This window comes from Pseudomonas sp. AL03 (assembly GCF_029960815.1).
In the GTDB taxonomy this organism is placed as follows: domain Bacteria; phylum Pseudomonadota; class Gammaproteobacteria; order Pseudomonadales; family Pseudomonadaceae; genus Aquipseudomonas.
Map to the genome: position 1 here is coordinate 1 of NZ_JASBRE010000036.1, position 47,497 is coordinate 47,497.

The 47,497-nt window shown below is 60.2% G+C and carries 45 protein-coding genes; 17 read left to right on the forward strand and 28 right to left on the reverse strand.

Annotated features, from left to right (window positions below; translation table 11 throughout):
- Nucleotides 1-196: 196 nt before the first annotated feature.
- Both QK293_RS24300 and QK293_RS24305 read right to left on the reverse strand, forming a co-directional pair.
- The gene (locus QK293_RS24300) at nt 197-1,819 is read right to left on the reverse strand and encodes an MFS transporter (protein WP_282382004.1); all 1,623 of its coding nucleotides are present in this window, start codon (nt 1,817-1,819) and stop codon (nt 197-199) included.
- An 80-nt stretch (nt 1,820-1,899) separates the two neighbouring features.
- Nucleotides 1,900-3,549: a GMC family oxidoreductase N-terminal domain-containing protein gene (locus tag QK293_RS24305; protein WP_282382006.1), complete on the reverse strand. Its 1,650-nt coding sequence runs from the start codon at nt 3,547-3,549 to the stop codon at nt 1,900-1,902.
- Nucleotides 3,550-3,669: 120 nt separating this feature from the next.
- Here QK293_RS24305 and QK293_RS24310 point away from each other — a divergent pair, with 120 nt between their 5' ends.
- A complete protein-coding gene (locus QK293_RS24310) occupies nt 3,670-4,566 on the forward strand; it encodes a LysR family transcriptional regulator (protein WP_282382008.1) in 897 nt (298 codons plus the stop codon).
- 11 nt (nt 4,567-4,577) lie between these two features.
- Here QK293_RS24310 and QK293_RS24315 read toward each other — a convergent pair whose 3' ends face one another.
- From QK293_RS24315 to QK293_RS24345, 7 genes are read right to left on the reverse strand one after another with little or no spacing between them, the layout of a single operon-like run.
- Entirely contained in the window at nt 4,578-5,945 is a 1,368-nt protein-coding gene (locus QK293_RS24315; protein ID WP_282382010.1) for an ATP-binding protein, read from the reverse strand.
- Complete coding sequence (locus QK293_RS24320; RefSeq protein ID WP_282382013.1) at nt 5,942-6,604, reverse strand: response regulator; 663 nt, start codon at nt 6,602-6,604, stop codon at nt 5,942-5,944. Before QK293_RS24320 ends, QK293_RS24315 begins: the two co-directional genes overlap by 4 nt.
- 11 nt (nt 6,605-6,615) lie before the next feature.
- Nucleotides 6,616-7,260, reverse strand: a complete 645-nt coding sequence (locus QK293_RS24325; protein ID WP_282382017.1) for a tetratricopeptide repeat protein — start codon at nt 7,258-7,260, stop codon at nt 6,616-6,618.
- Nucleotides 7,257-8,066: an SDR family oxidoreductase gene (locus tag QK293_RS24330; RefSeq protein ID WP_282382019.1), complete on the reverse strand. Its 810-nt coding sequence runs from the start codon at nt 8,064-8,066 to the stop codon at nt 7,257-7,259. The genes QK293_RS24325 and QK293_RS24330 overlap by 4 nt, the downstream gene beginning before the upstream one ends.
- Nucleotides 8,053-8,727 (reverse strand): iron-containing redox enzyme family protein, encoded by a 675-nt coding sequence (locus tag QK293_RS24335; protein WP_282382021.1) that lies wholly within the window; start codon nt 8,725-8,727, stop codon nt 8,053-8,055. Before QK293_RS24335 ends, QK293_RS24330 begins: the two co-directional genes overlap by 14 nt.
- On the reverse strand, nt 8,724-10,205 hold the full coding sequence (locus QK293_RS24340) for an AMP-binding protein (RefSeq protein WP_282382023.1): 1,482 nt from the start codon (nt 10,203-10,205) through the stop codon (nt 8,724-8,726). Before QK293_RS24340 ends, QK293_RS24335 begins: the two co-directional genes overlap by 4 nt.
- The gene (locus tag QK293_RS24345; protein ID WP_282382025.1) at nt 10,195-10,872 is read right to left on the reverse strand and encodes a thermostable hemolysin; all 678 of its coding nucleotides are present in this window, start codon (nt 10,870-10,872) and stop codon (nt 10,195-10,197) included. The genes QK293_RS24340 and QK293_RS24345 overlap by 11 nt, the downstream gene beginning before the upstream one ends.
- A 205-nt stretch (nt 10,873-11,077) precedes the next feature.
- Here QK293_RS24345 and QK293_RS24350 point away from each other — a divergent pair, with 205 nt between their 5' ends.
- Nucleotides 11,078-11,650, forward strand: coding sequence for a cytochrome b (locus QK293_RS24350; protein WP_282382027.1), 573 nt, complete (start codon nt 11,078-11,080; stop codon nt 11,648-11,650).
- Here QK293_RS24350 and QK293_RS24355 read toward each other — a convergent pair.
- Both QK293_RS24355 and QK293_RS24360 read right to left on the reverse strand, forming a co-directional pair.
- A complete protein-coding gene (locus QK293_RS24355; RefSeq protein ID WP_282382029.1) occupies nt 11,631-12,743 on the reverse strand; it encodes a DNA alkylation repair protein in 1,113 nt (370 codons plus the stop codon). The two genes, QK293_RS24350 and QK293_RS24355, sit on opposite strands and share 20 nt — an antisense overlap.
- Before the next feature lie 48 nt (nt 12,744-12,791).
- On the reverse strand, nt 12,792-14,600 hold the full coding sequence (locus QK293_RS24360; RefSeq protein ID WP_282382032.1) for a monovalent cation:proton antiporter-2 (CPA2) family protein: 1,809 nt from the start codon (nt 14,598-14,600) through the stop codon (nt 12,792-12,794).
- Between the two features lie 157 nt (nt 14,601-14,757).
- Between QK293_RS24360 and QK293_RS24365 the strand changes: the two genes are divergently transcribed.
- On the forward strand, nt 14,758-15,066 hold the full coding sequence (locus QK293_RS24365) for an RcnB family protein (RefSeq protein ID WP_282382037.1): 309 nt from the start codon (nt 14,758-14,760) through the stop codon (nt 15,064-15,066).
- A gap of 12 nt (nt 15,067-15,078) precedes the next feature.
- Here the strand turns inward: QK293_RS24365 and QK293_RS24370 are convergent, their stop codons facing one another.
- Nucleotides 15,079-16,152 carry a sensor domain-containing diguanylate cyclase gene (locus tag QK293_RS24370; protein WP_282382040.1) on the reverse strand — a complete coding sequence of 358 codons (1,074 nt, stop codon included), beginning with the start codon at nt 16,150-16,152 and terminating at the stop codon, nt 15,079-15,081.
- A 185-nt stretch (nt 16,153-16,337) separates the two neighbouring features.
- Here QK293_RS24370 and QK293_RS24375 point away from each other — a divergent pair, with 185 nt between their 5' ends.
- Nucleotides 16,338-16,676, forward strand: coding sequence for an FKBP-type peptidyl-prolyl cis-trans isomerase (locus tag QK293_RS24375; protein WP_282382043.1), 339 nt, complete (start codon nt 16,338-16,340; stop codon nt 16,674-16,676).
- 77 nt (nt 16,677-16,753) lie between these two features.
- Here QK293_RS24375 and QK293_RS24380 read toward each other — a convergent pair whose 3' ends face one another.
- The 3 genes from QK293_RS24380 to QK293_RS24390 all read right to left on the reverse strand — a co-directional run bounded on the left by QK293_RS24380 (nt 16,754) and on the right by QK293_RS24390 (nt 19,620).
- Nucleotides 16,754-17,089, reverse strand: coding sequence for a hypothetical protein (locus tag QK293_RS24380; protein ID WP_282382045.1), 336 nt, complete (start codon nt 17,087-17,089; stop codon nt 16,754-16,756).
- Nucleotides 17,086-18,327 (reverse strand): S-type pyocin domain-containing protein, encoded by a 1,242-nt coding sequence (locus tag QK293_RS24385; protein ID WP_282382048.1) that lies wholly within the window; start codon nt 18,325-18,327, stop codon nt 17,086-17,088. The genes QK293_RS24380 and QK293_RS24385 overlap by 4 nt, the downstream gene beginning before the upstream one ends.
- A gap of 171 nt (nt 18,328-18,498) precedes the next feature.
- The gene (locus tag QK293_RS24390; RefSeq protein WP_282382050.1) at nt 18,499-19,620 is read right to left on the reverse strand and encodes a cytochrome P450; all 1,122 of its coding nucleotides are present in this window, start codon (nt 19,618-19,620) and stop codon (nt 18,499-18,501) included.
- Nucleotides 19,621-19,702: 82 nt separating this feature from the next.
- Here QK293_RS24390 and QK293_RS24395 point away from each other — a divergent pair, with 82 nt between their 5' ends.
- The gene (locus QK293_RS24395) at nt 19,703-20,467 is read left to right on the forward strand and encodes a winged helix-turn-helix domain-containing protein (RefSeq protein ID WP_282382051.1); all 765 of its coding nucleotides are present in this window, start codon (nt 19,703-19,705) and stop codon (nt 20,465-20,467) included.
- Here the strand turns inward: QK293_RS24395 and QK293_RS24400 are convergent.
- Nucleotides 20,464-21,072 carry a LysE family translocator gene (locus QK293_RS24400; RefSeq protein ID WP_282382054.1) on the reverse strand — a complete coding sequence of 203 codons (609 nt, stop codon included), beginning with the start codon at nt 21,070-21,072 and terminating at the stop codon, nt 20,464-20,466. The genes QK293_RS24395 and QK293_RS24400 overlap by 4 nt on opposite strands.
- A 105-nt stretch (nt 21,073-21,177) precedes the next feature.
- Here QK293_RS24400 and QK293_RS24405 point away from each other — a divergent pair, with 105 nt between their 5' ends.
- The 3 genes from QK293_RS24405 (at nt 21,178) to QK293_RS24415 (ending at nt 24,216) form a co-directional block, all read left to right on the forward strand.
- Nucleotides 21,178-22,077 carry a LysR substrate-binding domain-containing protein gene (locus QK293_RS24405; RefSeq protein ID WP_282382057.1) on the forward strand — a complete coding sequence of 300 codons (900 nt, stop codon included), beginning with the start codon at nt 21,178-21,180 and terminating at the stop codon, nt 22,075-22,077.
- 79 nt (nt 22,078-22,156) lie between these two features.
- On the forward strand, nt 22,157-23,377 hold the full coding sequence (locus tag QK293_RS24410; RefSeq protein WP_282382060.1) for a putative DNA modification/repair radical SAM protein: 1,221 nt from the start codon (nt 22,157-22,159) through the stop codon (nt 23,375-23,377).
- Nucleotides 23,374-24,216 (forward strand): TIGR03915 family putative DNA repair protein, encoded by an 843-nt coding sequence (locus tag QK293_RS24415; RefSeq protein WP_282382062.1) that lies wholly within the window; start codon nt 23,374-23,376, stop codon nt 24,214-24,216. The genes QK293_RS24410 and QK293_RS24415 overlap by 4 nt, the downstream gene beginning before the upstream one ends.
- A 53-nt stretch (nt 24,217-24,269) precedes the next feature.
- Here QK293_RS24415 and QK293_RS24420 read toward each other — a convergent pair whose 3' ends face one another.
- The 5 genes from QK293_RS24420 to QK293_RS24440 all read right to left on the reverse strand — a co-directional run bounded on the left by QK293_RS24420 (nt 24,270) and on the right by QK293_RS24440 (nt 30,537).
- Complete coding sequence (locus QK293_RS24420; RefSeq protein ID WP_282382065.1) at nt 24,270-25,289, reverse strand: branched-chain amino acid aminotransferase; 1,020 nt, start codon at nt 25,287-25,289, stop codon at nt 24,270-24,272.
- Between the two features lie 279 nt (nt 25,290-25,568).
- Nucleotides 25,569-26,951, reverse strand: coding sequence for a dihydrolipoyl dehydrogenase (gene lpdA / locus QK293_RS24425; protein ID WP_282382067.1), 1,383 nt, complete (start codon nt 26,949-26,951; stop codon nt 25,569-25,571).
- An 18-nt stretch (nt 26,952-26,969) separates the two neighbouring features.
- The gene (locus QK293_RS24430; protein ID WP_282382070.1) at nt 26,970-28,241 is read right to left on the reverse strand and encodes a dihydrolipoamide acetyltransferase family protein; all 1,272 of its coding nucleotides are present in this window, start codon (nt 28,239-28,241) and stop codon (nt 26,970-26,972) included.
- Entirely contained in the window at nt 28,242-29,300 is a 1,059-nt protein-coding gene (locus QK293_RS24435) for an alpha-ketoacid dehydrogenase subunit beta (protein WP_282382073.1), read from the reverse strand.
- Nucleotide 29,301: 1 nt separating this feature from the next.
- Nucleotides 29,302-30,537, reverse strand: coding sequence for a 3-methyl-2-oxobutanoate dehydrogenase (2-methylpropanoyl-transferring) subunit alpha (locus tag QK293_RS24440; protein WP_282382076.1), 1,236 nt, complete (start codon nt 30,535-30,537; stop codon nt 29,302-29,304).
- 185 nt (nt 30,538-30,722) lie between these two features.
- Between QK293_RS24440 and bkdR the strand changes: the two genes are divergently transcribed.
- Complete coding sequence (gene bkdR, locus QK293_RS24445; protein WP_017339472.1) at nt 30,723-31,211, forward strand: Bkd operon transcriptional regulator BkdR; 489 nt, start codon at nt 30,723-30,725, stop codon at nt 31,209-31,211.
- A gap of 148 nt (nt 31,212-31,359) precedes the next feature.
- Here the strand turns inward: bkdR and QK293_RS24450 are convergent, their stop codons facing one another.
- Nucleotides 31,360-32,223 carry an MBL fold metallo-hydrolase gene (locus tag QK293_RS24450; protein WP_282382109.1) on the reverse strand — a complete coding sequence of 288 codons (864 nt, stop codon included), beginning with the start codon at nt 32,221-32,223 and terminating at the stop codon, nt 31,360-31,362.
- Nucleotides 32,224-32,385: 162 nt separating this feature from the next.
- On the opposite strand from QK293_RS24450, the gene QK293_RS24455 reads away from it, so the two are divergent.
- The 4 genes from QK293_RS24455 (at nt 32,386) to nahK (ending at nt 38,654) form a co-directional block, all read left to right on the forward strand.
- On the forward strand, nt 32,386-33,192 hold the full coding sequence (locus QK293_RS24455) for a sulfite exporter TauE/SafE family protein (RefSeq protein WP_282382112.1): 807 nt from the start codon (nt 32,386-32,388) through the stop codon (nt 33,190-33,192).
- A gap of 208 nt (nt 33,193-33,400) precedes the next feature.
- Nucleotides 33,401-34,585, forward strand: coding sequence for a porin (locus QK293_RS24460; RefSeq protein WP_282382114.1), 1,185 nt, complete (start codon nt 33,401-33,403; stop codon nt 34,583-34,585).
- A gap of 339 nt (nt 34,586-34,924) precedes the next feature.
- A complete protein-coding gene (nosP, locus tag QK293_RS24465) occupies nt 34,925-36,088 on the forward strand; it encodes a nitric oxide-sensing protein NosP (RefSeq protein WP_282382117.1) in 1,164 nt (387 codons plus the stop codon).
- Nucleotides 36,057-38,654, forward strand: a complete 2,598-nt coding sequence (gene nahK, locus QK293_RS24470) for a hybrid sensor histidine kinase/response regulator NahK/ErcS' (RefSeq protein WP_282382154.1) — start codon at nt 36,057-36,059, stop codon at nt 38,652-38,654. The genes nosP and nahK overlap by 32 nt, the downstream gene beginning before the upstream one ends.
- Before the next feature lie 223 nt (nt 38,655-38,877).
- Here the strand turns inward: nahK and QK293_RS24475 are convergent, their stop codons facing one another.
- The 6 genes from QK293_RS24475 to QK293_RS24500 all read right to left on the reverse strand — a co-directional run bounded on the left by QK293_RS24475 (nt 38,878) and on the right by QK293_RS24500 (nt 43,969).
- Nucleotides 38,878-39,540 (reverse strand): response regulator transcription factor, encoded by a 663-nt coding sequence (locus QK293_RS24475; RefSeq protein WP_140894404.1) that lies wholly within the window; start codon nt 39,538-39,540, stop codon nt 38,878-38,880.
- 56 nt (nt 39,541-39,596) lie between these two features.
- Entirely contained in the window at nt 39,597-40,154 is a 558-nt protein-coding gene (locus tag QK293_RS24480; protein WP_282382126.1) for a PQQ-dependent catabolism-associated CXXCW motif protein, read from the reverse strand.
- A gap of 115 nt (nt 40,155-40,269) precedes the next feature.
- Complete coding sequence (locus tag QK293_RS24485; RefSeq protein WP_282382129.1) at nt 40,270-41,061, reverse strand: ABC transporter permease; 792 nt, start codon at nt 41,059-41,061, stop codon at nt 40,270-40,272.
- Nucleotides 41,058-41,789, reverse strand: a complete 732-nt coding sequence (locus tag QK293_RS24490; RefSeq protein ID WP_282382132.1) for an ABC transporter ATP-binding protein — start codon at nt 41,787-41,789, stop codon at nt 41,058-41,060. Before QK293_RS24490 ends, QK293_RS24485 begins: the two co-directional genes overlap by 4 nt.
- The gene (locus QK293_RS24495; RefSeq protein ID WP_282382135.1) at nt 41,786-42,745 is read right to left on the reverse strand and encodes a YVTN family beta-propeller repeat protein; all 960 of its coding nucleotides are present in this window, start codon (nt 42,743-42,745) and stop codon (nt 41,786-41,788) included. Before QK293_RS24495 ends, QK293_RS24490 begins: the two co-directional genes overlap by 4 nt.
- Before the next feature lie 39 nt (nt 42,746-42,784).
- On the reverse strand, nt 42,785-43,969 hold the full coding sequence (locus QK293_RS24500) for an ABC transporter substrate-binding protein (protein WP_282382138.1): 1,185 nt from the start codon (nt 43,967-43,969) through the stop codon (nt 42,785-42,787).
- Nucleotides 43,970-44,245: 276 nt separating this feature from the next.
- Between QK293_RS24500 and pedF the strand changes: the two genes are divergently transcribed.
- The 4 genes from pedF to QK293_RS24520 are packed head-to-tail and all read left to right on the forward strand — an operon-like array spanning nt 44,246 to nt 47,302.
- A complete protein-coding gene (pedF, locus tag QK293_RS24505) occupies nt 44,246-44,707 on the forward strand; it encodes a cytochrome c-550 PedF (RefSeq protein ID WP_282382141.1) in 462 nt (153 codons plus the stop codon).
- Nucleotides 44,708-44,710: 3 nt separating this feature from the next.
- Nucleotides 44,711-45,589: a transporter substrate-binding domain-containing protein gene (locus tag QK293_RS24510; protein WP_282382144.1), complete on the forward strand. Its 879-nt coding sequence runs from the start codon at nt 44,711-44,713 to the stop codon at nt 45,587-45,589.
- Nucleotides 45,586-46,347 carry a quinoprotein dehydrogenase-associated SoxYZ-like carrier gene (locus tag QK293_RS24515; protein ID WP_282382147.1) on the forward strand — a complete coding sequence of 254 codons (762 nt, stop codon included), beginning with the start codon at nt 45,586-45,588 and terminating at the stop codon, nt 46,345-46,347. Before QK293_RS24510 ends, QK293_RS24515 begins: the two co-directional genes overlap by 4 nt.
- Nucleotides 46,348-46,363: 16 nt before the next feature.
- Nucleotides 46,364-47,302 carry a quinoprotein relay system zinc metallohydrolase 1 gene (locus tag QK293_RS24520; RefSeq protein WP_282382150.1) on the forward strand — a complete coding sequence of 313 codons (939 nt, stop codon included), beginning with the start codon at nt 46,364-46,366 and terminating at the stop codon, nt 47,300-47,302.
- Nucleotides 47,303-47,497 lie beyond the last annotated feature (195 nt).

The following is a 47,497-nucleotide window of genomic DNA, read 5'->3' on the forward strand; positions in this document are numbered from 1 at the left end:
GCCGGAGTGAGGGCATGCCGAGCCTAGGCGAGGCACCGAATGGCGGGGCAAAAGCGCTTTGGTTACTTTCGCGCTTTTCGAAAGTGACCCGCCGTAAGGGTGGAACCCTAAGCCGCCGTGACCGCAGAAACGGATATGTACCCCAATCTTAAGTGAACAGCATTCCCCGCATTGCGGAGCTTTTTTTTCCGTGCTGTCAGTTGGTATCCAGGTCCACGTTCTTGGTCTCACGCAAACAGATCATCCCGACCACCAGGCTCACCCCGGTAATCACCACCGGATACCAAAGCCCGTAGAAGATGTCCCCGGTGTACACCACCAAGGCAAACGACACCGTTGGCAGGAAACCGCCGAACCAGCCATTACCAATGTGGTACGGCAGGGACATCGAGGTGTAGCGGATGCGCGTCGGGAACAGTTCGACCATCAGCGCTGCCAGCGGGCCGTAGCACATGGCGGAAATGATGATCAGCACTACCATCAGCGCCACGATCATGGATTTGTTGACCTGTTGCGTATCGGCTTGTGACGGATACCCCGCCAATGTCACCGCGCCACGCAGGGCTGCTTCATCGTAACCATCGAGTTTCACTTCGCCGACGCTCACCTGCACGGCACTGCCAGCGGGTGCGGCTTCGCTCTTGTAAGGAAGGCCCTGTTTCACCAGGAAGGTTTTGACCTTGTCGCAAGGGCTATCAAATTTTGCCTTGCCCACCGGGTCGAACTGGAAGGTGCAAGTGGCCGGGTCAGCCAGTACGGTGATCGGTGCCTGACGGCTGGCCTGGTCGATGGCCGGGTTGGCGTAGTGGGCGATGGACTTGAAGATCGGAAAATACAGCGCGGTGGCTAGTAACAGGCCGATCATCAGCACCGGTTTGCGCCCGACCTTGTCCGACAGCCAGCCGAAGAAAATAAAGAACGGTGCGCCGATGATCACGCTGACGATCAGCAGGCTGTTGGCCAGCGCCGGGTCCATTTTCAGGAACTGGGTGAGGAAGAACAGTACGTAGAACTGCGCCGCGTAGAAAGTCACGGCTTGCCCGGCGTTGATGCTGAACAGGGCGATCAGTACGACTTTAAGGTTTTCCCATTTGCCGAAGGAATCGCGCAGTGGCGATTTGCAGAGCTTGCCTTCCTCTTTCATTTTCACGAACGCAGGCGACTCGTGCAGGCTCATGCGAATCCAGGTCGAGATGCCCAGCAGAATGATCGAAAACAGAAACGGAATCCGCCAGCCCCAGACTTCGAACTGGTCACCGGTGAAGTAGCGGCAACCGAGCACCACCAGCAGCGACAGCAGCAACCCGAGGGTCGCGGTGGACTGAATCCAGCTGGTGTGGAAGCCGCGTTTACCCATCGGGGCATGTTCGGCCACGTAAGTGGCAGCGCCGCCGTATTCACCGCCCAGGGCCAGGCCCTGAAGCATGCGCAGCACCACAAGAATGATCGGAGCGGCGATGCCGATGCTCGCGTAGGTCGGTAGCAGCCCGACACAGAAGGTCGCTACACCCATGAGAATGATGGTGGCGAGGAAGGTGTATTTACGCCCGATCATGTCCCCCAGCCGTCCGAACACCAGCGCGCCGAACGGCCGCACGATGAAGCCGGCGGCGAACGCCATCAGCGCAAAGATGAACGCCGTGGTGTCGTTGACCCCGGCGAAAAACTGTTTGCTGATCACCGCCGCGAGTGCGCCGTAGAGGAAAAAGTCGTACCACTCGAAGACTGTCCCAAGCGACGACGCGAAGATAACTTTCTGGGTCTCGCGGCTGGTGTCCGCGCTGCGCACGGCTTCCAGAGGCTGAACATGTTCTGACATATCGGTATCCCTCACAGTGATTGTTTTTTTTGTTCCACTGTCGGCGCCGGGCTTATGGACTGGCGCCGCTATTCCTTTGCTCAAGAGACTGCGGTCAGTGCTTTTTCGTCGGGTGCAAAACTCCTTGTGGGTGTGTCCAGGATCAGTTTCGCGGCTTTTTCGGCAATCATCAGCGTAGGCGAACACGTGTTGCCCGAGGTGATGCGTGGCATGATCGAGGCGTCGGCGATGCGCAGGCCGGGGATGCCATGGACTTTAAGTTGCGCATCGACCACGGCGTCCGCGTCGTTGCCCATGCGGCAGGTGCCGACGGGATGGAAAATCGTTGTGCCGATGCGGGCGGCGGCTTCGTGCAATTCTTCGTCGCTCTGCAAGCTGTCTCCGGGCAAGTACTCGACCGGTTTGAACGCTTGCAGGGCCGGTGCGGCGACGATGCGGCGGGTCAGGCGAATGGCATCCGCTGCAACCCGCAAGTCCTCCGGATGGCTCAAGTAATTGGGCTGAATCAGCGGTGCTTCCTGCGGATCGGTGGAGCGAATCTCTATGCGACCACGGCTTTGCGGGCGCAGATCGCACACCGAGGCCGTGAAGGCCGGGAAGGTATGCAATGGCTCGCCGAAACGCTCCAGCGACAGTGGCTGAACGTGGTACTCGAGATTCGCTGACGTCTGTTCCGGTCCTGATCGAGCGAAGGCGCCGAGTTGACTGGGCGCCATGGACAACGGGCCGCTGCGGTCATACAGGTAACGCAGGCCCATGCCCATCTTGCCCCACAGGCTGCCGGCAATTTGATTCAGCGTGCGGGTGTTTTCCAGTTTGTAGATCAGGCGCAGTTGCAGGTGATCCTGCAGATTGCCACCCACGCCGGGCAGTGCATGGGCAACGCCGATCCCCAGTCGTTGCAGCAGCGGGCGAGGGCCGATCCCGGAACGTTGCAGGATGCTGGGAGAGCCGACGGAGCCGGCGCACAGCACGATCTCTTTACGCGCCTTGAAGGATTTCGCCTGACCTTGCCAACACGCGCTGACCGCAGACGCACGGCCGTTTTCCAGCAGCACGCGATCCACTTCGACGTCGGTCAGCACGGTGAGATTGGGGCGGTTGCGGATCGGTTTGAGAAACGCCTTGGCCGCGTTCCAGCGAATACCGGCTTTCTGATTGACCTGAAAATAGCCACAGCCTTCATTGTCGCCCTGGTTGAAGTCATCGATGCTGGCGATGCCAATTTGCTCGGCAGCGCTGCGGAAGGCATCCAGAATCGGCCACGACAGGCGCTGGCGCTCGATCCGCCATTCCCCGGCAGCACCGTGAAATTGCGAGTCGCCGGCAAAGTGGTTTTCGCTTTTTTTGAACAACGGCAGCACGTCGTTCCAGCTCCAGCCGGAATTGCCTTGGGCTGCCCAGCCGTCGTAGTCGCCCGCTTGGCCGCGCATGTAGATCATGCCGTTGATCGATGAACAGCCGCCGAGCACTTTGCCACGCGGATAACTCAGGGCCCGACCTTGAAGGCCGGGTTGTGCTTCGGTCTTGAAGCACCAGTCGGTGCGCGGGTTGCCGATGCAGAACAGGTAACCCACGGGGATGTGAATCCACGCGTAGTTGTCGCGGCCGCCGGCTTCGAGCAGCAACACGCGATGTTGCGGGTTGGCCGACAATCGATTGGCCAGCAAACAACCGGCCGGCCCGGCCCCGACCACGATGTAGTCGTATTCATCCAGAGAAGTCTGCATGCGTGACCTTATGGTGTTGTTCTTGTTGTCGGTCATCCTAGTTGTTAGCTTTCGTCAAAAGAATGTTAGTTTTTGCGCAGCCGCTGTGCGTTTTTAAACACCTCGCTTCAAGGACGACTCATGTTCGACTGGAATGACTTGCGGTTTTTTCTCGAGTTGCAGCGTAGCGGGCGCCTGCTGACCGCTGCCCGCCGTTTGAACACCACTCACGCCACCGTGGCCCGGCACATCGAGGCCATCGAAAAGAGCCTCGGCACCGCGCTGTTTGTCCAGCATGCCCAGGGCTATGAGTTGACCCCGGCCGGCGAAGCGCTGCTCAAACACGCCGAAGCCATGGAAAACGTCGCGCTGCTTGCTCAAGAGGAAATCACCCAATCCACCGCGCCACTGGGCAAGATTCGCGTCGGCGTGACCGAAGGGTTGGGCATCATGTTCCTCGCCAGTCGCATGAACGGCCTGTTCGAGCGCTATCCGGGGCTGGAAGTGGAACTGGTGGCGGTGCCGCGGTTTGTCAGCATCCTTAACCGCGAAGCCGAGATCAGCATCCACCTGGAGCGTCCGTCCGCTGACATGCTGGTCACCCGTAAACTCACTGACTATCGCCTGGCGCTGTATGCCAGCCAGGACTACCTCGACCGCTCGCCACCGCTGTGCAGCCGCGAAGACCTTGGTCGTCATGCCTGGATCGGCTACGTCGACGACTTGTTGTTCAGCCAGGAACTGATGTTCCTCAACAGTTTCTGTCGCAACCCGCAAGTGGTCTTCCACAGCACCAGCGTCATCGCTCAGCAACAGGCTGCGCGCTCAGGTTTGGGCATCGCCGTGTTGCCGTGCTACATGGCCAGCGCTGACCCCGATTTAGTGCCGTTGATGCCGGATGAGAGCATTCAGCGCAGCTACTGGATCAGCACCCGCCGCGAGCTGCACAAATCCGTGCGGTTGCGAGTGTTGTGGGATTACGTGGTGGAGTTGTGTGAACGCGAGCAGGGGATGTTGCTCGGGCCCAATCCCGGGTAGGAGCCCTCGTTTCAAACGTCCGGAATCGACAGGGTCGCCCGCAACCCGCCCTCCGGCCGGTTGACCAGGGTGATTCGTCCGCCCAGGCGAGTCGCAATGGTGTTGACGATCGTCAGCCCCAACCCCGCCCCCTGGACGTTTGCGCGACTGTAAAAGCGTTCGAACAAGCGCCCGCGTTCCGCTTCGTCGATGCCCGGTCCCTGATCCTCGACACTCAATGAATAGAAGCCGCCCGCTTGATTCAGCTGCACGGTGATGACGCCGTGCTCGGGGGAAAAATTTGCCGCGTTGCTGATCAGGTTGTTCAGGGCGATGTCGATGGCGGCGGCGTCGGCAACCACTTTAAAGGGACGATCGGTGACGTCGAAGGTCAGCTCAAGGTTTTTACTCAGTAACCAGGGCGTGAGCTGTACCAGGCTTTCTCGCACGGTTTCGGCCAGGTCGATGCTGTGCAATACCGGAGCCATTGCTTTGGGTTCGAGGCGGGCCATGGTCAACAATTGATTGACCAGACGGCTGGTGCGGTCGACGCCGGCGATCAGAAACGCCAGGGATTCCCGACGCTCCTGTTCGGTGCCGGCCTCCAGCAGGTTCTGCGCATGCACCCGCAGCACCGCCAGGGGCGTGCGCATTTCATGGGCGGCGTCGGCGATAAAGCGCCGCTCGCGGCCGAGCACTTCCTGAATTTGCGCGAGCATGCGATTGAGCGCTGCTTGCATCGGTTCGAGCTCGCTGGGCAACGGGGTCAGTTGCAGCGGTTCCAGAGAGCCGCTGTGCCGTGCCCGCAGAGTCGCCGCCATATCGGCCAGGGGCTTGAGGCCCCAGCCAAAGGCCAGCCAGACCATCGCCACTAGAATCAGGCTGCCCAGCACATTGGGCCACAGGGTATGGCGCAGGATCCGATCCACCAGGTCCGAACGCACATCGTCGCGTTCGCCCACCCAGATCCGCAAATCCGTTTGTCTGTCTTCCAGCATGAACGCGCGCCAGTGACGGTTGTTCAGGTCCACCACATCGCTGAAGCCGGGTTTCGACGGGGGCGCGGTGAAGGAGGGCGCGCTGGCGGTGTGCACCAGCACTTCGCCCTGACGATTCCAGACCTGAAAGGCAATCTTGCTTTCATAAGGATGGCCATCGACCCTCGGCACTGCTTCGCCCAAGGCCCTGTTGAACGCCTGATACAGCTCGGCGTGTTCCTTGCTGGCCAGCGGCATGCGCATCACACCCTGCAGCAGCCGGGCGTTTTGCGCCAGTTGAGCGTCATAGACTTCGGCAATTTCGTGGTTGCTGTCGTGCCAGTTGAACACGCTGATCACCGCCAGACCGGCGAGCATCAAGCCAATGATCAGCGTCAGGGTGCGACGCCGGATCGAAGTCATCGACGCTCCTCTACCAGGTAACCGACACCACGAATAGTGCGGATCAGGTCGGTGGAGAATTTCTTGCGCAGGTGATGGATGTGCACTTCAAGCGTGTTGCTTTCGGCTTCCTCGTTCCACCCGTAAAGCAACTGCATCAAGTGATCTCGGGTCATGACCCGGCCTGGTGGCGAGAGTAATTCGTGGAGTAGCTGATATTCCTTGGGCGTCAGCGCGACCGGTTCGCCCTGATAGCTGACTTGCTGGGTGCCGGGGTTGAGGCTGATGCCGGCGTGTTCGATCAGCATCTGCGCGCGGCCGGCGCTGCGCCGCAGCAAGGCGCGCAGACGCGCCTTGAGTTCGGCCAGATCAAACGGCTTGATCAGGTAATCGTCGGCGCCGGCATCCAGCCCGGCGATACGGTCTTCGGTGGCATCCCGCGCAGTGAGGATCAGCACCGGCAAGTTGGAGCCGCTGTCGCGCAAACGACGCAGCACTTCGAGGCCGTCCATGCGGGGCAAGCCGAGGTCGAGCACCGCCAGATCAAAGGATTCGCTGAGCAGCGAATGCAAGGCGCTGCTGCCGTCCTGCAACCAGTCGACGGTGTAACCTTCGCGGCCCAGGGCCTGATGAATGCCTTCGCCCAGAGCCACGTCATCCTCGATCAGTAATAAGCGCACACGGACTCCTGTCAGTTGAGTTTCTTGTTCACGTCCACCAGCAACGCTTCAATTTCTTTGCGGCGCCCGGCGTCGGCGGTTTCCCGGCCTGGCCGTGGGTCTGCTAGCAGGGCTTTTTGCAGCGCGCCCCGGGCTTCGCTGTAGCGTTTTTGACGGTAGAGGTGATCGCCCCAGAAGTACAGACTATCGATGCCGTTCGGGTTGAGTTGCAAGGCCTGCTTGAGCAACTGTTCGGCCTTGTCGGCGTCACCGAAACCGATGGGCCAGCCCGGTACCCGGTCATAGAGCGCAGCGAGGCTGGTGTAGGCCGAGCCTTGCAGGGCTTTGGGGTCGAGGGTCAGGGACTTTTCCAGGTCGGCCTTGGCGTCTTTGGCTTTGCCCAATGCACCGAGCCCGCCCTGGGCACCGGCCCAACTGCTGGTGACGATACCGGACCAGATCCAGGCTTCTGCGACGGATTGGCGTTCCCGAGAGAAGGTCGAGGCTTGGCTGGCGAGTTTTTCGAACGCGGCCGTGCGTTGCTCGTCCGGCAGTTCGTATTGGATGTGCGCCCAGCTTTGCTGGATGCCATTGAGACGTTGCTGATCGGCGGCGTCCAGGGCCCAGACGCTTTGGCTCAAGGCGCCCATCAGTAAGCAGGCAAAGAGTTTTTTCATGGTTTGAGGTTCTCGTTATCAGGCTTTTGACTCAGGCGACGGATCAGTGGCAACTGCTTGCGCAGGCCGCGATCCACCAGGTTTGGCAACAGACTGTTCAGGCCCACGAAAAAGCGTTCTGGCCAGCCCAGGTACAAGTCGCGGCGGTCACCGGCAATGGCGTGCATCACCGCCGAGGCGACTGTTTGCGGGTCGTCGACATTGGATTTGAGCGCGTCATTCAAGGCCTGCGCCGCCGGGCTGTTCATGCTGGTGCGGGTGGCACGTGGCGCGACGTACAAAACGCCGACCTGGGTGTCGGCCAGTTCCCGGCGCAGGGCTTCGGAAAAACCCCGCAGGGCAAACTTGGTGGCGCAATAGCTGGCGTAACCGGGGTAGCCGATGGAGCCGTAGGTCGAACCGACGTTCACCACCATGGCGCTTTCAGCTTGCTTGAGCAGCGGCAGCAATAATTTGGTCAGGCAGATCGGCGCGCCGATGTTCACCGCCAGCATGGCGTTGATGCCGCTGTCATCGAGCTGTTCGAGCATGGCGAAGTGATTGACCCCGGCGGCGTTGATCAGCAGGTTGATGCCGTCAATGGCTTCGGCGGTGGCCAGTACTTTGCGGCGGTCGGCGAGAATCGTCAGGTCGGCGCCAACCCAGCACAAATGCTGCGGATAGCGTTCGAGTAAAGGCTCCAACGGTTCCCGATGCCGAGCCACGGCCAATACCTTGGCTCCACTGGCGCACAGGGCGGTAGTGATCGCCAACCCGATGCCGCCGCTGGCGCCGGTTAGTACGACGCGAGCCTCAGACAGGCGCATGCAGGTTCTCCCCATCGCGTGGCAAACCGCGGAACATGTCGGTGTAAAGCGTGTACACCACTTTGGAGGCGTGAATCACAGCGGCCTGGTCGGCCGGCTCATCGAGAGTGTTCATCAATCGGCGATAGGTCTGCATGTGCTCGATATCCAGCGAACCATGGGAACTGAGGTAACTGAAGGCGCTTTGCGGCAAGTCCAGGCGCTCGCGGATGCTGTCGGCGGCATGGGTGGCCAGGGCGATGCTGGTGCCTTCGAGCACGTTGACCATGCCGAACAGCCCAACCGGGTTGTCCCGGGCAATCAGGTCGTAGAGGAAGCTGACCATTAATTCGATCGGCAAGGATGAACGACCGTCGCGCACCACATCCTTGTCGCCGCCGCAGGCTTCGATGTCGTTGAGTACCCATTGTTCGTGGCCGTATTCTTCCTCGATGTACTCGCACACCGCTTCACGCAGCCATTCCAGGCGCAACGGCAGGCGAGCGCCGCAGGCCATCATCAATGGCACGGTGTGGCGCACGTGGTAATAGGCTTGCGTCAGGAAAGCCCGGTAGCTTTCCAGGCTGACGTTGCCCTCGAGGGCGTCGCGAATGATCGGCAGATTGAACAGCGCGTGACGTTCCTGTTGGGTGGCTTCTTGCAGCGTGTCGAAAAAACTCATGACGCAGATTCCTCTAAAAAGGCAGCTTCAGTCAGTTGCGCGCGGTAACGCTCGACGATCGCGTCCCGGCGCGGGCGGCCATTGGCAGTCAGCAGGCCATTGGCGGGTGTGAACGGTTGAGCCAGACGGGTCCAGTGATGGACCTGAGCGTAATCGGGCAAGGCCTCGTTGGCGTGGGCCACGGCGGCGGCCAGGTCTTCATCGGTGCAATCCGGGCGATGGGGCCAGAGCAGCGCGTGGTTGCTCGGCATCGCTTCGCCATAGACAAAGGCCTGGGCGATATGAAGGCGATGGGTCAGTTCAGCCTCGACCCATTCCGGGTTCACATTGCGGCCGTAACTGGTGACGAATTGATGTTTCTTGCGCCCCTTGAGGTAGAGAAAACCCTCGGAGTCGAATTCACCGAGATCGCCGCTGGGCCACCATTCATCGGTGTGCGGCGCTTCGCCCAGATAACCGAGCAAGGTCGACCCCTTGATCAGCACTTCGCCATCGTCGGCCAGGCGAATGTCCACGTGGGGCAGGGGCCGGCCGACACTGCCGGGGCGGCGCGTCTCTGGCCGATTGAGGCACACCACCGACGCGCACTCCGACAGTCCGTAGCCTTCGTAAACCGGTAGGCCGATCCGTTGCGCACGGTGCAGTAATTCTTCGCTAACCCGCGCCCCACCCACCGCGGCAAAACGCAACGCGTAAGGGCTGAAGGCTTTTTGCTCGGCGGCGCTGACCAGTATCAATAGCAGCTGCGGTACGAGGATCAAACTCTCGGGGGTACGGTTAGCCAGGCAACCGAGCAGCCGAGGCACATCAACACCGCTGGCACCCTGAATGCCCAGGGTTTTCTGGCTGGGCAAGCTCAACGTCGCGCCGGCGTACAACGCGGCATAGCAGCCGAGGTTTTCCAGCAGAATCGCCAGGGGCAGAAGCGCGAGATGGTGTTGGGGATCGGTGGGTTTGCTGGCCTGGTCCAGTTCGCGGGCGACCCGCAGAATGCTCTCGGCACTCAGGCACACGCCTTTCGGTGTGCCGGTGGTGCCCGAGGTGAAGGTCAGTTTGGCGGTGCCTTCGGGCATCCGGTTGGGGCCGCTGAAGGTGCGGCGCCAGAACTCGCCAGTCTTCTCGTAGCCGGCCGTTTGCAGTTCACCTTCCAGTTCCGGCTCGGCAATCACCAGTCCGGCCTGGCTTAGCTCCAGACAATGGCTGCGTTGAGCCGGGCTGAAAAAGGGTGGCAAGGTCAGACAGGTCAGGCCTTCGAACAACACGGCCAAGTCCCAGAGCATGGCTTCGACGCCATTGTCCAAGGCCAGTGCAACCACCTTGACGTGTTCATCGCGCAGACGCTGCTGGCGATACACTACTTCGGCGTACAGCGTGGCGTAGTCCAGTTTCAGCTGATCACCCCACACGGCGATGGCATTGGTCTTGCGTTCAGCATGGCTGCGCAGGGCCTGTTTGAAACGCTCCCTTTCAGGCGACATGGCTGGACTCCTCGTTGGACGACGGCAACCCCAGGGGATTGAACATCCCAATGTTGCGCAAATGGATGAAGCCGGCGCGGATGTTGCCAACGTGCACCCAAGGCTTGCTCTCGTAGTAACTGCCCCAGCTGTGGCGGTCGTCGCCCAGCCGCGCAGGATCGGCGGCGCAAAGGGTCACGGGTTTCAAGCCCAGACGGTGAAAGCTGTTCACCAGGCCGATGTTGCCGGTGAACGCCACCCATTCCAGCCCCCCCATGGCCAGCAGGTAAGTGATGGCGATGATGCTCATTCGCGCACTGCCGGTGTCGCTGGCGGCCAGGTTGCCCACCTCGACGATGCCAGTCCGGTCTACTGCGCAATTGGCAGCGGCACTGATCAGCGGATCGATCGGTTCGTCCAGGTAACGTTCCAGAAACAGCTGTCCGCTACTCGCCAGACGCATGCCGGCCACGGCACAGAGTTCACCTGAAGCGTTGTTCATGCCGAACAGCTCCGGCATGAAGTGACGGATATCGGCACCGTGGGCCTTACGGAAACGTTGCTGGATAAAGGCTTCGAACACTAAACGCTGAGGCTCGTCCGGCAGGGCTCTGGCCAGACTCATCTGCGGGGTTTCGGCGTGGCCAAAATGCAGGGGTAGAGGGATGTTCCAGTCGAAATCGGGCATTGGAAGACGCCTCCCTGAGTAAGTGTGGGAGGAGTATCGGAGGCATTTCTTAACGGAGTCTGAAGGTGGCCGAAAGATCGGTTGGGGCTGTCTTCAGATTGCGTTAAGACTGGGCGGGCAGGGTGGCGCCATTCGGTTCGGCAACAAGGCGGAACCGGGCTGCGCGAATGAGTCGGCAGCCACAATAACGTTCACGAGGCTAGTTATGACCCGCGATGCACTCGCTCACCGGTATGGAAAACTCTCGATCACCTTGCACTGGCTGATGCTCGTGCTGTTTGTCGGCGTGTATGCCTGCATCGAAATCAAAGGGCTGTTACCCCGCGGGCATGCGTTGAGGAGCTTGTTCCTGGGGCTGCACGGCGTATTTGGACTGAGCATTTTTGTGTTGGTCTGGGTACGCTTGCTCGGGCGGCTTACCCCGCGTCCACCAATCACTCCCGCGCTGCCCGGCTGGCAGACTGGCGTTTCGCACCTGATGCACCTGGCGCTGTATGGGCTGATGATCGCCACGCCATTGTTGGCCTGGCTGATGCTGTCGGCAGGTGGCAAGCCGATGCCTTATTTTGGTTTTTTCCTGCCATCGCCGGTGGCCGTCGATCCGGACCTGGCCAAGCAGTTCAAGGACTGGCACGAACTGCTCGGCAGCGCCGGTTACTGGCTGATCGGCTTGCACGCGGCGGCGGGGTTGTTCCATCACTATTGGGTCCGCGACAACACCCTGACGCGCATGCTGCCCGGTCGATCCGGCAACACGGTCAGTCAGCGTCAGCGATAATCTCGAACCCGGTACTGGCCAGGCGCTCGCCGTTCACCAGAATGTGCACGGCGTGCTTGCCTGTGTAATGCCGGCGGGTGGTGAGTTCCTTGATGTGCTGACCTCGCGCAACCGTCTCGGTAGCCATGCCGGAAAGCGTCAGCGCCTTGAGCTTGAACACCTTCGCCGACGTGCTGCCGTTGGCTTTGACGTAATCGATGGCGTAGTCGATCACCAGTCGCTGATTGTCCTCGATCCTGGATTTGACGCCAAAGGACAGGGTGATTTTTTCACCCAGGCGAATCACCGCCGGTTCCACCTTCACATCGATGATTTCGACCTCAGGCTTGCCGCCCGCGCCAATGATCGTCAACGCTCGCGGGTTGCCCTGTTTGATCAGGTTGCGCAGGGCATGTTTGGCGATCCATGCCGTGTGTTTGTTGTCCAGCGACCAACCTTCGATCAGGTCCAGCACCCACTCTGGATGATCCTTGGTGATGTCGTTGAGGTGATTGGCCACGGACTTGCGCACATAGAGGCTGTCGTCGGCCTTAAGGTTGTCGAGGATCGTGGCGGCGAGTGTCGGGTCGGCTTGCACCTGTTCCAGTCGGAACGACCATGGCAGGCGCGGTCGACTGCCTTCGCTGGCCAAGCGCCGGACGTGTTCGTTGCCATCCAGGGACCAGTCGTGCATCAGCGCCAGTGTGGGTTTGATATCGCTGCGCAGGAAATAGCGGATCGCAAACTCCGATGAACCGAACGCGGTGAAGTATTTGAGGGCGTCCATGGACAACTCGAATGCATGTTCGCCATACGTCGCGACGTAATGCGGCAATGAGATGCTGACGAAGCCGCTGTTCAGGCGCGGAGCGAGGGCGCGCAGCACCTCAAGCGTCTCTTCATAACTCAACGGCAGTACCGCGTGCAGGCACTCGCTGACCCGGGCCATGCGCTGCATGATCGATAATTGCGCAAGCCCGTCGTTGGCCATTTTCAGGAAGGCTTTGGCGTTGAACTCGGGGTAGACCGCGGTCATCTCGGTGGCGATGTGTTTGAGGCGATCGGCGTTGAAGATTTCCTTGAGGGCGGGGGAGGTTTGGTCTGCATTGCTCATCGAGATGTCCTTATGATCGTTCCCACGCGGGAGAGAGGGAACGATAAGTTACGCCTTGCCTGATTCTTCTTCCAACTGATCCGCCTCAAACAACCTCGCCAGTTCCGCCCGCGCTTCCTGCGCCGTCTGCAATACCTTCGCCGCATCGTCATAAATCGCATGCTGGGCTTCCAGCACTTGTTCGTCGTGATGCTTGAAACGCTTGATCCGCGCATCGGCCTGGGTTTGGGTCAACCCCAGCCCGACCAGCGTGCGCCGGCTCATTTCCAGGCTCGAATAATAGGTTTCCCGAATGGCCTCGGCGCCAAGGTCAACCAGACGATGCACATGCTGACGGTTACGGGCCCGGGCGATGATTTTGATGTGCGGATAGAGTTTGTGTACCAACTCGGCGGTCTTGATGTTGGTGTCCGGGTCGTCAGTGGCGATGACAAAGTACTCCGCCTGCTCGACCTTGGCCGCACTGAGGATCTCCGGGCGCATCGGGTCGCCGTAGAACACCGGTACGCCGCCGAAGCTGCGCGACAGTTCGATGGTTTCCACCGAGGTATCGAGGGCGACGAACTTGATGTTTTGCGCGCGCAATATCCGCGCAACGATCTGCCCCATACGGCCCATGCCGGCGATCACCACGCGCGGCGCGTCGGTATCGATCTCGCGGAATTTCTCCGGCACCACCACGGGTTGAACCTTGGGGCTCACCAGTCGCGCGCACACCAGCAATAGCAGCGGCGTCACCGCCATGGACAACGTGATGGTCAGCACCAGCAAGTCGTACAGGCGCGGCTCGAACAACCCCTGGTCGCGGCCAATCTTGAACACCACAAAAGCAAACTCACCACCGGCGGCCAGCACGATGCCGAGGCGAATGGCACTGACCTTGCCCAGACCTCCCGCCAGCCGACCGACGACAAACAGCAGCGGTAATTTGATTGCGATCAGCAACAGAGTCAGGCCCAGCACCGTAATCGGCGCGCTCAGTAGCAGACTCAGGTTGGCGCCCATGCCGACACTGATGAAAAACAGCCCCAGCAGCAATCCCTTGAACGGCTCGATTTGCGCTTCCAGTTCGTGGCGGTATTCGGAGTCCGCCAGCAGCAACCCGGCGAGGAACGCCCCCAACGCCATGGACACGCCCACCAGGTCCATCAACCACGCCGTGCCGATCACCACCAGCAACGCGGTGGCGGTGGAGACTTCCGGCAAACCGGTCTTGGCCACCACCCGGAACACTGGTCGCAGCAGATATCGCCCACCGATCACCACCACCGCGATGCTGCCCAGCATGCGCAAACCGTGATTGAGGTCTTCGGCAGTACTGGTGGAGTGATCGCCGCCCGCCAGCAACGGCACCATCGCGATCAACGGGATGGCGGCGATGTCCTGGAACAACAGAATCGCGAATGCCAACCGCCCGTGAGGGCTGGTCAGTTCCTTGCGTTCGGCCAGGCTTTGCAAACCGAACGCGGTGGACGACAGCGCCAGGCCCAAGCCCAACACGATCGCGCTGTTCAGCGGCTGGCCGAACACGAACAGTGCCAGCACACCAATCACCGACCCCGTCAGCAGCACCTGCGCCAGACCTACGCCAAACACCGATCTGCGCATTACCCACAAACGTCGCGGCGACAGTTCAAGACCAATGATGAACAGCAGCAACACCACCCCCAGTTCGGAAATGTGGCTGACACTTTGCGGATTGCCAATCAAGCCCAGCACCGATGGCCCAATGATCACCCCTGCAAACAGATAACCCAGCACCGCCCCCAGTTGCAGGCGCTTGGCCAAGGGAACGGTGAGCACCGCCGCGAACAGAAACACGACAGCGGCTTGCAACAGGTTGCCTTCATGGGGCATGGCGAAACTCCAGGGACTCGGTGCGGCGGGGCGGTAAGGATAAAGGCTTGAGAAGCGTGCGTCAGCCAATGCAATCGCAATCATTGCAGCAATAAGGAATGATTCAGCGCCAGCGCAGTCGGATTTCAGGTACCACGACATCAATGGAGGTTCACCGATGAACAACAAGACCCTTATCGCCAGCCTCGCCCTGGTCGCAGGCATTGCCGGTATCAGCCCGATCGTTCAAGCGGATGACCCCCCGCAAAAAACCGTCCAGCCCGGGGCTAACAATTCCCGCCAACTGGTGGTCGGCGACCGCGCCCCCGACGTTTACCAACGCAGCGAAAAAGCCCTGGTTAATTGGAAGCAGGAAGGCCTGAAAGCGCCAAAGGCTCAGGCGCAGTGGGTGCAGATCAATGACAAGTACATGATGGTGATGATCACCAACGGGACGATTGTGGATATCACGCCGGCGGAGCGTTAGGCCGCCGAAAGGCTATTCGCTATGAGCGCGTACCGGGCTTTCAGTGCCCAACCGATACTGATTATTCCCACTGCGCTTCGCCTCATACATCGCCAGGTCCGCTATATGAATCAACCGGTCCATGCTTGGCGCATGGTCCGGGAACACCGCGCCCCCCAGACTGGTGCCGATGTGTCGTTGATCATTACCGATGGTCACCGGTGGCGACAGTTCGACGAAGATTTTCTGGCAAATGCTGCGGGCTTCGTCTTGCAGGTTGTTGCCCTGGGACAGGCCTTGAAGGATGACCACAAATTCGTCGCCACCGATCCGGGCGACGGTATCGGTTGAACGCAGGATTCGCTTCAGTCGGGTGGCGGTGGTGATCAGGACCCGGTCGCCGGCCGCATGACCGTAATGGTCGTTGATTGCCTTGAAACCATTGAGGTCGACAAACACCAGCGCAACCCTCGTGGCGCTGATGCGGGCCTGTTCCAGCGCTTCGGACAGGCGCTCTTCGAGCACCAGGCGATTGGGCAGACCGGTCAGCGGGTCGAAGTGGGCCAAGTGTTGCAGGTAGCTGGCGGAGGCTTTTTCCTCGGTGATATCGCGTACCACGCCCATCATCTTGATCGTTGCATCGTGGTCGTTCTTGACCACATTGCCCGTCTCGCGCAACCAGCGAATGGTGCCGTCGGGCCAGATGACCCGGTATTCCTCGTCATGGTTTTCGCCGGTTTCCAGGCAGCGCAACTCGCCGGCCCGGACCTTGGTCCGGTCGTCCGGGTGAACGCATGAGCAAAACAGCGCGTAGGAGGGCGTTACTTCCTCGATCTTGAAGCCGAACATGGCGTAGATCGCGTCCGACCAATAGAGCTTGTCGGTATCGACATCCCAGTCCCAGGTACCGATGCGGGCGAAGTATTGGCTGCGCTTGAAGCGTTCGGCGTCGCCGTCCTGACGGATATTTTGTCCGTCAGTCAGGCGGGTGATCAGCACGCGATACTCGGCCAGCTGCTTTTGCAGCGAACGCTCGCGACAGATCAACGCGATGATCAGGGCAAGCATCACTAAGCCGATGGTTGCGCTGGTCCAGTCTCCATTCATTCAGGAATTGCCATCATTGCGTGTTGAGCCGTGCGGGTAGGTGCTGCATATCTTAGTTCACGGTCACTGCAGGAAACAGGTTTAAACCCCTCGCCAGTCGATTCGAATGGTTGCCAATCGGCTGAAAATCTGGGAAAACGGCGCCCATAAAGCCTTTCGGGCAAACGAATACGCGAGTGCATGCAATGAATGACGAGCTTCAGATAATCGACCTCCAATCGGGCGACGGCAAAGCCGCCGTCAAAGGCGCGCTGATCACCACGCAGTACCGTGGCTGGCTGGAAGACGGCACCGAGTTCGATTCTTCCTACAGCCGTGGCAAGCCTTTTCAGTGCGTGATCGGCACTGGTCGGGTTATCAAAGGGTGGGATCAGGGGATTATCGGTATGCAGGTTGGCGGTAAGCGCAAGCTGTTGGTGCCTGCGCATTTGGCTTATGGCGAGCGGACCATGGGCAAGATCGCGCCGCACTCGAACCTGATCTTCGAGATTGAATTGCTGGAAGTGCTGACGCGCGATGATTGATGCGTGAGTTGAAATTAGCTTTATGACGAGGGCAGCCCCCTCGCCACAATGTTCGTGCGTTCGAGGTCCCTGGCGGATCAGGTGAATGCGTCAATATCGTCACGCGTGTCAGCAATAATTCCTTCAAGGCAAGGGAATTTGCTTTTCACCTTTTCGAGTGCCGCCAGCACCGTTTCCTTATCCAGTTCGCCCTGACGGCGAGCGAGATGACCAAGAGCCGTGATGGCGGATGCTGCAACTGATTCGGTCTCACTTGCGAGGTATTTAAGGCAAGTGTTCTGAGCCCAGGTGATGTCTGCTTCATTCAGACCGATGGAAACCAATGCTGCAGTAACATTCGTATCCACGCAGCTTGCAAGAAGCGTCGTTGCTTCATCATGGCTCATTGATGGGTCTTGATAGAGAAGGCTCACTTTTTAGCTCCCAGAATATTGCCCTTGTTGTCTACTTTCTTAGCTTTGATCAGAGCATTTTTCATATCTTGGTGGAGTTTATCCCATGGCCTGACGTGGCCGTGGTAGACATCCCCTCCCGTACGGTCAAAGACAACAAGCTCATTTGTGCCTGGATCGAGGCCGATTCTGCGTGGTGATGTAGATTTCACCTGAACTGAGTTCTCAAGCGCTTCCTGTCCATTAGCGGGGCCCTTACTTTTGACTGGAGTATCTATCTTGCCATGGTAACTGGCTGCATCGAACTCCAGTGCCAAGACAATATAGAGAGGTTTGATACCGGAATCGGCTGGAAATACAAGGATGAAGTCCTTGTACTCAGGCGGGTAAATCGGGTTGACGATGATGTTATCTGCCTGTTCGGTAGGCGGATAAATCCAGATGTGCGGGGCTTGTGGGGCACCTTCTAGCGGTGGGATTCCCGAAGTGCTCGACGGGTCAACGGCTGGCGTCCACATCAGCGTTGTCCCATTGCCGAAGTCAGCCACTTGCTGAGTGCCTTGAACTACGAACTGCACTACAGGAATCATTTCCCAATCGCTGCGCTTCTGGGTGTTGTATCCGTATCCCTTCAAGGTGCCATCGGCCTGTTGTTCGACATGCAGTCGGACACGTGTACGGCCTTCTTTGATCGACTTGAGCTGTTCTTCGGTGTACAGGGAACTGTCCCCCAGACTCGACGGCCAGAGTAGTGCAACCATTCCCGCCAATGCGCCTGCAGCAACACCTCCCGTTACTACGCCTGCACCACCAGCAGCACTTGTGCCGGTGCCAGCAGCACCAACCCCGCCTAAGAGAAGCGTTCCCAATGCAGCAGGTAACGCGTTACCACTGATTTTTTTGAGAGGGATGTTTCCCGCTGCATCTCTTTCGCGACCACCCAGCAGGGAGAGTTTTCCGTAATCGGCCAGTTTCTCGATAGGGACAAAACCGGCTGGGTTGTCGTGATTGATTACGCCGTCGGGGAGGTTGCAGCTTTTGGCGAACACGCACCCCCTGGAGCCGGGAGGGTCCCGTTGTTGAGGTTGTCTGACGAAACGGTCTTCATAGGCCTGTTGTCGGGCCAGCATGTCGTCATATGTTTTTTGTCTGGCGTCCCGCTCTGCCAGTTCGGTGGCGTTCATGTAGCGGCTGGTGACGTGGTGCCCGTCGCCTGACGGTGGGTTCTGAATCCGAGGTATGCCTGTTTTGCGAGCCATGAGCGTCCTTGTTTCATCTTTTGAAAACGATGCGGACGCTATATCAAAGGGCATTTGATAGATGTAGGACGGGTCTGAAACTCTATGAACTGCGGAAGTGCTGACGCGCGATGATTCGGATGCAGAGCGTGTTGGTCGATCCGACTTGCCCGCGAAGAACGATGACATGGTCTAAGGCAAATCGCTAAAGAGCGGAATCCGCCCGTTCAGCGTAGGCCTGTAGTGCCAGGTCAGGCGATCCAAAGCAGGTTTCATCGCTAGAATTTCCTTCAATGTAGCGCTGGCAATGCTCAGGGCCAGAAGCTGTCCCGGACATTGATGCCGCCCCGCACCGAAAGTGAAACTGCGACGGTCTGGACGATCCAGAAGAAAGACTTCGGGATGGTCATTGAGTTGCGGATCACGATTAGCCGAAGCCAGCAGAACCAGAATCACATCGCCAGTGTTCAGACTTATACCGTCGATTTCACAAGGCGCAGCGACAAACCGGCGAGTGTTCTGCACCGACGGATCGAAGCGCTGAACTTCTGCAATCAAGTCTTCAACGCATGTCGATTCGTTCCGCAACGACGGGTTTCGGATCAACGTCAACAGCGTATTGCCGATCAGCCCGGCGGTGGCTTCATAGGTCTGGGAGAACAGGCCGATCAGGTTGGCGATCAACGTTTCAGAGTCGTCAGATGTTGCCGCGAAGCGCTGGCGGATCCCGGCGAGCAGGGCGCTCTGATGGCTCGGGTCATCCAGCAGTTCAATGAAATAGCCGCTCAACTGTTCGGCAGCAGCCTGTGCCGCGTCCAATTGCACCTGATCGCTGAGGGGCGACAAACAGGCCACGAAGTCGGCGGTCAACTCGCCAATGGCGCGGCCCTGAGCAGGGGAAAACCCGAGCAATGCAGCCACCACGCAAACCGGCCCGCGGAACATCGCGTTGTACAACCCATCGGCGCCCGGAGTAATCAGACGAGCGCCAACCAGCACATTGACTTCATCGACATCAATCAACGCCAACTCCGGTTGAATCGCCGACCTCGGGCAACGCTGCCGTTCGCCCTCATTCATCCGCATCAACTGACCAAAGACCCGTCCAGCCATGCCGCCAACAATCGCCTTGGGCACCGGCTCGTGGGACGGCCGGACATGACAGTCTGGATGCGCCAGCACGGCCGCAACGGCTCGGGCGCTACTCGTCACCCACACGTTCAGTCCTTCGTGAAAAACCAGCCCGCCCTCCGCGCGCAGTTGCGCGTAATAGGGATAAGGATTGGCATGAGTCGCAGCGATGATCGGGTCCATGGGTCACAGCCTTGTTCGTGGTTGGAAAAGTGTTGCTACTATCTCCAGTCCGAAAGGGCCTTGATTCGTCCGGGAGCGAAATATGAACGTAGAACAGCACGACATCGGCGTTTCTCACGTGGCCGCGGCCATCGCGGAACCGGCCCGGACGAAAATCCTCTGTTCGCTGATGGACGGCCACGCCCGCACCAGCACCGAGTTGGCGGCGATTGCAGAAGTCAGCGCCTCCACCGCCAGCGCGCACCTGGCCAAACTCAAGGAACTGGCGCTGGTGCGATTGCACGTTCAGGGCCGCCATCGCTATTACAGGTTGGCGGACAAGCGCGTCGCCCAGGCGCTGGAAGCGTTGATGGTGATCGGCCAGAACGCCGCGCCGACCTTCAACCCGCGTACCCCGGATCGCCTGCAATTTGCCCGCACCTGCTACGACCACATGGCCGGCACGTTGGCGGTGCTGCTGCATGACCGGATGATCGAAGCGGGGTGGTTGCTGGAAACCGATGAACAGGTCTATCAGATGAGCGACAGCGGTGAGGCGTTGTTCGGAGGATTGGGTATCGAGGTCAAGGACCTGAATACGCTGCGCCGCCGCTTCGCCTGCCCATGCCTGGACTGGAGCATGCGCCGGCCGCATCTGGGCGGTTCGTTGGGGGCGGCGTTGTTGCAAGTGGCGATCAAGCGTAAATGGGTGACTCAAGACCTGGACAGCCGCGCGCTGGCGTTGACGGCGACGGGGCGCAAGGAACTCAGCAGCCGGTTCGCTGTTGAACTGCCGATTCAGGTATCGACAGCACAGCCCACGTCCACCCAGACCAGGCGTCGCGCGATCGCCAGTTCTGTACCTTAGCGACTGGCCGAGGCCATCAGCACGCCGAAACCGGCGAAGGTCACGCCCGAGACTTTCGCCGCCAGCCAGGAACCCTTCGGGCTGGACAACCAGCCTTTGGCAGCATTGGCGAGCAAGGCATAGCTGCCATGCACCAGGATCACCAGTACGGCGTAGGAGGCGACGAGCTTGAAGAACTGGGTGGAGAAGTGCGCCGAGGTGTCGATGAATTGCGGGAACACCGCCAGAAAGAAAAACACAGCCTTGGGGTTCAAAAACTGGATCGAAGCCGCTTCAAGGAAGCGATAACCCGGGCTTGAGGGGCGCGTTTCAAGCCGCGCGTTGAAACGATCCGAGCGCCAGCTCTTGTAACCCAGGTACAACAAATAGGCGGCCCCGGCGTATTTCAACGCGGTGAAGGCGTTGGCGGAGGTGCTGAGGATCAGGCCGACACTGGTGGCGCTGATGGCGGCGACGACAAACGCCCCCGACGCGATCCCCAGAATTCCCGGCACTGCGCCCGTCCAGCCGTGACGCACAGCGTTGGACAGGGTCAGGACCACGCCAGGTCCCGGGCTCAAAATGGTCAGGGTGGCGAAAAGTAGAAAGAGTCCGTAGCTGTTCATGTCTTGCTCCGTCAGGTGGCGCTGGCTGCATGCGGGCAGATTGGCGTGGCGACGTGGGCGTGACAAACGCTTTAATTGCGGTGCATATGTGACTAAATTAGACGCATGACAAATCCACTACCGCCACTTAATGCTGTTCGCGCGTTCGCCGTTGCTGCTCGTCATCAGAGTTTCAGCCTGGCGGCCGAAGAGCTGCATGTCAGTCACAGTGCCGTCAGCCGGCACGTCAAATTGCTTGAGGAGCACCTGGGCGTGCTGCTGTTCGAGCGGCGTATCCGTCAGTCGGTGCTGACACCGGTCGGCCAGCGCTTTTATGAGCAAGTCAGTGCCGGGTTGTCGCAGATCGCCAATGCTGCCGCTGCGCTCAAACAACATGCCTCGCTGCCGACCGTGAAGATCAATGTCCGTCCGTCCTTTGCCATGCTTTGGCTGACGCCCAGGCTGGCGGACTTCATTGCGCAGCACCCGGACATCAATCCGCAGGTGATCACACAAACCCAGGCACCCGATCATGTACGCGACGGGTTCGACATCGTCATTCGCCGTGGTCGTGACGATTGGGCGCCGGCGATTGAGGCGCGAGCCCTCTTCGACGACAAGTTGTTACTGGTCGCGGCACCCTCGTTGATCGAGCGCCAGGTCCTTGAAAACCTCACGTCCCTGAGCCGGCATACGTTATTGACCGCCAAGGCGCGTCGCGAAGACTGGCACAATTGGGCCATGCACTTTGGTCAAACCCAATCAGCCACTCAGGTCACCCGGCAGTTTGATCACATGCACCGGGTGCTTGAGGCCGCCGTGGATGGACAGGGTATTGCCTTGTGCCCGACCTCGTTGCTGGGCACCCACCTCTCGAGCGGACGCCTGATCTGCCCGTTGCCCGAGTTGCGCATGCCGCTGCCGCGTTATTACTACGGGGTTGCGCCGGACGCTACGGCGCAGACGCGGGTGTTTGTGGAATGGTTGTTTGCCCGGATTGCTCAGGAGGCGGCTCTTGTGCTGTGACCCGACCAAGGGTTCGATGGTGACTTGAACAGCGGGCGTTGACTCTGTACTGTATATCCACACAGTATAGGCGTGCCCCATGGAACTCATCGACAAGCTCAGCATTCTCGCAGACGCCGCCAAGTACGACGCCTCATGCGCCAGCAGCGGCGCGCCGAAGCGCAGCTCCGAGGGAAAGAGCGGGCTGGGTTCGACCGATGGCATGGGCATCTGTCACAGCTATACGCCAGACGGACGTTGCGTTTCGTTGCTGAAAATTCTGCTGACCAACTTCTGTCTCTACGACTGTCAATACTGCGTCAATAGACGCTCCAGCGACGTGCCCCGCGCCCGCTTCACGCCGGAAGAAGTGGTGACGCTGACCATGGATTTCTACCGGCGCAACTGCGTTAGCGGGCTGTTTCTCAGCTCCGGGATCATTCGATCGGCGGATTACACCATGGAGCAGCTGATTCGCGTGGCCAAGCTGTTGCGCGAAGACCATGAGTTTCGCGGTTACATCCACCTCAAGACCATTCCCGAAGCCGACCCTGCGCTGATCGAGGAAGCGGGGCGTTATGCCGATCGCTTGAGCGTCAACATCGAGTTGCCCACCGACGAAAGTCTGCAAACACTGGCCCCGGAAAAACACCTGGGCTCGATCAAGCAAGCGATGCAGACGATCTACACCGGCGAGCAAACGGTGCTCAACGAACCGCGCGCGCCGAAATTTGCCCCGGCCGGGCAGAGCACGCAGATGATCGTTGGCGCCGATGACACCGACGACAGCACCATTCTTCACAGTGCCCAGGCGCTGTACGGCAACTTCCGTTTGCGTCGGGTCTATTACTCCGCGTTCAGTCCGATCCCCAATAGCCCGAAGAGCGTGCCGCTGGCCGCGCCGCCGCTGATGCGCGAGCACCGTCTGTACCAAGCTGACTTCTTACTGCGCAGCTACGGCTTCACGGCGGGCGAATTGTTCCAGGGGCCGGGACATCTCGCGCTCGACATCGACCCGAAACTGGCTTGGGCACTGGAAAATCGTGAGGTTTTCCCGCTGGATCTCAATCGCGCCGAGGCGTCGCTGATCGCCCGAATTCCCGGCATCGGCCTTCGGACCACCGAGCGTCTGGTGGAACTGCGTCAGCAGCGACGCATTCGTTATGAGGATCTGGCACGGATGCGCTGCGTACTGGCCAAGGCCAAGCCGTTCTTCATCACCAGTGATTACCACCCGCAGCAGGCCGAGGTCACCAGTCATCTGCTGTATCAGCAACTGCGCGACCGTCCGCAACCGCAGCAAATGGGATTGTGGGGATGATTAATCTGGACTGCGACGACCTGTTCGACACCTGGCGTCAGCAGGCGCGTTGGTTGCTCAGTCATGAGGTCGATCCGAGTTGGGTGGGCTGGGCCAGTGAAGGTGTGGCAGACCTGTTCGCCAGTGACGATGTACTGCCCAAAACGCAGGGGCCGTATCAGGCACGAGTTCCCAGAGCGCTGTTGGACACCCTTGAGCGCGCCGCCCGTTATCGAGGCGATCAGCGTTGGAGTCTGTTGTACGAGGTGCTGTGGCGGGTTAGTCACGGCGATCGCACGGCAATGCTCGCGGGTGACAAACTCGGCAGTGAATTTCAGAGGAGAATCAAACAGATACAGCGTGAATCTCATCATTTACATGCATTCGTCCGGTTTGTCGCGATGCCTGAAAATGAGGGTCCGCAATACGTTGCCTGGTATGAACCGGCCCATGACATCCTGCACAGCGCCAGTGAACACTTCATCGGCCGAATGGGCCGTCACCGCTGGCTGATCGCCACGCCTCGAGACGGGGTGTACTACGATGGCGAGCAGTTGATTCACCAACGGCAATGCCCGGTTGAATGGCAGCAGCTGGCGCGAAATGTCGACGACCCGCACGGCGAGATGTGGTTGACCTACTACCGCCACATCTTTAATCCGGCGCGGTTGAACCCGAAAGTCATGCAGGGGCATTTGCCGGCGCGGTTCTGGAAAAACCTGCCTGAAGGCGCGTTGATTCCGGGGTTGATCACTCAGGCACGGACCGGCAAGCAACAGGACGGTCAGGCCAGCGGCATCAAGGGCAGGGGCGGCAAGCGCATTGCGCTGGGAGAGGGCGAACGTAGCCAAGGCTCATAAAAAAGCCCCCCATCGCCAATGCGATGGAGGGCTTCATTGCAGCGGACGTCAGATCAAACCTTGACGATCCAACCCGCTGGCGCCTCGACGTCGCCAGTCTGTACTCCGGTCAGCTCTTTGTAGAGCTTCTGGGTGACCGGGCCGACTTCAGTTTCGCTGTGGAACACGTGCAGTTTGTCGTTGTAGCTGATGCCGCCGATCGGTGTGATCACCGCGGCAGTACCGCAAGCGCCGGCTTCCTTGAAGTCGGACAGCTTGTCGATGAACACGTCACCTTCGACCACTTCCAGGCCCAGACGCGATTTTGCCAGCTCGATCAACGACAGACGAGTAATACCCGGCAGTACCGACGGCGAGTTCGGGGTAACGAACTTGTTGTCGTGGGTGATCCCGAAGAAGTTGGCCGAACCGACTTCTTCGATTTTCGTGTGGGTCATCGGGTCCAGGTAGATGCAGTCGGCGAAGTGGGCTTTCTTGGCTTGGGAACCTGGCATCAGGCTGGCCGCGTAGTTGCCACCGACCTTGGCCGCACCGGTGCCTTGTGGGGCGGCGCGGTCGTAGCTGGAGATCAGGAACTTGTGCGGGGTCAGGCCGCCCTTGAAGTAGGCGCCGACCGGGATGCAGAAGATCGAGAAGATGAACTCGGGTGCGGTACGCACGCCGATGTTGTCACCCACGCCGATCACGAACGGACGCAGGTACAGCGCACCGCCGGTGCCGTAAGGCGGGATGAAACGCTCGTTGGCGCGGACTACTTCTTTACAGGCATCGATGAACTGCTCGGTTTCCACGAACGGCATCAGCAGGCGCGCGCAACTGCGTTGCATGCGTGCGGCGTTCTGATCCGGGCGAAACAGGTTGATCGAACCGTCCTTGCAACGATAGGCCTTCAGGCCTTCGAAGCATTGCTGGCCATAGTGAAGGGCAGTGGAACCTTCGCTGATGTGCAGCACATTGTCTTCGGTCAGGGTGCCTTTGTCCCACTCGCCATTACGCCAGTGCGACAGATAGCGCTTGTCTGTCTTGATGTAGTCAAAACCCAACTTGTCCCAATTGATGCTTTCGTTACCCATGACACCCTCTATCACTTAACGACCGCCGAAACGGTTCAAGGCTTCTGACGTTTTTCTGGATGGGGACAACAATACTTCATTCCGAGCGCATTTCGCAGCCCAGATTACGATCCCTGTAGCAGCTGACGAGCACCGCGAGGCAGCGTTCGGCGGCGCAGCCGTCGCAAAACCGGCCATCGCATTCTTTCAGGGAGACCGCGTCAGGCAGATTACGACGACTTCGTCGCCGAACGCTGCCTCGCGGTGCTCGTCAGCTGCTACAGGGTTATGCGTCCGGTTTTAGAGGTGCAACGCGTGACCGAGGGCACGCAACGCCGCTTCCTGCACCGCCTCGCCGAGCGTCGGATGCGCGTGGATGGTGCCGGCGATGTCTTCCAGCCGAGCGCCCATTTCCAGGCTCTGACCGAACGCGGTCGACAATTCCGACACGCCCACCCCGACTGCCTGCCAGCCGACAATCACATGATTGTCACGCCGCGCCACGACCCGCACGAAGCCGCTTTTGGACTCCAGGGTCATCGCCCGGCCATTGGCCGCGAACGGGAAACTCGACACAATGCAGTCCAGGCCAGCAGCCTTGACGTCGTCCGGGGTCTTGCCGACCACCACCAGTTCCGGGTCGGTAAAGCACACGGCGGCAATCGCAGTTGGGTTGAACTCACGGGATTTACCGCTGATCAGTTCTGCAACCATTTCGCCCTGAGCCATGGCCCGGTGGGCGAGCATCGGTTCGCCGCTCAGGTCGCCGATGGCATACACGTTGCGCATGCTGGTCTGGCAGCGGTTGTCGATCTTGATCGCCGAGCCGTTCATGTCCAGGTTCAGCGCTTCAAGGTTCCAGCCCTGAGTGTTCGGTTTGCGACCGACGGCCACCAGTATCTGATCGCTTTCCAGGTTCAGGGTGTCGCCATTCGGGTCAAGAACCTGCAGTGTATTGCCTGCAGAATCAAAGCCTTGAACGCTATGCTTCAAGTAAAGCTTCACGCCAAGTTTTTTCAGTTCGTCATGCACAGGCTGCGTCAGTTCAGCGTCGTAGGCCGGCAGGATACGATCCTGAGCCTCGACCACGCTGACCTCGGCGCCGAGCTTGCGATAGGCAATCCCCAGCTCCAGACCGATGTAACCGCCACCGACCACGACCAGCCGTTTCGGCACGGACGTCGGCGCCAGGGCTTCGGTGGAGGAGATGATCGGCCCGCCAATCGGCAACATCGGCAAGTTCACGCTTTTTGAACCGGTGGCCAGCACCAGGTGCTCGCACTGAATCCGCGTGTCGCCGACGTCGACGGTTTTGCCGTCGATGACGTTCGCCCAACCTTTTATGACCTGGATCTTGTGCTTCTTCATCAGCGCCGAAACGCCGGTGGTCAGGCGATCGACGATGCCGTCCTTCCACTCGACGCTTTTGCCGATGTCCAGCGTCGGCGCCGACACGCTGATGCCCAGCGCCGAGTGCTGGCTGTGGTGCTGCGTCTGGTGGAACTGTTCAGCCACGTGAATCAACGCCTTCGACGGAATGCAGCCAATATTCAGGCACGTACCACCCAGTGATTCGCCTTCCACCAGAATGGTCGAAATGCCCAGCTGACCGGCACGAATCGCCGTCACATAACCGCCAGGGCCGCCGCCGATGATCAGCAGCGTAGTGTTCAGAGTTTGCATGCCTTGCTCCACAAATGCTTATTCCACAAACAGCGTGGCGGGTTGTTCGAGCAAGCCGCGAATGGCCTGGATGAATTGCGCCGCGTCCATGCCATCGACCACGCGGTGATCGAAGGAGCTGGAAAGGTTCATCATCTTGCGGATCACAATCTGGCCTTTCACCACCATTGGGCGTTCGACGATTTTGTTGACACCGACGATCGCCACTTCCGGCAGATTCAGCACCGGCGTGCTGACGATTCCGCCCAAAGCGCCGAGGCTGGTCAGGGTGATGCTCGAGCCGGACAGTTCATCGCGGCTGGCCTTGCCATTTCGGGCAGCAGTGGCCAAACGGGAGATTTCGATCGCGCTGTCCCACAAGCTGCGGGCTTCGGCGTGACGTACGACCGGCACCATCAAACCGATGTCGGCTTGCGTGGCGATGCCCACGTGTACCGCGCCGAGGCGGGTGATGACCTGGGCTTCGTCGTCGTAACGGGCGTTGATCTGCGGGAAATCGCGCAGGGCGACGACCAGCGCGCGGACCAGGAACGGCAGCAAGGTCAACTTGCCACGGGTCGCACCGTGTTTTTCGTTCAGGTGCGCGCGCAGTTCTTCCACGGCGGTAACGTCGATTTCTTCGACATAACTGAAGTGCGCGGCACGCTGAGTGGCGTCCTGCATGCGCTGGGCGATCTTGCGACGCATGCCGATGACCGGGATTTGTTCTTCGTCGTTACGCTGGGCGTAAGCGGCGGCAACGGTCGATTGCGGTTGTTGACCTTGCGCCAGATAAGCGTCGAGGTCTTCGTGCAGCACCCGCCCGGCAGGGCCGGTGCCACGCACCAGACGCAACTGGATGCCGAGATCCAGCGCATGCTTGCGCACTGCCGGGGAGGCCAGCGGGCGCTCATCGGCCTCGCGAGCGACCATCGGACCTTGGCAAACGGTAGCTCGCGGCGCTGCAGTCGCGACCGGTTTGCTTTCCACAACGGCTTCAACTTTCGGCGCCGCAACCGGCGCTTCTTTAACGGCTGCCGGTTGAGCCGACTCTTTAACGTTGCCCGCGCCTTCGACTTCAATGCTGATCAGGATGCTGCCGACGGCCATGACTTCGCCCGGCACACCGCCCAGCGCGATCACCTTGCCGTGAACCGGTGACGGAATGTCGACCATCGCCTTGTCAGTCATGACATCAGCCAGTACCTGATCTTCGACGACCATGTCGCCGACTTTGACGTGCCATACCGACAATTCAACTTCTGCAATGCCTTCACCAATGTCCGGCATCTTAATAACGTGCGTGCCCATTCAGACCTCCATAACCCGATGCAAAGCCGCGCCCACTCGGGTCGGGCCAGGGAAATACGCCCACTCTTGTGCGTGCGGGTAGGGAGTGTCCCAACCGGTGACGCGCTCGATAGGCGCTTCCAGGTAGTGGAAGCAGTGCTCTTGCACCAGGGCGACCAGTTCGGCACCGAAACCGCACGTGCGGGTCGCTTCGTGAACGATCACGCAACGTCCGGTTTTCTTCACTGACTTGACGATGGTGTCCAGGTCCAACGGCCACAGGCTGCGCAGGTCGATGACTTCAGCGTCGATGCCGGTTTCTTCAGCCGCGACTTGCGACACATAAACGGTGGTGCCGTAAGTCAGGATGGTCACGTCCTTGCCGGGACGCGCGATGGCGGCCACGTCCAGCGGCACGGTGTAGTAACCGTCCGGCACTTGCGCGGCGGGGTGTTTCGACCACGGGGTAACCGGGCGTTCGTGGTGGCCGTCGAACGGGCCGTTGTACAGGCGTTTTGGCTCGAGGAAGATCACCGGGTCATCGTTTTCGATGGAAGCGATCAACAAGCCTTTGGCGTCGTAAGGGTTGGAAGGCATCACGGTGCGCAAACCGCAGACCTGGGTGAACATCGCCTCGATGCTCTGGCTGTGGGTCTGGCCGCCGTAGATGCCGCCGCCGCAAGGCATGCGCAGGGTCATCGGGGCGGTGAACTCGCCGGCCGAGCGATAACGCAGCCGAGCGGCTTCGGAAATGATCTGGTCCGACGCCGGGTAAACGTAATCGGCGAACTGGATCTCGGCCACTGGCCGCAGACCGTAAGCGCCCATGCCCACGGCCACACCGACGATGCCGCTTTCGGAAATCGGTGCATCGAACACCCGGGAGGTGCCGTACTTGTTCTGCAGGCCTTCGGTGCAACGGAACACGCCGCCGAAGTAGCCGACGTCCTGGCCGAACACCACGACGTTGTCGTCACGCTCAAGCATCACATCCATGGCCGAGCGCAGGGCCTGGATCATGGTCATGGTGGTGGTGGTCATGGCGGTTTCCAACTCGATTTTATTGTTGTGATCGTTCATGTCAGATCCCCAACTCTTGACGCTGGCGCTTCAAGTGTTCCGGCATCTCTTTGTAGACGTCTTCGAACATGGTTGCGGCGCTTGGAATCTGGCCGCCGGCGAGGGTGCCGTATTGTTCGGCTTCTTTCTGCGCGGCGATCACTTCGGCTTCCAGCTCGGCGCTGACGGCGACGTGTTCCTCTTCGGACCACTGACCGATTTTCACCAGGTGCTGCTTGAGGCGCGTAATCGGGTCGCCCAACGGGAAGTAGCTCCAGTCGTCGGCAGGACGGTATTTGGACGGATCATCGGACGTCGAGTGCGGGCCGGCACGGTAGGTGACCCATTCGATCATGGTCGGGCCGAGGTTGCGGCGGGCACGTTCGGCGGCCCAGGCAGAAGCGGCGTAGACCGCGACGAAATCGTTGCCATCGACCCGCAGGGAGGCAATGCCGCAACCGACGCCACGTCCGGCAAACGTGGTGGCTTCACCACCGGCAATGGCCTGGAACGTGGAGATCGCCCACTGGTTGTTGACCACATTGAGGATCACTGGCGCACGGTAAACGTGGGCGAAGGTGAGGGCGGTGTGGAAGTCGGATTCAGCAGTGGCACCGTCGCCGATCCATGCCGAGGCGATTTTGGTGTCGCCCTTGATCGCCGAGGCCATGCCCCAGCCCACGCCTTGTACGAATTGGGTGGCGAGGTTGCCGGAGATGGTGAAGAAGCCGTGATCGCGCACCGAGTACATGATTGGCAGCTGACGGCCCTTGAGCGGATCGCGCTCGTTGGACAGCAATTGGCAGAGCAGGTCCACCAGCGGCACTTCGCGGGCCATCAGAATGCTTTGCTGACGGTAGGTGGGGAAGCACATGTCGTCGATGTTCAAGGCCAGGGCCTGGGCGCTGCCGATGGCTTCTTCGCCAAGGCTTTGCATGTAGAACGACATTTTTTTCTGACGCTGGGCGACCACCATGCGGTTGTCGAAGATCCGCGTCTTGAGCATGGCGCGCATGCCTTTACGCAGGATCTCGACCGGTACGCCTTCGGCCCATGGACCGAGGGCATTGCCCTCGTCATCGAGCACGCGAATCAAGCCCTTGGCCAGGTCGGCCGTGTCGGCCGGTTCAACGTCGATTGGGGGTTTGCGCACCGTGCCGGCGTCGGTCAGACGCAGGTAGGAGAAGTCGGTTTTGCAGCCGGGGCGGCCCGAAGGTTCGGGAACGTGCAGACGCAGCGGTTCGTACGCTTGGTTCATGGCTTCTACGCTCGATCTTGTGAATTTCTTGTAGTGAGCTGACTGTCATTCTTCTGTGGAAGAAATCTTGTCCTACAACAATCATAGTCCCGGCCAAGAAGAATATTTCTCTCTGTTTCGTTGCGCTTCGGATCATTTGAGGATAAAAAATCTTCATAAACATAAAAAACAGGTGGTTTTGTCTCATGCGCAAACTGGACCGTACCGATATCGGCATTTTGAACAGCCTTCAGGAGAACGCGCGCATCACCAACGCCGACCTCGCACGCTCGGTCAATCTGTCGCCGACGCCGTGCTTCAACCGGGTCAAGGCGATGGAAGAATTGGGGTTGATTCGTGAGCAGGTGACGCTGTTGGATGCCGACCTGTTGGGGCTGCACGTGAATGTGTTCATTCATGTGAGCCTGGAGAAACAGGTGGAGGAGGCGCTGCAGCATTTTGAAGAGGCGATCTCGGATCGCCCGGAAGTGATGGAGTGCTATTTGATGGCCGGCGACCCGGACTATTTGATTCGGGTGCTGGTGCCGACCATTCAGTCGCTTGAGCGCTTCATGATGGATTTTTTGACCAAGGTGCCCGGGGTCGCGAACATCCGTTCGAGCTTTGCGCTCAAGCAGGTGCGCTATAAAACCGCGCTGCCGTTGCCAGCGAATGGGTTAACCCTCGCCAACTAAATGCAAAGCCTCTGTAGCAGCTGTCGAGCACCGCGAGGCAGCGTCCGGCTGCGTAGCAGTCGCAGACCCTACAACCGAGTTCCTTCAGGTAAACCGCGGACGCAGCCTCGCGGTGCTCGACAGCTGCTACGGGTTAAGTGTTCGATCGTTAAAGTTTATTCAGAGGGATTTTCAGGTAGGTCACGCCATTGTCTTCCGCCGGCGGCAAATTCCCCGCACGCACATTCACCTGAATCGCGGGCAGCAACAGCGTCGGCATGCCCAGCCCCGCATCACGCTGAGTGCGCATGGCGACGAACGCGGCTTCGTCGATACCGTCATGGATGTGAATGTTGCTTTTACGCTGCTCGCCCACCGTGCTCATGCACTGAGGTTCGCGACCCTCGGGCGGGTAATCGTGGCAGACATAGAGTTGCACGCTGGCAGGGAAGGCCAGCAGTTTGCGAATCGAGGCGAACATCTGGTTGGCGTTGCCGCCGGGAAAATCGCAACGAGCGGTGCCCACGTCCGGCATGAACAATGTATCGCCCACCAGAATCACATCGCTGTCGATCAGATAGGCCATGTCCGCTGGCGTGTGCCCGGGAACATGCAGGGCCGTGGCCTTGAGGTTGCCGATCATGAACGATTCGTCCGGCGCGAACAGATGGTCGAATTGCGAACCGTCACTGCGAAACTCCGGCTCAAGGTTGAACAGGGTCTTGAACACGCCCTGAACCTTGCTGATCGACTGACCAATAGCAATCTTCCCCCCCAGTTCCCGACGCAGATACGGTGCGGCGGACAGGTGATCGGCATGGGCGTGGGTTTCCAGCAGCCATTGCACGTGTAACTGGTGGTCGCGAACGAAGGCGATGATCCTGTCGGCCTGGACGGTGGCGGTTCGCCCAGCGGCCGGGTCGTAGTCGAGCACCGGGTCGACGATCGCGCAGTGCCCGCCATCGGCTTCGTAGATCACGTAACTGTAGGTCGACGAGGCAGGGTCTAAAAAAGCTTCAATCAAGGCGGGCATGGTGGCCGTTTCTTACTGGATAAGCCATGAGGGTAGTTTCATTTTCCCTGCGCTGACCAGCCCTCAGTCAATTCAAAGAAGGAAAAAAGCTGTGCGGGCTCTATCCTGTCTGTCATCGATACCGGGCGTTCCCGGCTTTATTCCGCGGATCACGAGCGTTTTATGTTGCTGGCAAGTTTTTTTGGCGTGGTGATGGGACTGGTCCTGGGATTGACCGGCGCTGGCGGCGGCATTCTTGCGGTGCCGGCCCTGGTGCTGGGGTTGGGTTTGACCATGACCCAGGCCGCGCCGGTCGCTCTGTTTGCGGTGGGCAGTGCCGCGGCAGTCGGCGCCATCGATGGTTTGCGTCATGGTTTGGTACGCTATCGCGCCGCGATGCTGATCGCATTGCTGGGGGCGATTTTTTCGCCGGTAGGCATCTACTTCGCCCATCAGTTGCCGGAAAAAATCCTGATGATTCTGTTCAGTCTGCTGATGGTCATGGTGGCCTGGCGGATGCTGCGTCGTGAGCGCCAGGAAGAAGGTCCAAGCGACCACGGCCACGCCAACTGGGGCCAGAAAAACTGCATGCTCGATCAGCAGACCGGGCGCTTTTCCTGGACCGCCAAGTGCACCGCGACCCTCGCGGCACTGGGCGCGGTGACCGGGGTTGTCTCCGGGCTGCTCGGGGTGGGCGGTGGCTTCTTGATCGTTCCGGCGTTCAAGCAGCTGACCGATGTGCAGATGCGTGGAATCGTCGCCACCTCCTTGATGGTGATCAGCCTTATTTCCGCCATCGGCGTGATCGGCGCGTTTCAGGCCGGGGTGCGAATTGACGGTGTGGGCATGGCGTTTATCGTCGCGAGCATCGTTGGCATGATCATCGGCCGCAGGCTTTGCGCGCGATTACCGGCCCGGGGATTGCAGATCGGCTTCGCCAGCATCTGTGTCGTGGTCGCCGCTTACATGCTGTTTAGAGCGGGCGTCTAGCCAGTACCGGTGCTTGTGGATGCCAGTCCGTTCTGCAGGCGTACACCCTAAGTTCCGAGCCTGCCGACGCGCGGTCTTACACCGAACTTGCCGCGCATGACCTGCCACTCCAAAGCACTTCAAAACCGCCTCCAAGGCAGCGTATGACGCCGCCGGTCAGCTTTCGATAATCGCCTCCGACATCCAGTCCCCCGCTGCGGAGCGCGTCATGCACAACAATATGAACATCAAGCATCGTTTCTTGCCTGTCTTCATCGCCAGCCTGTCGACCCTCGGTTTGAGCTCGATGGCCGAAGCCGAGATCATGCTGTATGACAAGGACCAGACCACGTTTTCCACCGATGGCTACATCAACGCCTTCTATGTGAACAGCGATGTGGACCGTGCCGGCGACCAGTTCGACCGCAAACAGGCGCGTGTGAAGATGGGCTTTTTGCCCAACTACCTGGGCTTCAACATGAGCAAGCAGATCGATGACCTCAAGCTCGGTGCCCGGACTTCGTTCTGGGTGACCATCAACGACAGCGAAACCAACGGCACCGACACCGCCATCGATGTGCGGCAGTTCTACGGCACCGTGGCTAATCCTGAGTGGGGTGAGGTGTTGATCGGCAAGGACTTTGGCCTGTTCGCCCGCTCCAACATCCTGCTGGATGAAATGCTCACCGGTTACGGCCAGGTCAGCGATTCCCTGGGGCTGGTGGACGGTGGCGGGGTGTCGTTCGGCAACATCGGCACGGGTTATCCATACCCGTTCCCTACGTCGCAGATTACCTATCGCACGCCGGTGATGGAGGGCTTGCGGGTGGCGGTGGGGATCATGGACCCGGTGGACACCAACGACAGCAGTCCATTGGGCAAGGCCTATCAGGAGAACCCGCGCACCGAGAGCGAGATCACCTATCAGTTCGACGTTGCCGGGGCGAAGATCTACAGCTGGGTCAACGGCAGCTACCAGACTTCCGACAATACCGACTCCACTGTCCAGTCCATCACCTCCAAAGGTGTCGGCTACGGTGTGCAAGCGAAGATGGGTGGGCTGTCTCTTACCGGCTCCGGTTTCCAGGCCAAGGGCATCAACCCGTTCTTCACCAACAACGCCGGTGAACCGACCCTGCGCAACGTCGACAGTGACGGTTACTTGCTGCAGGGCTCCTACAAACTCGGCAAGAACCGACTGGCCTTGTCTTACGGCAAGACCAACGACGACGGCAATGGCGTGGTCGGCAGCGGCGCGGACTACGAGACGCGCGGCATTGCGCTGTTCCATGACGTCAACGACAACCTCAAGCTGGTGGCCGAGTACAACCAGTTCGCAATCAACGGCCACGACACCAGCGACCAGAACGAAGACACCGACACCTTTGCGGTGGGGGCGGTGCTGACCTGGTAATCCCTTGGCGAAGGAGATGGCCCTGATGCCTTTCGACTAGCCATTACCCGATCTGTAGCAGCTGTCGAGCACCGCGAGGCAGCGTTCGGCTGCGAAGCAGTCGTGAAATCAGACAATGCGATGTTTCAGGAAAACCTCGCACTCAGGTTTTGCGACTGCTTCGCAGCCGAACGCAGCCTCGCAGGCTCGACAGCTGCTACAGAATTTGAGTTGTCCTTGAAACGGTCGCACAGACTCTCATCCCATCGAAGCGGCTACCCGCTACCCAAGTAGCATACGTCGCGACCCTCAGGCTTCGTACACTCGAGCCTCATACATGCGCACCTGCGGGAGGCGACGATGCAGCAGGTCCAGAACGAAGGTGTTGTCAGTGCAATGTCCCAGGCCACCGATGCCCAGCAGGCTGCTCAGGAATTGGCGCGGCAGTTGTTGCACCCGCATCTGGGATTTGTGCTGTTCTTCTGTTCCGCCGAGTACGACTTGCAGGCACTGGGCCTGGCCTTGCAACAAAGCTTCGGTGGCATTCGCCTGGTGGGTTGCACCAGCGCCGGGGAAATCACGCCGTTGGGCTACGGTCGCAACTGCGTGACCGCGGTGGGCTTGGACCATCGGCATTTTTCCATCGACGCCGAATTGATCTCCGAGATGGAGCGCTTCAGCCTGATCGACGCCCAGCAAATGGTCGAGCGACTGGTCAGTGGCTGTCGCAGCAACACCCAGGCACCGATCAAGGGCAACAGCTTCGCGCTGACCCTGCTTGATGGTTTGTCCAGCCGTGAAGAAATGGTCCTCGCGGCCCTGAGTGCGGCGCTGGGTGACATCCCGCATTTTGGCGGTTCGGCCGGCGACGACAATTACCTGACCCACACCCACGTCTATTTTAATGGCGAGTTCCACAGCGGCGCGGCGGTGGTGGTGCTGGTCAACACCTGGCTGGATTTCGAGGTGTTCACCACTCACCATATTTTGCCGAGGGCGGAAAAACTGGTGGTCACCGGCGCCGACAGCGCCTCGCGCCGGGTCTTTGAACTCAATGCCGAGCCGGCCGCCGAAGAGTATGCCCGGCACATCGGTGTGCCGGTAGCGGAGCTCGATCATCGGATCTTCGCCGCACACCCATTGGCCGTACGGATCAACGATGAGTATTACGTGCGGGCGATCCAGCAGGTTCATCCAGACCTGAGCCTGAGTTTCTACTGCGCAGTGGAAAACGGCATCGTCCTCACGGTCATGACGCCGGGCCCGATGCTGCCGAATCTGCAAACGCTGTTCGAAGGGTTGCAGGAGCGCCTCGGCGATCTGCTGCTGACCATCGGCTGCGATTGCTTTCTCAGGCGTCTGGAACTGGAAGACGGCGGCAGTCTGGAGCAGATAGGGGCTTTTTTGCGTGACCAACGGGTGATGGGTTTCAACACCTACGGAGAACAGTTCAATGGCATGCATATCAACCAGACCTTCACCGGGGTTGCCATTGCCCGAGGCCGGTCCCCTGGACACCGCTGAGCTTCAAGCGCAGATCGCCAGCCTGCAGCGCGACAACCACAAACTGCAGCGCATCAATGGCGCGCTGATCGAGCGGATCGAGTCCGGCATCACTCGCGGCAACGACCCCTACGCGGCGTTCCAGCATTCGGTGGTGCTGGCCGAACAGGTGCGTGAGCGCACCGACGCCTTGAACCAGGCCATGGCTGAACTCAAGTCAGGCAATCACTTGCTCAGCGAAGCGCGCCTGCGCGCGGAAACCGCGCATCAGCATTTGATCGATGCCATCGAGAGCATTTCCGATGCGTTTGTGCTGTTCGATGCGGACCAGCGGATCGTGCTGTTCAACAGCCGCTTCAAGGCTTTCTGGGGCAACAGCCGGGTGCGGATCAACGCCGGCATGCGCCTGGCCGAGGTCAAGCGGCTGATGTCCGCCACGGGGCTGTTCACCGAAGAACCGCGCGGGCATGCCGACGAAAATCTGCTGTATCGCCTGCAGGACGGTCGCTGGTTGCAAGTCAGCGAACGACCCACCCAAGAGGGCGGACGGGTGATCCTGTTCACCGACATTACCGACGTCAAACTCAGCGAAACCGTGCGCCGCGAGCAGGCGGTGGCGCAGAAATCGCATCTGTTGCAACGGGCGGTCGACAACCTTTCCCAAGGGGTGGCGATGGTCAACGCCGAGGGCATTCTGGAACTGTGGAACCGACGTTTCCTCGAGCTGAGCGGCCTGGCGCCGGTGGCGGCCCATCGGCAGTTCGCCGAGGTGATCGCCGACAGCGAGTTGCACTTGCTGACGCCGGCCAGTCGTGATCTAAACGGGCGGCACGTGCAGGAATGCGAGCAGCGCCTCTACGATGGCCGGGTGCTGGAAATCCGCACCCATCCATTGCCCACCGGCGGTTTCGTCAATACCTTCACCGACATCACCGAACGCTACCAACACGCCGAAGCGCTGAGCGAAAGCGAGCGCTGGATTCGCCTGATCACCGACCACGTGCCGGCGCTGATTGCCTACCTGAATGCCGATCTGGTCTACGAATTCACCAACAAGGTGTATGAAGAATGGTACTGCTGGCCTCGGGGCGTGATGCTTGGGCAGAGCCTGCGCGAAGTCCACAGCGAACAGCATTACCAGCGCCTGGAAGCCTATGTGGCTCGGGCGTTGGCCGGTGAGAGCGTGACGTTCGAGTTCGCCGAAACCAACATCAACAACCAGGAGCGCTACATGCTGCGCTCCTACGTGCCTAATCGCCTGGCCACCGGGGAAGTGGTGGGGATTTTCGTGTTGATCCGCGACATCACCGAGCGCCGCCGCACCGCCGAGGCGCTGCACCAGGCCTATCAGAACCTTGAGTTGCGGGTGCGCGAGCGGACGGCGGAACTGACGACGCTCAACGACCAATTGCTGCGCGAGATCGACGAGCGTCGGCGCGTGGAGTCTCGCCTGCGCGAAGCCAAACTCGAGGCCGAGCAGGCCAACCTGTCAAAGACCAAGTTTCTCGCCGCCGTCAGTCACGACTTGCTGCAACCGCTGAACGCCGCGCGGCTGTTTACCAGCGCTTTGCTGGAACGACGCGAACCGGTGGCCAATGCGATTTTGGTGCGTAACGTCAGCAATTCCCTGGAAGACGTGGAAAACCTGCTGGGCACCCTGGTGGATATCTCCAAACTGGATGCCGGGGTGATCAAGGCCGACATTGCGCCGTTTGCCCTGAGCGAACTGCTGGAAAACCTCGCGGCCGAGTACACCCAGGTGGCTCGCAGTGAAGGCCTTGAGCTGCATTTCATTCCGTGTTCCGCGCTGGTGCGCAGCGACATTCAGTTGCTGGCGCGGATTCTGCGAAATCTGTTGAGCAACGCCATTCGCTACACCTACAGCGGTCGTGTGGTGCTCGGTTGCCGGCGTCATCACCAGCGCCTGTCGATTGAGGTCTGGGACAGCGGCATGGGCATTGCCGAAAACCGTCTGGAAGAGATTTTTCAGGAGTTCAAGCGCGGTGACGTGCAGCGTCCTGATCAGGATCGCGGGTTAGGTCTGGGCCTGGCGATCGTGGAGAAGATTGCCGGGATTCTCGGACACCGCATTCACGTGCGTTCGTGGCCGGGCAAGGGCTCAATGTTTTCCGTCGAAGTGCCCTTGAGTGCTACGGCACCCAAGGCGCTGCCGAGTCTGCTGATGAGTGAACCGATGCTTGAACGTCTGCGTGGGGCGCGGGTGTGGGTGCTGGATAACGACGCGGCCATTTGCGCCGGCATGCGCACATTGCTCGAAGGGTGGGGGTGTCTGGTGGTCACGGCGCTGTCCGAGGAGGACCTGGCGCGGCAAGTGGACAACTATCACGAAGAAGCAGACTTGCTGATCGCCGACTATCACCTGGATGACGATCAGAACGGCGTCGATGCCGTGGCCCGGATCAACGCCCGTCGCGGCTCGGCCATTCCGGCGATGATGATCACCGCCAATTACAGCAACGAACTCAAGTTGCAGATCCGTGAGTTGGGGCACACCTTGATGCACAAGCCGGTGCGGCCGATGAAGCTGAAGACGGCGATGAGTCATCTCCTAGGCCTATCCCGATAACTTGAGACTGACTGAACCTGTAGCAGCTGGCGAAGCCTGCGTTCGGCTGCGCAGCAGTCGTAAACCCTAAAGGCGCGGTCCTCCTGAAGCACCGCATTGTCTGAATTCACGACTGCTGCGCAGCCGAACGCAGGCTTCGCCAGCTGCTACAGGGAGTGTGTCGCCGTAAACTCCCCTTAACTGATCGGCATTAGGGCATGCCACTCAGCACTGTAAACGTGTTTCAGCGCCGCAAATACGACCCGAAATCAATGTCGCCGGCACTCAAAATCGCCTGCACCCGGTTGTGCACATTGAGTTTGCGCAGGATCGCCGAGACGTGGGCCTTGACCGTGGTTTCGGCGATTTCCAGGGTGTAGGCGATCTGTTTGTTCGACTCGCCCTTGGTCATGCGTTCGAGCACCAGCAATTGCTTGCGGGTCAAGGCCTGGAGCAGTTCCGGCGGGAAGCTCGGGGCATCGTTCATGCGCCTTGAGCCGCATTTTTGCGTGCGGATGATGTCCGGTGGCAAGTAGACATTGCCGTTGAGGATCTGCTGGATGGCCTCGGTCATCTGCACCCGTGGCGAGGATTTGGTGATGAAACCCACCGCGCCATAGGTGATGGCTTGCAGCACGACTTGTTTGTCCTGTTCGGCCGAGACGATCACCACCGGAATGGTCGGCGCCTCGTTGCGCAGGTTGATCAGGCCATTGAGGCCGTGCATGCCGGGCATGTTCAGGTCGAGCAGGATCAGGTCCAGGTCGTCGTGTTCCTGAGTCAGCGCCAGGGCGCTGTCCAGGTCGGCGGTTTCCATCACCTCGCTGCCCGGAAAACCATCGCTGATGACGTTATGAATGGCTTCGCGAAACAGCGGGTGATCGTCGGCAATCAGAATTTTGTACATAGCCTTTCACCTCATTATTTTGATTAGGGTGTGGCAACAACGCGCCCGCGTAAAGATCAGGGAAAGGGCTCGGGCTGGGCGGGCGCTACGGGCAGGTTGGCTGCCTGCCAGGCGTCCAGGCCGTCGCGATACCAGTACAGCGTCTTATAGCCCATGGCGGCGGCGCGTTTCACGGCGTTCCAGCTCAGCCAGCAATCGGAGCGGCAATAGAAGACCAGCGGTTGCGCGAGATCGCCTGCAGTCAATGTGTTCAGCTTATGCGCAAAATAGTCCTGCCAGTCGGGCGTCAGGTCACCGTCGCCGGTATTGGCCAGCCAATGGCTGCCGGGCAGGTTTTCGTGGGGCTGGTCCTCGATGAAACGTCCTTGCAGCCATTGCCGGCGGTAGACGTCGATCAGCACCGGACGGGGCGTCTGGGTCAGCAGGGTTTGCAGGGCCGCGGTATCAATGATGCCGGCGCCCTGTACTTGATTCGGGGTCGGGCTGCGGTAAAGACCGATGCGATAGCCGTCGGCTGAGAACAGCGGTGTTTCGGCCTGCGCGACGCCCAGCAACAGGCTTAGCGATAGCGCAGCGAGAGAAGGGCGCAGCAGACGACGTCGGGCACGCGGCATGGGGTTCAATCCTTATAGTTATGAACCCATTACATGCCAGTCTCGGTGCGTTGGGAATGCGACGATAGACAGGTAAAGCAGTACTAAAGTAGTAATTTCGTCCTGTTCTGTGTTGTTAGCTGGATTTGCGCAATGCCGCATGTTGCGGGTTGAAGGTGAGCACGGCGAGCAGAGCGAATAACAATGTCAGCCCCACACACACCGCCAATGCCAACGGATTGAAGCGTTCATGCAGGGCAAACCGCACCAGCTCCACCGCATGGGTGAACGGGTTCAACGCGCACAACCCGTACAGCCACTCGCTGGACTCGCGCATTTTCCACAGTGGGTACAGCGCCGACGACAGGAAAAACAGCGGGAAGATCACGAAATTCATCACCCCGGCAAAGTTCTCCAGCTGACGGATGGCGTTGGACAGCAACAAGCCCAGTGCGCTGAGCATCAATGCCACCAGCAGCAACGCCGGTAATGCAATCAACAAGCCCATGGCCGGTGGTTGCACACCGTACAGCCAGGCAATCGCCAGGAAGGCATAGACCTGCAACAGCGAGATCAGCGAGGTGGCCAACAACTTGCTGCACAACAGAAAGGGGCGGGACAGGGGGCTGGTCAGCAGCACGCGCATGCTGCCCATTTCCCGGTCGTAGACCATCGACAGCGAACCTTGCATGCCGTTGAACAGCAGGATCATGCAGGCCAGCCCGGGGATGATGTAGACCTCATAGGGAATGTAGGTGTCGTAGGGCTCGATGATCGCGATCCCGAGAGCGGCGCGAAAACCGGCGGCGAACACCAGCAACCACAGCAACGGCCGCACCAGCGCGCTAAGAAACCGCGTGTGCTGCAACACAAAGCGCAGCCATTCACGCAGCACGATGCCGCTGAAACATTGCCAATAAGCATTCATAGGGCGACTCCTGATGTTGTCAGGCGGGTGAAGGCCGACCCGAGATCGCCGCCATGTTCCTGGCTCAAGGCATCCGCCTGCCCGCTGGCCACCAGCCGGCCTTGATGGAGAATCAGCAAGTCGTCGCAGGGCTGCACCTCATCCAGCAAATGGGTGGTCCAGAGCACGCTGATGTTCTGCTCGCGGCACAGGCTGCGGATGTGCTGATTGAGGGCCAGCCGGCTGGCCGGGTCGAGGCCGGCGCTGGCCTCGTCGAGCAGCAGCAGGCGCGGTTCATGCAGCAAGGCGCGGGCGATTTCCACCCGGCGACGGTGGCCGCCATTGAGTTCGCGGACCCGCTCGCGACGGCGTTCAGTCAGGGACTGACGGGCCAGTTCGGCGTCGACCCGGATTCCAGTCTGACGCCGGGACATCCCATGCAGCGCGGCGTGATAACGCAGGTTTTGCTCGACGCTGAGGTCCAGGTCCAGGGTGCTTTGCTGAAACACCACACCCAGTTGCTTGAGCGCCGGGCGCGCCGCGTTACGCAGCGAACAACCGCCGACGCGGATGTCACCGCGCTGCACATCGTAGAGACGAGTGAGCAGGGCGATCAGCGTCGATTTACCCGCGCCGTTCGGCCCGAGCAGCGCCGCGAAACGTCCGGGTGCCAAGCTGAAACTCACCTGACGCAACGCCTCGCGCGCGCCATAGGCGAAACTCAGGTCGCTGACTTCCAGTGCGTTCATGGGGTCACCACCACGCCCCACGGATAGCGCCCGACCTTGATTGATTGGGTGACCTTGAGGCTGTCGACATCGATCACCGACACGTCGCCGCTGACACCGTTGGTGGCCAGCAGTTGCCGTTGATCCGGGGTGAATGACATCTGCCAGACCCGTCGTCCGACCAACAGATAATCAAGAATCTCGAAGGTCTTGGCGTCGATCACCGCCACATGATTGGCCGGGCCGAGGGCGACGAAACCGTACTTGCCGTCGGCGCTGAGTTTGATGCCCACGGGTTGAACCTTATCCGGGTGCACGCCCTTGATCTGGAAGGTCAGGGTCCTGAGGATCTGCCGGGTCGCGACATCGAGAATGGTCACCGTGCCGCCGATTTCCGCCGAGGCCCAGAGCTTGGAACCATCAGGCGTGAATTCGACGAAGCGCGGCCGCTGATCCACCAGAGTGTTGTCGGCCAGCGTCTGGGTGCTGGTGTCGATCCAGTGCAGCATGTTGGTGGTTTCGCTGGTGTTCACCGCCCACTTGCCGTCGGGGCTGACGGCCATGCCTTCGGGTTCAACGCCGACGTTGATCTGGCTCAGCACCTTGGAGGTTTCGGTGTCGATCACCGTCACCAGCGCATCGTCTTCGTTGGAGACGTACAGCCAGCGATTGTTGGGGTGCAAGGCGAACTGCTCAGGATCTTTGCCAGAGGGCAGTTCCTTGATGATTTTGCGCGTGGCGACGTCCATCACCTGGACCCGATCCGAGTCACTGGCGCAGATGTACAGCAGCTTATTGTCGTGGGACAGCAGCAGGCCGCGTGGGCGCTGGCCGACAGGCAGGGTATCGGTGACTTGCAGGGTCTGCAGGTCGATCAGGCTCAGGCTGTTGTCCTTTTCGTTGGAGACCCAGGCGGTGCTGGCCGCGGCGTGCCCGGCGGCAAGCAGCAGGGCGCAAGAGAGCAGGGTGCGGCGCATGGCGGATTCCTTTTTATTGTCGTTGTTGTGGAGGTGGGATCAGGGAAAGCTGCAGCTGACCTCGGGCTTGTCGTAGCCCAGGCTGTCCATCTCGTTAAAGGGGTGCAGGAAACCGTCCTGTGGCGAAGTGCTGACCAATGCGCGGGGCTGGACGATGGGAATGGGTTGGCGCAACTGGCCGTTCCACGCCCGATAGCTGAGCTTGCGACCCTTGAAACCATCCAGCGGCAATTGATCGCTGGTTTCAAGCGTACGGATCGCCATCGGATCGGTCTGACGCAACTTGCTCACCGCACTGGCGATGCTGCGCACGGCGATCCAGGCGGCGAAATCGCGGTCATTCATCCAGCGCCCGGCCATGGCTTCGAAGCGTTTCTGCAACTGGGCGGCGCCGTAGGTTTCCACGGTTTTGTGCCAGCCCACCGGGGTCAGGCCCTGAGTGCCGGCGACCGGCCGTGGGTACCAGGTCTGGTAGGGCACGTATTCGCCGAAATCACCGCGTTCATCCGCCACCAGCACCACATCGTACTCGGCGGTCTGGGTGAACAACGGCATGTCGGCCTGGGCGCTGCGACGCTGATCGTTGTCGAAACTCCAGGTTTTTTCCGCGACCAGTTTCAACCCGAAGCGTTTGGCGGCGCGGCGCAGGGCGGCGGCATAGGCTTGATCGTCCGGGGTCGGGCCGACGATCAGCAGCGCCCGTTGCCATTTGCGCACCACCAGAAATTGCGCCAGCGCATCGGCGAGCATCGCCCGACTCGGCAGGCTGTGCAGCACGTTCGGCAGGCAATCGGTGCTGCGCAGGCTGTCATCGGGACTGCCGGCATTGAACAGCAAGCTGTCGGGCAGCACGGCGCTGAGCCGGCGCAGGCTCTGCGCCGGTGCATTCACCACAAACAGACGCAGACCCTGTTCATGCTGGGCCTTGGCCGCTTCGACCAGGGCATCCGGTTTGTCGACGTTGGCGCTGACCAGGCTGTAACTCTGGTTGAGGAAACGCCCGGTGCTGTTGCTGTCGGTGATCGCCAGTTCGGCGCCACGCAGCCCGGCATCGACCGGCTCGGGAATGATGTTCGACAGCAACGGGCCCGGGTCGGGGCGATAACCCAGGTAGCCAATTTTCACCTGCAACGGCGCATCGGCGGCCTGGCTCTGGGTCGCCAACCCGGCGGCGCAGGCAATCGCCAACAGGTAAATCAGGGCGTAAGGGGCAAGCTGGCGCATAAGGCACTCCATTACAGGTAGCGCCAGCATAGGAAGCCTGCGAGGCAGAAGGAAATATGCAGAAAGTACCAATGAGTCAGTACCAAGGTAGTAACTCGCCCGGGGCGGCGTGGTTTTAGCGATCCGCGGCTGTATTTGGATGTGCGCCACAAGCCCTACTACCAAGGAATTAGACGGCGGCCACCAAAGCAGCATGGGGTTTGCGCGAAGCCCTTCCTAAGATGGGTGCCGTAGCCTCTTCAAAGAGGTTTTGCGTGCAATCAAGAGGGCATAACAATGACAACAAAACGCAACGCCTTACTCATTGCCGGGCTGCTGGCCGGTTTTATCAGCGCAGGTTCCGTCTGGGCCCACGGCAACGTGGTACCTCAGGCTGTCGCCACCCTGGGCCTGACCCCGATCAAAGACGCCGGCGTGCAGGTTGATGGCGATGGGTGGGCGGCGGTGAACCCGTATCGCACCTCCCCGGAACACGATAAGGCCGTGGAGATCGGTTCTTCGGCCTACAACCAGAACTGCGCAGCCTGTCATGGCCTGGAAGCCAAATCTGGCGGCATCGCCCCCGATCTGCGCCTGCTGGATGTCGCCGAAGCGGGTGATGAATGGTTCGTCGAACGCGTGCGCCACGGTGCCGTGCGTGACGGCCGGGTCTACATGCCGAAGATGGCCGATTACCTGAGCCAGGAAGCCTTGTGGGCGGTGCGTACTTACCTGGACAGCGTTCACGTCGAGGAGTAATCCATGCGCCTGCTCGCTGTGTTGATCAGCGCTGTGTTGCTGTGCTGCCAGACCGTGCAGGCGCAGGTCCGAACCTATGACGAAATGATCGCCGCCGGGGAGCTGAAAGTGGCGGTCTACAAGGACTTTGCCCCCTACAGTTTTGAAGACGCCGGCCAGGCCCGCGGCGTTGATGTCGAACTCGCCGAGGCGTTAGCCAAGGCCCTCGGTGTGCACCTGACGTTGATGTGGGCGCCCGCCGGCGAGAAGCTCGATGACGACCTGCGCGATTACATCTGGCGTGCCAGTCAGTTGCACGATCTGCAACTGGCCGACCTGATGATGCGCGTGCCGTACGATCGCGATTACGCGCAGAAGCGCAATGAACTGGGTGAGTTGGAAAACGGCCATGTGGTGATGTTCGGGCCGTACCAGAACGAACAATGGCAGGTCGCCTTCGACCGTCGCCGACTGGATAAGGTGGGCAGCGTCGCCGTGTTCGAGCACCACCCGATCGGCGTCGAAGTCGACAGTGTGCCGTCGTTCTACCTGACCTCGGTATTCAGCGGCATGCTCGCTGGCAACACCCATCACTACCCTGGTGTGGCACAGGCTTTCGCGGCCATGAAGGCCGGTGAAGTCGACGCGGTGATGGCCATGCGCGGCGAGATTGACTGGCAAGTGCATGAAGCGGCGGACCCGCAAGTGGCGCTGGCGGAAAACGCCTACCCGAACATGGGCAAGCAGCTCTGGGAGATCGGCATGGCGGTGCATGAAAGCAACCGTCAGTTGGCCTATGCGGTGGAAGAGGCGCTGGAAACCTTGATCCGCGAGGGCGCCGTCAAAACCATTTATGGTCATTACGGCCTGCGCTATGACGTGCCCGAGATGTATCAACAGTGAACTGGCGAGCGAGTTGTCTGTTGGCCTGCTGGTTACCCCTGGCTGCGCTCGCCGCGGACATCGACCCGGGCAAAGACCCGGTGCCCTCGGTGATGTGGGCCTTCTATCACAAGCAGATGCTCGGCGATGCGCCGTTCGTGTTCGACGACCGGGTCAAGCTGCTGGCGCCGCCGTTCGCCGAAGATGCCCGGCAGGTGCCGCTGGAAATCGACGCCCGGGCGTTCAAGGGCGAGGTGGTGAAAATCCTCGCCTGGGCCGAACTCAACCCCTTGCCAAAAATCGTCGATTTCCAGCCGCTGGACCGGGTGCTCCCCTGGCTGTCGATCCGCATCCGTATCGAGCAAGCCACGCCATTGCGTGCGGCGGTGCTGACCCGTGACGGGGTGTGGCATGTCGGCTCGACCCTGATCGATGCGGCGGGCGGCGGTTGCACGGCGCCGAGTGTGGTGCGTACTCAGCCGGGCTGGGAAGACCACATCGGCGAAGTGCTGGGCGGTCGTTATCCCCGTGGCGAATTCAGTCGCGTGCGGCTGCAGGTGGCGCATCCAATGGACAACGGCATGGTCAGCGGCATCCCGGAGTTCTTCATCAACCATGCCGAACTGCGGGATCAGAACGATCAGCTGCTGGCCCGACTTGAGCTGTTTCCCGCCGTCAGCGAAAACCCCAACCTGGCCTTCGACATCGAAGGAACAGGGCAGACGCGCCTGTTACTGCGGGACAACAGCGGCAATCAATTCGATGCGGCCATACCCTGACCCAAAGGAGCGCGTGATGCGCTGGATGCTGCTGTTGTTCATGAGCCTGAGCCTGCCGGCCCTGGCCGAGCTCGAGTATTCACTCAAGCCCCGACAGATCGCCGAAGACACGTGGCTGCTGGAAGGCAGCACTGACAATTTTGACAAGGCCAACGGCGGCAACATCGTCAATACCGCGTTCATCGTCACCGAACGCGGTGTGGTGGTGATCGATACCGGGCCGTCGAAACGCTACGGCGAAGCGATGCGCAAGGCGATTGCCGCGACCACCGATAAACCGGTGATTGAGGTGCTGCTGACGCATCATCATCCTGATCATGTGCTCGGCAACCAGGCCTTCAGTGACGTGCCGATCGGCGCGCTGGCCGGCACCACCGAGCTGCTGCATCAGCAGGGCGATGCCATGGCCGAGAACCTGTATCGACTGGTGGGTGACTGGATGCGCGGCACCGAAGTGGTGTTGCCGACCGAAACGCTGACGCCCGGCGTGCGAAGTTTTGGGGATCACGATTTTCGTCTGCTGGGCCTGGGTGGGCACACTGGCGCGGATCTGGCTATTCTCGACCAGAAAACCGGCGTGTTGTTTGCCGGGGATCTGGTGTTTTATCAACGGGCGCTGACCACGCCCAACAGTCCGGGGCTGTCGGTGTGGCTGGCGGACATTGCCACACTTCAAGGCTTGCCCTGGACGCTCATCGTTCCCGGCCACGGCCCGGTGGCCACGGATCAACAGCCGTTCGAACAGATGCGCGACTACCTCACCTGGCTCGATCAGCTCATGCGCGACGGCGCCGCCAACGGCAGCGACATGGCCGAGATGATCCGCAGCCCCATCCCCGACCGTTTTGCTGGCATCAGCCTGAGTCGTTACGAGCTGATCCGCAGCGTCAGCCATCTGTATCCGCGTTACGAGCGTGGGCAGATGACCCGGGTCGATTCCGCTGCAGAAAAATGACCCTGCGGCGACACAACCCCTTGTAGCAGCTGGCGAAGCCTGCGTTCGGCTGCGCAGCAGTCGTGAAATCAGAGTTCGCGGTGTATCAGGAAAACCGTGCAAGTCGGGTTTACGACTGCTACGCAGCCGAACGCAGGCTCCGCCAGCTGCTATGTATGGACTCGCCCCCACTGTCTACCCGCTTTTGAAAAACCG

Excerpts from the sequence above, each read along its gene's own strand:
- QK293_RS24365 (WP_282382037.1), top strand. The coding sequence starts at position 14,758 with ATGAACAACAAGACCCTTATCGCCAGCCTCGCCCTGGTCGCAGGCATT.
- QK293_RS24360 (WP_282382032.1), bottom strand. The coding sequence starts at position 14,600 with ATGCCCCATGAAGGCAACCTGTTGCAAGCCGCTGTCGTGTTTCTGTTC.
- QK293_RS24410 (WP_282382060.1), top strand. The coding sequence starts at position 22,157 with ATGGAACTCATCGACAAGCTCAGCATTCTCGCAGACGCCGCCAAGTAC.
- QK293_RS24430 (WP_282382070.1), bottom strand. The coding sequence starts at position 28,241 with ATGGGCACGCACGTTATTAAGATGCCGGACATTGGTGAAGGCATTGCA.
- nosP (WP_282382117.1), top strand. The coding sequence starts at position 34,925 with ATGCAGCAGGTCCAGAACGAAGGTGTTGTCAGTGCAATGTCCCAGGCC.
- QK293_RS24520 (WP_282382150.1), top strand. The coding sequence starts at position 46,364 with ATGCGCTGGATGCTGCTGTTGTTCATGAGCCTGAGCCTGCCGGCCCTG.
- QK293_RS24450 (WP_282382109.1), bottom strand. The coding sequence starts at position 32,223 with ATGCCCGCCTTGATTGAAGCTTTTTTAGACCCTGCCTCGTCGACCTAC.
- QK293_RS24310 (WP_282382008.1), top strand. The coding sequence starts at position 3,670 with ATGTTCGACTGGAATGACTTGCGGTTTTTTCTCGAGTTGCAGCGTAGC.
- QK293_RS24345 (WP_282382025.1), bottom strand. The coding sequence starts at position 10,872 with ATGCCCGATTTCGACTGGAACATCCCTCTACCCCTGCATTTTGGCCAC.
- QK293_RS24395 (WP_282382051.1), top strand. The coding sequence starts at position 19,703 with ATGAACGTAGAACAGCACGACATCGGCGTTTCTCACGTGGCCGCGGCC.
- QK293_RS24495 (WP_282382135.1), bottom strand. The coding sequence starts at position 42,745 with ATGCGCCGCACCCTGCTCTCTTGCGCCCTGCTGCTTGCCGCCGGGCAC.
- QK293_RS24455 (WP_282382112.1), top strand. The coding sequence starts at position 32,386 with ATGTTGCTGGCAAGTTTTTTTGGCGTGGTGATGGGACTGGTCCTGGGA.
- QK293_RS24435 (WP_282382073.1), bottom strand. The coding sequence starts at position 29,300 with ATGAACGATCACAACAATAAAATCGAGTTGGAAACCGCCATGACCACC.
- QK293_RS24510 (WP_282382144.1), top strand. The coding sequence starts at position 44,711 with ATGCGCCTGCTCGCTGTGTTGATCAGCGCTGTGTTGCTGTGCTGCCAG.
- QK293_RS24350 (WP_282382027.1), top strand. The coding sequence starts at position 11,078 with ATGACCCGCGATGCACTCGCTCACCGGTATGGAAAACTCTCGATCACC.
- QK293_RS24385 (WP_282382048.1), bottom strand. The coding sequence starts at position 18,327 with ATGGCTCGCAAAACAGGCATACCTCGGATTCAGAACCCACCGTCAGGC.
- QK293_RS24330 (WP_282382019.1), bottom strand. The coding sequence starts at position 8,066 with ATGCGCCTGTCTGAGGCTCGCGTCGTACTAACCGGCGCCAGCGGCGGC.
- QK293_RS24440 (WP_282382076.1), bottom strand. The coding sequence starts at position 30,537 with ATGAACCAAGCGTACGAACCGCTGCGTCTGCACGTTCCCGAACCTTCG.
- QK293_RS24315 (WP_282382010.1), bottom strand. The coding sequence starts at position 5,945 with ATGACTTCGATCCGGCGTCGCACCCTGACGCTGATCATTGGCTTGATG.
- QK293_RS24485 (WP_282382129.1), bottom strand. The coding sequence starts at position 41,061 with ATGAATGCTTATTGGCAATGTTTCAGCGGCATCGTGCTGCGTGAATGG.
- QK293_RS24405 (WP_282382057.1), top strand. The coding sequence starts at position 21,178 with ATGACAAATCCACTACCGCCACTTAATGCTGTTCGCGCGTTCGCCGTT.
- QK293_RS24335 (WP_282382021.1), bottom strand. The coding sequence starts at position 8,727 with ATGAGTTTTTTCGACACGCTGCAAGAAGCCACCCAACAGGAACGTCAC.
- QK293_RS24300 (WP_282382004.1), bottom strand. The coding sequence starts at position 1,819 with ATGTCAGAACATGTTCAGCCTCTGGAAGCCGTGCGCAGCGCGGACACC.
- QK293_RS24415 (WP_282382062.1), top strand. The coding sequence starts at position 23,374 with ATGATTAATCTGGACTGCGACGACCTGTTCGACACCTGGCGTCAGCAG.
- QK293_RS24420 (WP_282382065.1), bottom strand. The coding sequence starts at position 25,289 with ATGGGTAACGAAAGCATCAATTGGGACAAGTTGGGTTTTGACTACATC.
- QK293_RS24480 (WP_282382126.1), bottom strand. The coding sequence starts at position 40,154 with ATGCCGCGTGCCCGACGTCGTCTGCTGCGCCCTTCTCTCGCTGCGCTA.
- QK293_RS24340 (WP_282382023.1), bottom strand. The coding sequence starts at position 10,205 with ATGTCGCCTGAAAGGGAGCGTTTCAAACAGGCCCTGCGCAGCCATGCT.
- QK293_RS24355 (WP_282382029.1), bottom strand. The coding sequence starts at position 12,743 with ATGAGCAATGCAGACCAAACCTCCCCCGCCCTCAAGGAAATCTTCAAC.
- QK293_RS24400 (WP_282382054.1), bottom strand. The coding sequence starts at position 21,072 with ATGAACAGCTACGGACTCTTTCTACTTTTCGCCACCCTGACCATTTTG.
- QK293_RS24390 (WP_282382050.1), bottom strand. The coding sequence starts at position 19,620 with ATGGACCCGATCATCGCTGCGACTCATGCCAATCCTTATCCCTATTAC.
- pedF (WP_282382141.1), top strand. The coding sequence starts at position 44,246 with ATGACAACAAAACGCAACGCCTTACTCATTGCCGGGCTGCTGGCCGGT.
- QK293_RS24370 (WP_282382040.1), bottom strand. The coding sequence starts at position 16,152 with ATGAATGGAGACTGGACCAGCGCAACCATCGGCTTAGTGATGCTTGCC.
- QK293_RS24375 (WP_282382043.1), top strand. The coding sequence starts at position 16,338 with ATGAATGACGAGCTTCAGATAATCGACCTCCAATCGGGCGACGGCAAA.
- QK293_RS24325 (WP_282382017.1), bottom strand. The coding sequence starts at position 7,260 with ATGAAAAAACTCTTTGCCTGCTTACTGATGGGCGCCTTGAGCCAAAGC.
- QK293_RS24500 (WP_282382138.1), bottom strand. The coding sequence starts at position 43,969 with ATGCGCCAGCTTGCCCCTTACGCCCTGATTTACCTGTTGGCGATTGCC.
- QK293_RS24475 (WP_140894404.1), bottom strand. The coding sequence starts at position 39,540 with ATGTACAAAATTCTGATTGCCGACGATCACCCGCTGTTTCGCGAAGCC.
- QK293_RS24305 (WP_282382006.1), bottom strand. The coding sequence starts at position 3,549 with ATGCAGACTTCTCTGGATGAATACGACTACATCGTGGTCGGGGCCGGG.
- QK293_RS24460 (WP_282382114.1), top strand. The coding sequence starts at position 33,401 with ATGCACAACAATATGAACATCAAGCATCGTTTCTTGCCTGTCTTCATC.
- bkdR (WP_017339472.1), top strand. The coding sequence starts at position 30,723 with ATGCGCAAACTGGACCGTACCGATATCGGCATTTTGAACAGCCTTCAG.
- QK293_RS24490 (WP_282382132.1), bottom strand. The coding sequence starts at position 41,789 with ATGAACGCACTGGAAGTCAGCGACCTGAGTTTCGCCTATGGCGCGCGC.
- lpdA (WP_282382067.1), bottom strand. The coding sequence starts at position 26,951 with ATGCAAACTCTGAACACTACGCTGCTGATCATCGGCGGCGGCCCTGGC.